The sequence below is a fragment of the Streptomyces sp. ALB3 genome, assembly GCF_044385685.1.
Lineage (GTDB): Bacteria > Actinomycetota > Actinomycetes > Streptomycetales > Streptomycetaceae > Streptomyces.
The window spans coordinates 114369-172039 of the sequence record NZ_JBISCE010000038.1 but is presented as its reverse complement, the minus strand read 5'-3'; the positions used below and the strand labels follow the sequence as shown (position 1 = coordinate 172039).

Below are 57671 nucleotides of genomic sequence, written 5' to 3'. Positions count from 1 at the left end.
GGCGGATGCTCCTGCTCCTGGACAACTGCGAACACGTCGTCGAGGCAGCCGCGGCCCTCGTCGACCACCTGCTGACCCGTTGCCCCGGGCTCACCGTCCTCGCGACCAGCCGGGAGCCCCTCGGCGTACCGGGCGAGTTCGTCCGGCCGGTCGACCCGCTGCCCGACGCGATGGCCCTGCGTCTGCTCGCCGAGCGCGGCGCCGCCGCGCTGGCCGGCTTCCGGGTCGACCCGGACGAGGGGACGGCGACGGCCTGCGCGGAGATCTGCCACCGCCTCGACGGGCTCCCGCTCGCCATCGAACTGGCCGCCGCCCGGCTGCGGATGCTCACCCCCCGCCAGATCGCCGACCGTCTCGACGACCGCTTCCGCCTGCTGACCGGCGGCAGCCGCACCGTGCTGCCGCGCCAGCAGACCCTGCGGGCGGTCGTCGACTGGTCCTGGGACCTCCTGAACGAGGACGAACGCACCACCCTGCGGCGGCTCTCGGTCTTCTCGGGCGGCTGCACACTCGCCGCCGCCGAAGCGGTCTGCGCGCAACGGCCGCAGGACGCCCGCGACGTCGCCGCGGTGCTCGGCTCGCTCGTCGACAAGTCCCTCGTCGTCGCCGCTCCCGCCGCCGACGGGGGGATGCGCTACCGCCTCCTGGAGACCGTCGGCGAGTACGCCGCCGAACGGCTCGACGAGGCGGGGGAGCGGCCCGTCGTCGAACGGCAGCACCTCGTGTTCTACCGGGAACTGGCCCGTACCACCGACCCCGCGCTCCGTGGCGCCGGACAGCTCGCCGCCCTCGAACTGCTCCAGCGGGAGTACGAGAACCTGCGCACCGCCCTGCGGCACGCCGTGGCCGCTCGTGACGAGCAGGAGTCGCTCTGCATCGTGCTCTCGCTCGCCTGGTACTGGCAGATGCGTGATCTGCGCGGCGACGCCCTGCAGTGGGCCGACGCCGTCGCCGCGCTCGGCCCCGACCCGTTCGCCGTGCCCGGTGCCACCGCGCCCTCCCTCACCGAACGCTGCACCGACGCGCCGCCGCCCATGGGTCCCGAACTGCTGCAGGAGGCGCGGCGGCAGGTGGCGCTGATCCGGATGGCGACCACGGACCACGGGATCGGCGTCCGGACCGACGAGGCCGGCATGGAGCGCCTGCGGACCATCGCCTCCACCTACCGCCCCGGCCAGCCGCAGACCTGCCGCAGCCCGGGCGCGCTCTGGTTCTTCGCCGTCGTGCTCACCGGGGACTTCTCCCTCCTGCGCCAGGTGCTGGACGAGACGGTCCGCGCCTCGCGGGACCTCGGGTACGACTGGGAGCTGGCCGGCGCGCTCCAGATGCGCGCCAACGTGCTGGCCAACCGGCCCGACTGGGCCGGCGAGGCCCTCGCGGACGCCGACGAGAGCCTGGAGATCTTCCGCCGCCTGGGTGACGACTGGGGCGCTGCGGAGGCGCTCTCCTCGCGCGGCGAGGCCAGTGAGAGGACGGGTGACCACACCCGGGCGGCCGAGGACTACCAGGCCGCGATCGGCTACGCCGAGAAACTGGGCGCCAGGGCCCAGGTGCTGGTGCTCCGCACCCGGTACGCCTCGGCACTGACCGAGCTCGGCCGCGGCGCGGAGGGCGAGGCGATCCTGCGGAGGGTGCTCACCGAGGGACGGCACGCGGGGCACGAGGCGACGGCTTTCGCCCGGTTCTTCCTGGCCATGTGGCTGGGCATGTCCGGCCGGACCGTCGAGTCCCGCGAGCAGCTCGACCTGCTGCGCGACGACTTCGGGGCAGCGTCCATGGGCGTCTTCGAGGCCTTCGTGCTGGGGGGCACGGCATGGCTGGACAGCCAGGAAGGGCGGTACGCGGACTCCCTGGCCCGGAGCCGTCAGGCGCTGGCGCGGGCCGACGACCGGCTGTCCGAGATGGTGGCGCCGCAGATGCGCGTGATCCACCTGGTCACCGTGGCACGGGCGCTGGCCGGGCTCGGCGGGGAGCGCCGGGCCGCCCTCGCGGCGCGGCTGCTGGCCGCCGGGCAGGCGCTGCTGCCGCACGGGCACGTGCCGACGTCGATGGAGCGGGACAACTACGCCGCTGCCGAGGAGCTGGCCCGCGGGGTGCTCGGGGACGCCGCCTACGAGGCCGCGTACGCCGAGGGCGGCGGCCTCTCCCGGGAGGAGGCCACCGCCCTCGTCGACGCGTACGCGGAGTAGGCGTCAGGACGCCTTGCGGAACTTGGACACCGCGAGCGGGGCCATCACGGCGGTGATGGCCACGGTCCAGCCGAGCGTCACCCAGACCGAGTGGGCGAGCGGGCCGCCCATCATGAGGGCGCGGGCCGCGTCGGCCAGGTTGGACAGCGGGTTGTAGTCGGTGAAGGTCTGGAGCCATCCGGGCATGGTCCGGGTCGGCGCGAAGATGGACGAACCGAACTGGAGCGGCATCAGCACGAGCATCCCCATGCCCTGCACGGCCTGTGCCGTCTTCATGGTCAGTCCGAGCAGGATGAAGATCCACATGATCGCGGCGCCGAACGCGGCCGACAGGACGATCGCCCCGATCAGCCCGAGAACGGACTCCTGGAGCTCCATGCCGAGCGCGAAGCCCATGCCCAGCAGGATCAGCGTTGCCACCATCATCCGGCCGAGCTCGACCACGATCTTCGCGATGAGCACCGAGGAGCGGGCGATCGGCATCGTGCGGAACCGGTCCATGACCCCCTTGCGGAAGTCGTCGTTGACACCGGAGCCGACCGCCATGGCGATGTTCATGCCCATCATCGCCATCAGACCGGGGATCAGGTAGTTGAGGTACTCCTGCCTGCCGCCGCCCATGCTGCCGCCGACCGAGCCGCCGAAGACGTACACGAACAGCAGAGTGAAGATGACCGGCATCAGGAGCGCGTCGAACATCGACTCCGGATCCTTCTTGATCTGGAGCAGGTTGCGCCGCACCAGCGCCCCGATGTGGCGCAGATTGCTCCGCAGCCCGATCCGGCCCTCGTCATGCGGCTTCGTGGCCGGCGCGGACGTGGGCGCGTCCGCGGGGGCGGGCGTCAAAGTCGTCGTGCTCATGCCGCGACCTCCTGGGGAGTCGTGTCGGTGACGGTGGCCTTGTCGCCCGTGATGGCCAGGAACACCTCGTCCAGGCTGGGCAGCGCGGTGGAGACGTGGGCGAGCGAGAAGCCCCGGACACCGAGCAGACCGATGACGGCCGTCAGCTGCTCGTCGCTGAGGATCGGTACGTAGAGCAGACCCTCGTCCGGGACCGCCTGGGCGCCCGCGACGCCGTCGAGACCGGCCTCCCGCAGCGCCTGCGCCATCGCGGCCAGTTCGGCCGGGTCGGAGGGACGGATCTGCAGGGTGCGGCCGCCGACCCTCGCCTTGAGCTCGTCGACGCCGCCGCGCGCGATGATCCTGCCGTGGTCGATGACGGTGAGCTCACTGGCGAGCTGCTCCGCCTCCTCCATGTACTGGGTGGTGAGCAGCACGGTCGCCCCCTCCGCGACCATCCGCTGCACCTCGTCCCAGACCTCGTTGCGGGTACGGGGGTCGAGCCCCGTCGTCGGCTCGTCCAGGTAGAGGACGGCCGGGCTCCCGATCATGGACGCGGCCAGGTCCAGCCGGCGCCGCATACCGCCCGAGTAGTCCATCGCGGCCTTCCTCGCCGCGTCGGTGAGCGAGAAGCGCTCCAGCAGCTCGTCGGCGCGCGACCGGGCCTTCTTGCGGGACAGATCGAGCAGCCGCCCGATCATGTAGAGGTTCTCCCAGCCGGACAGCTTCTCGTCGACCGAGGCGTACTGCCCGGTCAGGCCTATGGTGCGGCGCAGCTGGCGGGGCTGCCGCACCACGTCGTAGCCCGCCACGACCGCGTGTCCGGCGTCGGGCAGGATCAGCGTGGAGAGGCAGCGTACGAGGGTGGTCTTGCCGGCGCCGTTGGGACCCAGCACGCCGAGGACGGTGCCCTCGCGCACGTCGAGGTCCACACCGTCCAGTGCCCTGGTCGCGCCGTAGTGCTTGACCAGCCCCCGTACCTCGACGGCGTTCGCGCCGCTTCTGAGGTTCTTGTTCTGCTTCATGGCGACCATCAGACCAGCCGCCACCGACAAGTCACCGACATGTCGCTGACGGCGGGACGACGACCGGGCGCGGACAGGGACGGGCCGCGGCTCAGGGCGGTGACGGGCGACAGCCCGCCGATGGGGGAAGTCGGCGGGCTGTCGGTGGTGCGGCAGTGGTCAGCAGGGCGTCAGTGGAACGTGTGCTCCGCCGCGGGGAACGTGCCGCCGACGACCTCTTCGGCGTACTCCTTGGCGGCGTCGGCGAGCACCTGACGCATGTTCGCGTACTGCTTCGTGAAGCGCGGCACCTTGCCGCCGGTCAGCCCGACCATGTCGGTGTAGACCAGCACCTGCGCGTCCGTGTCGGGCCCGGCGCCGATGCCGACGGTGGGGATGTGCAGGGAGCGGGTCACCTCGGCCGCCAGTTCGGCCGGCACCAGCTCCAGGACCACGGCGAACGCGCCCGCGTCCTGCACCGCCTTCGCGTCGCGCAGCAGCTGCTGCGCCGCCTCCTCGCCCCGACCCTGGACCCGGTAGCCCATGGCGTTGACGGACTGCGGGGTCAGGCCGATGTGGCCCATGACCGGGATCCCGGCCTCGACCAGGAGCCGGATCTGCTCGTGGGAGCGCTCGCCGCCCTCCAGCTTGACCGCGCCCACACCGGCGTCCTTGATGAGCCGGGTGGCGTTGCGCAGGGCCTGGACCGGGCCCTCCTGGTACGCGCCGAAGGGCAGGTCGGCCACGATGAGGGCGCGCTTGGTGCCCCGGACGACGGCTGCCGAGAGGATGGCCATCTCGTCCATGGTCACGGGCACCGTCGTCTCGTAGCCGAGGTGGCAGTTGCCCATCGAGTCGCCGACCAGCATGACCGGGATGCCGGCCTCGTCGAAGACGGACGCGGTCATCGCGTCGTAGGCGGTGAGCATGGGCCACTTCTCGCCGCGCTCGCTGGCGGCGGCGATGTCGTGGACGGTGATGCGGCGGGTGCTCCGGCCTCCGTACAGGGCCTTGCCGGCACCGGGAGCGGGACCCGCGGGGGGTGTGGCGGACTGGTTCTGCGCAGCCTGAAGCGACATGGCCAACGGCTCCTTCGTCATCTCGAGGCGCCCTGACGGCGTCCCCGGATCCCTTCCATGGTGGCATCCCGCAGGCGTTCCCGGGAAGTGGGCCCACCGCGCCGTCCGAGCCGTCCACCGGCCCGACCCGCCCCGGCGGAGCACCCGCCCACCACGCCGTCCCGTGTCCTGCGCCACCGGCTGGCGCCGCTTTCACCGGAACCGCAGGTCACAGACCTGGAACCGGCGGACGCCCGTGTGTGATCGTTCTGTCACAAGCGCCCCGACCGGGGCCGTGACCGGAACCCGCCACGCCCTGCCGGTCGTCCTGATGGCAGTAGGGCCGTCGTCGACGGCGGGAACGGCGTCACCCATCGCCTAGGGTCGGGAGGCGCGGTGATGTGTACGGCAAGGCAGTGAGGACGAGCGCATGGTGCAGGCGTACAGGGCGGACACCGAGAACGCCGGCGCGGGTCCGCGGCCGGGCTCCCGTTTCGAGGCCCTGCGTCACAGACTGGCCTCCGACCGGGGCATCTGGCGGCGCGGCATCCTGCTGGCGCTCTGCTCGGTCCTCCTGACGGTCGTGATGGTCTTCCACTCCGACATCCCGAACGCCGTCGGCAACCTGGGCAGCCTCATCGAGACGTTCCTGCCCTGGTTCGGCCTCCTCGTGCCGCTGCTGCTGCTCCTCGGTCTGGTCCGGCGCTCCGCGACGGCCCTGATCGCCCTCGTCCTGCCGGTCGCGGTATGGCTCAACCTCTTCGGAGGCCTGCTGTTCGCCGACAAGTCGGGCACCGGCGGCGACTTCACCGTCGCCACCCACAACGTCAACGCGGGCAACCCCGACCCGGCGGGCACCGCCCAGCAGGTCGCGGGCTCCGGCGCGGACGTCGTGGCCCTGCAGGAACTGCCGGGCGGCAAGGTGGCGGCGTACGAGGACGCGCTCGCCGACCGGTACCCGCACCACTCCGTGCAGGGAACCGTCGGCCTGTGGAGCAAGTACCCGGTGACGGACTCCAGCCCCGTCGACATCAAGCTGGGCTGGACCCGGGCGATGCGGGCCACGGTCACCACCCCCGAGGGCCCGGTCAAGGTGTACGTCGCGCACCTGCCCTCCGTACGGGTCAAGCTGAACGCGGGCTTCACCGCCAACCAGCGGGACGACAGCGCGGACGCGCTGGGCGAGGCGATCGCGGGCGAACCGCTGGACCGGGTGGTCCTCCTCGGCGACCTGAACGGCACGATGAACGACCGCTCGCTCAACGCCGTCACCGCCCAGATGCGCTCCACCCAGGGCGCGGCGGGCGACGGTTTCGGCTTCAGCTGGCCGGCGTCCTCCCCGATGGCGCGGATCGACCAGATCATGGTGCGGGGCGTCGAGCCCCTCGCCTCCTGGACCCTCCCCGCGACGGACAGCGACCACCTCCCGGTCGCGGCCCGCGTCCAGCTCTGACGCCCGGTCCGCCGGACCTACCCGGCGGGCGGGACCTCCCCGGCCGGGAAGTGCGGCAGCAGCCAGGCCGCCAGTTCCTCCATCACCTCCGACGCGGGGCGGGTGTTGTGCCGGAGGTTGACCATCAGCTGGTCGACACCGGCGGCCTCGTAGGTCTTGAAGAGGTCCAGCAGGGGCTCACGCCCCATCGCCCAGCCCTGCGGCAGCGGACGCGGTGACGCGTACGGGTCCTCGTCGAGCACCAGGTAGCCCGCCTGCGCGTACGGCTTGTAGCCGGGGGAGCCCGGCTCGCCGGTCAGCCGGCGCCAGCGCGCGGTGTTGGCCCGCTGCCGCTCCGGTTCCAGAGCCGTGTAGAGCCAGCCGTCCGCGTGCCGCGCCGTCCACTCCAGGGGCTGCCCGCCGCGGCCGGTCATCAGCATCGGCAGCCGGCCGCCGGCGGGCAGGGGGAGCAGACCGGATCCGGGCGCCACCGTGCCGAGCGGGGAGAGGAAACCCGACGGTCCCGGCTCGGTGAGGTGGCGTACGTACTCCCACCCGTGCCGCAGCCCGTCCGCAAGGCCGGCCGGATCGAGGCCGAAGGCGGGCACCTCCCCCGGGCGGTCGCCGCGGGCGACGCCGAGGAGCATCCGGCCGCCCGAGAGCACGTCCACGGAGTCCGCGGCCTTCGCCACGTGGACCGGGTGGCGAAGCGGCAGCACGGTGCTCGCCGTACCGAGGGCGATGTGCCGGGTCGCGACCGACAGCGCCCCCAGATAGACCCAGGGGTCGAAGAGCTGGCCGCCGTCCCCCTCACCGGGCACGAGCAGGGGCACGTCGCGCAGCCACAGCGTGGAGAAGCCCAGGTCCTCGGCCGTCCTGGCCAGCCGGAGATGGCCGGCCATGGACGGTACGTCCCCGGTGAACGACTCCAGCGGGGCGATGAGGCCCAGCGTGGCCCGCCCGCCGGGAAAGGCCCGCAGCATCCCGGGGTGCCGAAGCAGCCCGGGATGCTGCGACACCCCGGTGGCGGGTCCGGTGGCGGGCCCCGCCGGAGGGCCGCCGGCGTCCTCGGTGCTCACGCTGTGCCCGGCCCGCCGGTGCGCGTGGCCTCCAGCAGCCGGGCGTTCTCCCGCTCCAGCTCGGCGATCCGCTGCCGGACCGGCTTCAGCGCCTCCTCCAGTTCGGCGGCGGTGTAGCGCGGCTCGATGTGCTGGGGGCAGTTCCAGTCGTAGGCCTCCACCGTGACGAACAGGACCCGCTCGGGCGCGGCCCGGTAGTCGTCGGGGACCAGCGGTCCGGCCGAGGCGGGCCACTCGTCCGGGGTGCCGGTCCGGGCGCGCCCCAGGATCTTGAGCCGCCTGCGCGCGGGATAGTCCATCAGCAGCAGGGAGACCCGGTCGTCGGTGTCCAGGTTCCCCGTGGTGATGTACTGCTTGTTGCCCCGGTAGTCCGCGAAGCCCAGCGTGCGCTCGTCGAGGACCCGCAGGAAACCCGGTGGCCCGCCCCGGTGCTGCACGTAGGGCCAGCCCGAGGAACCGGTGGTCGCCAGGTAGAAGCTGCCGGCCCGCGCGATGAAGCCGGCCTCCGAAGAGGTCAGGCGGTCGGCCTCGGCGGGCCCTTCGGCCATCGCGGCGTAGTTGCGCCGGCTGCCCTGCTCCTCCTGGTGCGCCTGGACCGGCGGTGTGAACAGCAGCTGTGCGTAACGGCTGGTCATCGGCGGCCTACCACCAGTAGGTGGGGTAGCGGGGAGTCCGGCCGCTGCGGCCGGTGAGGATGCCGACGCCGACGATCACCGCGGTGGCCAGGAGCAGCAGGAGCAGGAAGAGCACCGTGGAGGGCTGGGTGACGACCACGATGACGGCGGTCGCCGCCGCCGGGGAGTGGGGCGTCCTCGCCAGGGCCATCGCACCGATCGCCAGACCGCCGGCGACCGCCGAGCACCACACCGAGTCACCGCCGACGGCCAGGCACACGAAGCCGACGACGGCCGAGACCAGCTGACCGCCGATGACGCTGCGGGGCTGTGCCAGGGGGAGGGACGGGGCGGCGAAGACCAGGGCGGCACTCGCGGCGAGCGGCGGGATGAGCACCGTCTGGTCGAGGAGGACGCCGATCGCCACCAGGGCGACGAGGGCCGTCACGCCGCCGAGCGTGGCCACCGAGACGACGGGGAACGCGGGGCGGGCCGGGGCCTTGCTCGTCAGGACGGAGCTGAGTCGGCGCTGCGGGGAGAGCTCGGAGACACGCGTGTCGGACACGGACGTTCCTTCCAGGGGGACGGGATGGGCCGGGATGCGGGTACGGGAATGCGCGCACCCAGGGGTGCGGGAACGGCGAGCACATGAGCTAATGGAAGCATCCTATGCATATCCATTAGCTCATGGCGGCGAAACCGAGACGGCAGGATGGGATACATGAGCGAGCAGACGGACCGGCGGCGCGGCCGGTCACCCATCGACGAACTCCCGCTCACGGGGGAGCCGTTGGCCTTGGACCTGGTCAACACGACCTACATCAGGGGCGGAATGAGAGGGCACCTGGTGGACGCGCTCTCCACCCCCGGGGACCTGCGGGACTGGCTCGTCACGCACCGGGACGCCCTCCCCGCGGAGGCGGTGGCGGGAATCGGGGGGCCGGCCCCGGCGGGCCGGGACCACCTGGAGGTGTTCCTTGAACTGCGCCGGGCGCTGAGGTCCCTGGCATCGGCGCTCACCGCCGGCCGGCCCCCGGACCCGGCGGACCTGGCCGTGCTGAACGGGGCGGCGGGACGGGCCGCGCGGTGGCGTGAGCTGAGGCCCGCCGAGGGGGAGCCGGAGGGCGGAGCCCTGCGGGTGGTGGAGCGGTGCCGGGAGCCCGACCCGTTCCTGGTGGCGCTCGGCGCGACGGCCGGTGCGGCGGTGGAACTCTTCGGGGGTCCGGACGCCGGGAAACTGCGGGCCTGCGAGGCACCGGGATGCATCCTGTACTTCGTCCGGAGCCATGCCCGCCGCGCCTGGTGCACCGTCGGGTGCGGCAACCGCGTACGGGTCTCACGGCACAGCCGCCGCTCCCGTGGGAGCGACGGCTGACCCCTGCCCCGGGCGTCGCGCCGCGGGTCAGTTCAGGATGTTCCGGTACACCTCGTCGGAGAGGTCGTAACCCAGCTCCAGCGCGGCGGAGTTGTCCCACTCGAAGTGCACGCCGAGGTACTTGCGGCTGTCGGCCTTCTCCTGGGCCGCGGCGCTCAGGCTCGGGAACGAGCGGGTGACACCCTTGGCCAGCGGGTCGTCGGTGCCACCGGTGAAGGAGAGCTTGTCCGTGCCGAAGTAGTTGCGCACGATGCCGGCCCACGCGGAGCCCACCCCGGAGTGCCCGGAGACGTAGGTGGGGAAGTTGGGGCTGAAGCTGTTGCCCGCCAGGTCCTGCTCTTCGGGCTGCCAGGACGGGTCGGCGACGATGCCCGGGTTGGGGGCCTCGTTCGCGCGGGTGATGGCGTCGACCGGGCGCCACACGTCCCAGTCGGTGCCGTACTTGGAGTCCCAGATCGCGATCGCGGCGTCGGCGAGGGCGGCCGACGTGAGACCGAAGAGCTTGGCGCTCTCGAAGGAACTGCCGTACGGGCGGTACTTCTTGAAGATCACGGCCGTGTGCTCGAACTGCTGGCCGACAGGCTTGTACGTGCCGTCGATGTCGTTGGCCCAGAAGTGGGCGAGCTCCGTCTGGTCGGCCGTGCGGGCGGTGGAGTTCTTACCGCCGATCCGCTTGATCTCGTTGACCTGGTCGGCGTACTCGGGGCTCTTCAGGAGGGCCTCGGGTGTGGCGAAGCCGCCGATGGGGCCCGGCCGGAACCCGCTGCCCGAGGAGATGGCGAAGGGCTTCACCTTGCCCCAGTTGGGCGCGCCCGCGGGTTTGCCGGGGGCCGGCTGCCAGTGACCGGGGGCGGTGTTCACCACGTAGGGCGTGGTGTCGTCCGAGCCGTCGCCCGTCCGGTGGGCGAGCAGGGCCTTGGCGATCCTGGTCCCGAGGTCACGGCCGAACGCCCGCTGGGACGAGTTGCCGACGTCGGGCAGGGCCAGGGCGGTCTTCAGCCTGGCGTCGAGGTCGGCGGCCGGGTACGCGGGGAAGGCGCCGCGCAGCGCGGTGTACGCGGCGTAGTCGATGGCCGTGTTCAGGGAGCCGTAGGCACCGGCCGCGGACGCGTCCTTCGTGAGGTAGGGCTTGCCGATGGTGCGGATGGAGTTGGCGGAGTCGTAGATCGAGAGGTCCAGGATCGCGGCACCGCGGGTGAGCGGTCCGGGCGTCCCGCCGGTCTTGCGGAACACCTCCAGCAGCACGTTGTTCCAGTACAGGACGTGGTCCTGGGAGCCGCGCGCCGTGGAGGGCACGGAGGTGTCGCCGGCGGGGGGCGTGACTTCGGCCGCCGCGGGAACGGAGGGGGCCAGTGTGGCGACGCCCGCGAGGGACAGGCCGGCCACGGCCACGCGCAGAGTCCTGCCCTTGCGTATGGAGCGGAGCATGAGATGAGATCCCTGTCTGTCGGCGCCCGGTGACTTCCTGACGCGTCGTCACCGCGGCGATGCCTTCTTCGCCGAGAAACGTACGGCGGCTCCGCCCCCCGTCACCGATGGCTCCCCAGATGCCAGCCATCGGCAATCCCGATGCCCCGGGGCTGCCCAGGCCCTTCATGCGGTGTCCATGTCCGCCTAACGGCCCGTTGGTGGTGACACCGTTAGGTGGTCACTCGGCCCGCCGGGCCGTCGGATGGAGCTCCGCGAGGTGGTGCCGGGCGTAGTGCCGGGCGGCTCGCGCCCTGTTGCCGCACCCCGTCGAGCACCACTGCCTGCGGGAGCGTCCGCGGTCGAAGAAGAAGACGCACCCCGGCGCGGTGCACGGCGTCGGCTCCACGCCGGAGGAGCCGGCCAGCAGCTCGATCAGGGCGTGGGCGACCTCCGCCTGGGCCGCGACCACGGGTGTCGCCGTGCACCAGTGCCTCACGGTCGGCCGTTCCCCGGGGGTCCAGTGCAGCATCGGCAGCGAACGGCCCATGGTGGCGGCCCGGTTGACCTGCGCCACGTCCCACGGCTCGGGCTCGCCGCAGCGCATGTAGGAGTCGACCAGACGCCGGCCGGCGTCCCTGAGCAAGGTGAAACCCAGCACGTCGGCCTCGTCCACGGCCGCGAGGGAGCAGTCGTCGATGGGGGTGGTGAACAGGGCCCGACAGGAACGCAGCCACCAGATGAGGTGCTCGGGTGACCGGAAGCCGTCGTGGAGCTCGCCGCGCACCGGGAAGACGGTGTTGAGGAACTCCAGCGGCAACGGCTCGCCGTTCAGCGGCGGGACGTCCCGGGGGGTGGGGAACGGATCGGTCTGAGTCATCTGGGTCCTCGGGCGGGAGGGGAGGCGGCGCTTGTTCGGGGCACACGCTCCATGGCAGGATCGAGCTAACGGCATACACACCTCTGGTCCGTTAGTCTGGCTAGGCTAGCGGAGCAGGGGCCCGTAGGGGCCGGCTCCGTCGAGGAGCGGGGGGTTCCTCGGCTTGGGGGGCGTGCGATGGAGGGTGCCCCACACCGTGCCGGGAGGCGGTTCCCGTAAGACGCCGTTTTTTCTGTGGGGGAGAAAATGACATTGGATCTTGCGCTCTATCAGTTGAGAACTTTCCGCGAAGTCGCCAGGCTGGGCAGCTTCACGAAGGCGGCACGCAGTCTGGGGTATGCACAGTCCAGTGTCACCTCACATATTCGGTCGCTGGAAACGCGTGTGGGTATGCAGTTAGTGCAGAGATTGCCGCACGGCGTCCGGCTGACGCCGTCGGGGGACATCTTCCATGAATACGCGAACCGTATCTTCCATGTGGTCGACGAAATGTCCAACGCCCTGAATCCGTCCGGTGAACTGGAGGGGCGTGCGGCGGTCGGGGCCTCCGCCCTCCTCCTGGAGACCCGGGTCGGGGCCCTGCTGCAGGACTGCCGTTACCGGTACCCCAAGGTGCAGGTGTCACCCCGTCAGCTCGTCATCAGCAACGCCGCCCGGGCCGTCCAGGCCAACGAGGTGGACCTGGCCCTGGTGCACGGCGACTTCGTCGGCGCGGGGGACCTGCCGGCCGGCCTGGTGGTCGAGGAACTGCCGGACCTGGAAGTGGTGCCGGTCGGGTCGCTGGAACTGTCCCGTATCGCGGACCGGGCACGGGCGCTCTCGCAGGTGAAGGTGCTGGCGGTCGACCCCGACTGCTCCTCGCACCAGGTGATGGTGACCGCGCTCCGGGAGGTCTACGGCATCGAACCGCAGGTCATCGAGGCCGGCTCGGTGAGCGGGGCCCGGGAGCTGGCCCGCGTCGGCTACGGCATCGCGATGTTGCCCGCCGAGTCGGTGCGGGCGGAGGGCGAGGGCAGCGGGCTCGCCGTCCTCCCCGGCCTGCCCCGCGTCCGGCTCGGTGTCCGCGCGCTCTGGGCCGGGCGCCACCTCTCGACGGCGGCGGTGACCGCCTTCTGCGACGTGGCCGTCAGGGTCGGCAGGCAGCGGGAGGCACAGCCGGCCTGACCGGTCCGTGGACGGCGAAGGGCGGGTGGGTGAAGAACGGGTGACCGTTCTTCACCCACCCGCCCTTCTGCTTTTCCGGGGCCGGCCGATTCCGGGGGAACAGGCCCATCGAAATATGTGATGCCGCCCATCGCATTCGGTGCGGATCGGATCGGCACACGCCTACATAGCCTTCTCATGGAGATGCAAGTCAAACCTTTGAGAGGTGGGAATGTGTCCGACATCGCCTACATACCGAATGTCTTTCGCAGCGGCTTCGAGCTGGACGACCTGGACTGGGTCACCTGGTCCGAGCCCGGCCGCACAGGCGTCGAGCACCATGTGCTGTGGGCCCCCGACGAGGCGAAGGGGGAGGACTCCGTCGGCCTGCTCCTGCGCTTCCCGCCGGGTGCGCACGGGGACTTCCACGAGCACCTCGGCCACGAGCTGATGCTGGTCCTGGACGGTGTCCTCGACCACAGCGACGGCATCTCGTACGTGAAGGGCGACCTCGTCGTCGAGGGACCGGGCACCGAACACCAGATGTCCAGCCGCACGGGCTGCACCGTACTGGCGATCCGTACCGCGCCCGCGGCCGCGCGCACCCCCCAGAAGCCGCTCCGGCCGGTCGGCGTCACCGCCGCCCCCTGACCGGTGCGGGCGGGGCGGACGCGCGCGTCCCCCCGCCGCACGTCCGCTCCGCCCGCACCACAGCGCACCGCACCACAGCGCACCGCACCACAGCGCACCATGTCGCACCGCACCGCGGGCTCCCGCCCGGCTTCGCCATGTCATCCCGCCGACCCGAAGAGAGCGGTTCCTTGTCCACGTACAGCCTCCAGAACCCGTACGGTCCGACCCCGGCGGAGCCGGTGAACGGGCCGGACGCCGCCACCGAGCGCGGCGGCCGCAGGGTCCTGGTCTCCAGCGTCTCCTCCGACTCGCACACCTGGAACCTCGTCTTCCTCCAGCTCCTCATCGAGGAGATGGGGCACGAGGTCACGAACATCGGCTCCTGCGTACCGGACGAACTCCTCATCGAGGAATGCCGGCGGGTCCGCCCCGACCTCGTCGTCATCAGCAGCGTCAACGGGCACGGGGCCCTGGACGGCGCACGTGCCGTGCGGCGGCTGCGCAGCCACCCCGACCTGCGCGACCTGCGCGTGGTGATCGGCGGGAAACTCGGCGTCCGCGGTTCCGACGCGGAGCCCCTGGGACCCGGGCTCGTCGAAGCCGGATTCGACGCCGTCTTCGAGGACACCTCCTCGGTCACCGAGTTCCGGAGCTACCTCGCCCGGTCCGCACAGCCCCAGCTCACCGCGTCCGGAGTCCGGTGACCATGGCGGAGCACTCCGTACAGCGCCGCCCGGACGCACGGCCGGCCCCGTCGGCGCAGGGACCCTTCGCCGCCGCGGTGGCCGCGGGCGTGCGGGCCGGCGAACTCGTCGTACAGCCCAGGATGGGCTTCGCCGACATCCCCCGGATGAGCGAGGGGCTGCACGCGGTGAAGCGGGCCCGCGCCCGGACGGTGGGCACCCTGACGATCGACAGCTACACCCGGGTCGGCGACAACGAGTCGGCGCGCCGGGCACTCGCCGACGGCACGGACCTCAACGGATATCCGATCGTGGCCCACGGCCCCGGCACGACACGTGAACTGACCGGCCCGTTCACCGACTCCGGGTTCGCGGTCCAGGTGCGCCACGGCTCCGCGGACCCGCACCACATCATCAAGGCCCTGCTGGACGCGGGTCTCGACGCGACGGAGGGCGGGCCGGTCTCCTACTGCCTGCCGTACAGCAGGACACCGCTGGACGACTCCGTCGACGCCTGGGCCCGCAGCTGCGAACTGCTCGCGTCCCGTCCGGGCACCCATCTGGAGAGCTTCGGCGGCTGCATGCTCGGCCAGCTCTGCCCGCCCGGACTGCTCGTCGCGCTCTCCGTCCTGGAAGGCGTCTTCTTCCGGCAGCGCGGGTTGCGCAGCGTGTCGCTGAGCTACGCCCAGCAGACCCACCACGCCCAGGACGTCGAGGCGCTGCTGGCCCTGCGCACCCTGGCGGGCGAGTACCTCGGCGGCATCGACTGGCACGTCGTCCTCTACACCTACATGGGCGTGTTCCCCCGGACCCCGGAAGGCGCGCTGGGACTGCTGCGGGACAGCGCCCGCCTGGCGGTGCTCACCGGGACCGAACGCATGATCGTCAAGACGCCCGCCGAAGCACACCGCATCCCCACCATCCAGGACAACGTGCGGGCCCTCGAGGAAGCCGCCCTGGCCGCCGCCGGCTGCGAGGGTCCCACCGCGTCGGCGGACCAGGAGTTCGGTGTCCTGGCCGAGGCGCGCGCCCTGGTGGAAACCGTCCTGGAGCTGCACCCGGACACCGGGCGGGCCCTGGCCGACGCGTTCCGGCGCGGACTGCTGGACGTGCCGTACTGCCTGCACGCCGACAACGCCAACCGGTCCCGCAGCTACATCGACGCCCGCGGCGCCCTCCAGTGGCACTCCACCGGCGCCATGCCGATCCGCGCGCTCCCCGCGCCCGAACGCGAACGACTGCGGGCCGACGACCTGCTCGGCATGCTCTCGTACACCCAGGAATCCTTCGACCGGGCCGCCCTGGGCGAGCGCCGGTACGCCGTCGGGGGCACCCCGGCGTCCAGCTGACCGCACGTCGCGTATCACTCCTCACCCGTTAGGAAGTAGCTGTGTCCGGATTCCCGTCCGATACGCGCCCCCTCGTCATCGCCGTCATCGGCAGCGGCCCCCGGGGCATCTCCGTGCTGGAACGGCTCGCCGTGCGGACGGCGGCCGAGGCGGAGCAGGCCGGCGGCACGCCGCGGCCCGTCCGCGTCCACCTGATCGACGCCACCGAGATCGGCGCAGGCCGGGTCTGGCGCACCGACCAGGACGACTGGTTCACCATGAACACCGTGGTCAGCCAGGTGACCATGTACTCCGGCGACCCGGACGGCGGCCCCGACCGCCCCGGCGCCGGACCCTCGCTGGGTGAGTGGATAGCCCGGCGGGCCCGGGAGGCGGGCGAGGAACTCCTCGGCCCCGACGACTACGCCCCCCGCGTCCGCTACGGCCAGTACCTCGCCCACGTCCTCGACACCGTCGTGGCCGCGATGCCCGGCCATGTGGACATCCTGCCGCTGACCGGCCGGATCACCTCGGTGCGGCCGGCCGCCGGCGGCGGCTACCGCCTCGGGATCGACGGCCGCCCCGGCCCGCTGGAGGCCGACCGCGTCGTCCTGGCCACGGGCCACCCGGTCAACGCGCCGGGCGCCTTCGAACGCGAGATGCTCGACTTCGCCGCGCGGACCCCCGGCACCCGCTACCTCTGCGGTGACTCCGCGGCGGACATGCCCCTCGGTGAGGACGAGATCCCCGCGGGGAGCGTCGTCGGCGTCAAGGGACTCGGACTCTCCTTCTACGACGTGATGCTCGCCCTGACCGTGGGCCGCGGCGGTGAGTTCCGCACCGGCCCCGACGGTGTGCTCCGCTACCGGCCGAGCGGCCGGGAACCCCGGATCGTCGCCGGCTCACGCAGCGGTCTGCCGATCCCCGCACGCGGACGCAACCAGAAGGAGCCGCACTACAGCCACCGCGCGCTCTTCCTCACCCCCGACGCGCTGGAACGCGCCCGGGAGCGCCGCCGGGCCCTGAACGGCACCGGGCAGCTGGACTTCGAGCAGGACGTGCTCCCGCTGCTCCGTGCGGAGATCGACCACGTCCACCGCACCACGCTGGTGCGGCGGGCCCTGGGGGCCGCCGCGGCCGAGGAGTTCGCCCGGGCGCACGCCGAGGTGCTGCGCGAGGGCGGCGACGGCCACGCCCTGCTGAGGGAGGCCGGACTGGCCGACGCCGAGCCGGTGGACCTGGACGCGCTGGCCCGTCCGTTCGGCCAGGAGGTCTTCGATTCGCCCGAGGACTTCCGCACCCACCTGCTGAAAGTGATGGACGAGGACCTGGCCGCCGCCGAACTCGGCACGCTCGACGGCCCGTTGAAATCGGCACTGGACGTGCTGCGGGACATCCGCAACGTGGTCCGCCAGGCCGTCGACCACGGCGGGCTGCTGCCCGCCTCGCACACCGGGTTCTTCCACGGCCGCTTCCTGCCCGTCAACGCCCTGCTGTCGGCCGGCCCGCCGATGGCACGGGTGGAACAGCTCAGGGCCCTGATCACGCAGGGCGTCGTCGAGGTCGCGGGTCCGGACACCGCCTTCGAGGCGGCACCGGAAGCCGGCGGTTTCCGGGTCGGATCCCCCCGCGTCCACGGCTCCCAGCGAATCGCGCGGACCCTGATCGACGCCCGCATCCCCACCCCGGACCTGCTGCGCGACACCTCACCGCTGACCCGGCAGCTGGTGGACGACGGCATGGTCCGGGCCTATGTGATCGAGGGCCCGGACGGGGACCGCCACGTGACCGGCGGTCTGGACGTCACCGTCAGCCCCTTCCACGTCGTGGACGCCTCCGGCCGGGTCCAGCCCGACCTGTACGCCCTCGGCATCCCGACCGAGCACACCCGCTGGTTCACCCAGGTGGGCAGCAGCCGCCCGGGCGTCGGCACCCTCTTCTACCGGGACGCCGACGCGATCGCGGCGGACGTGCTGCGCCCGGCGGGACCCGTCCGCCTGCCCCGGCAGGCGACCGCCGCCCGCCGCCCGGCGGCCCCCGTCCGCATACCCGTCCGTGAGGGGGAGTCCGCATGAGCCGGGAACGGCACGAGGGGCGGCAGCCCGGGGACCTCGCCGCGCGGGAGTTCCTGCGCGCACGGGACGTCCTGCTGCTCCACCGCACCGACCTGGAGAAGGCGGTGGCCGAGTTCAGCTGGCCCCGGCCGGAGTTCTTCAACTGGGCGCTCGACTACTTCGACGGCGTCTCCACCCGGACGGACCGTCCCGCCCTGCGGATCGTCGGCACCGGCGGACCGGAGACCGACGAACTGTACGGCTACGGCGAACTGTCGCGGCGCTCCGCCCGGCTCGCCAACGCCCTGCGCGCCGCGGGCGTACGCCGGGGCGACGTCCTGCTGCTGATGCTGGGCAACAGGGTGGAGGTGTGGGAGACGATGCTGGCCGCCGTCAAGACCGGTGCCGTCGTCGTCCCCACCTACACGACGGCGACCCCCGCCGAGCTGGCGGACCGCCTCGACCGGGGCGAGGTGCGGTACGTCGTCGCCGAGGCGGCGCTGACGGACCGGTTCGCCGGCCTGCCGGGCGGGTGGACCGGCTTCGCCGTCGGGGGTGAGGCGGAGGGCTGGCGGTCCTACGACGCCCTCCGGCAGGCGCCCGACGTCTTCGAGCCGGACGGCCCCACCCGGGCGGACGACCCGCTGTTCCGGTACTTCACCTCGGGCACCACCTCCAAGCCCAAACTGGTGGAACACACCCACACCAGCTACCCCGTCGGCCATCTGTCGGGGATGTACTGGAACGGGGTCCAGCCGGGCGACGTGCATCTGAACATCTCCGCGCCGGGCTGGGCCAAGCACGCCTGGAGCTCGCTCTTCGTCCCCTGGAACGCCGAGGCGACGGTGCTCGCCCTGGACGCCGCCCGCTCGGGTCCCGCCGCGATCCTCGACGCCCTGCGCACCCGCCAGGTCTCCACCTTCTGCGCCCCGCCGACCGTCTGGCGCGCGCTGGCGGGTCTCGGACTGGGGGAGCGTCCGCCCGCGCTCAGGGAGGCCGTCGCGGCGGGCGAACCGCTGGAGGCGTCCCTGATCGAGCGGGTCGCCCGCGACTGGGGGATCTCCCTGCGCGACGGATACGGGCAGACGGAGACCACCGGGCAGATCGGCAACCCGCCCGGCCGGCCGGCGGCGCCCGGCAGCATGGGCTTCCCGCTGCCCGGGTACACCGTCGTCCTCGTCGACCCCGAGTCCGGCACACCCGTTGCCGACGGGACACCGGGCGAGATCTGCCTGGACCTGTCCACGGCGCCGCTGGGCGTCATGCGGGGGTATGTGGGGAACCCGGGCCGTACGGCCGAGGCACTGGCCGGCGGCTACTACCACACGGGTGACCTGGCCGTACGGAACGCGGACGGCTCCCTGGTCTACCTCTCGCGGGCCGACGACATGTTCAAGTCCTTCGACCACCGCATCTCGCCGCGCGAGCTCGAGGAGGCGCTGCGCCGCCACCCCGCGGTGGCCGACGCGGCCGTCGTCCCGGTGCCCGACCCGGTCGGCCTGTGGGCCCCCAAGGCGTACGTGATCCTGACCCCGGGCAGCCCGGCCTCGGCCGCCACGGCACGTGACCTGCTCGGCCGGGCGTGCGCCGAACTGCCCCCGGAGAAGTGGGTGCGGTCCGTGGAGTTCGTGGCGTCCCTGCCGCGCACGGCGTCCGGAAAGGTGCGCCGGGCCGAGCTCAGGGAGCGTCCGGCGGGGACGGAGTACCCGCTCGACGCCTGAGGACCGCTTCGGACGACCGCGGCGCCGGACTCCCCCCAGTACGCGGGGAGTCCGGCGCCGCGGTGTTCCACCGGGTGGCCTCAGACCGTGCGGTGGCGGGCGTAGTGGCGCTGCGCCTTGGCCCGGTTGCCGCAGCCGGCCATCGAACACCAGCGGCGGGTGCCGTTCTTGGACACGTCGTAGAAGTGCAGGACGCACTCGTCGTTGGCGCAGGGGCGCACCCGGTCGGGCCGGTCGTCCATCAGCCGGAGCCAGCTCTCGGCGGCGTGCCAGGCCGGCAGCCAGGAGGGGGCCTCCACCTCGACCGCCGAGCCGGGCCGGCCGTCCGTGTCCAGGCTCCGCAGGATCCGCCCGTGGGAGAGGACCTCGTTGAGCGCCCCGGCCGCGGCCGGATCGGGCCGCTCGGGCGTGAGGACCAGCGAGTCGAGGGCCCCGCGCACACCGAGCAGGTGGTCGAGGGTGGCGTGGTCGGAGGGCACCCGGGCGGTGCCGAGGTGCTCCCGTACGGCCGGGGCCGACAGCCAGAGCGCCAGCCCGTCCAGGCCGTCCAGCAGGTCGTGGGAGCCCTCGGCGTCGATCCACCGGGTGTTGAGCAGGTCCAGGGCGAGCGGCTCACCGGTCAGCGGCCGCGGGTCGGGTGCGGGGGAGGGCGGCACGGCGAGGTCCTTCCGGCGAGGTGAAAACGGTTTCCCCTCCGATACTAACCAGCCATCTGCCAATGAGCGGTTGACTCTCTCCGACTCTAACCCCTAAAGTCATGTTCAACGGTTACGAGATCAACTCGTGGCTCCGACGAAGGCACAGGTGTTTGACGATGACCAAGGCACAGAACCTCCAGACCGGGCACGTCGGCGTGAACGTCACCGACCTGGACCGTTCTCTCGCCTTCTACCGCGAGGTCTTCGACTTCGAGGTCCTCGCCGAGGGCAAGGAGGGCGACCGCCGCTGGGCGTTCCTCGGCCGCGGCTCCCGGCTCCTGGTCACCCTGTGGCAGCAGAGCACCGGCACCTTCGCGACCGACCGCCCCGGCCTGCACCACCTCTCGTTCCAGGTGGACACCGTCGAGGAGGTCAGGGCCACCGAAGAGGTGCTGCGCGCGCTGGACGCCGACTTCACCTACCAGGGCGTCGTCCCGCACGGCGAGAACGCCACCTCGGGCGGCATCTTCTTCAACGACCCCGACGGCATCCGGCTGGAGATCTACGCGCCGGCCGGCGCCGACCCGGCCGACGCCCCCACCACCGGCGCGCCCACCTGCGGCTTCTTCTAGACCCGGCCGCACCTGCCCCGAAAGGAACGCCGTGGCCACGTATCACAGCGGCGAGAGCGCCGTACAGGAACGAGCCGGTCTGGAACGCCAGGCGGACTTCTCCCTGGGCGGCATCGGCGACACCGTGCCCGACGTGGCGGCGGCGTTCCTCGCCGCGCAGCCCATGCTGGTGGTGGGCGGGACGGACGGAGCCGGCCGGATCTGGGCCACCCAGCTGACCGGGGAACCCGGCTTCCTCCGGGTCCCCGACCCGCGGACCCTCCTCGTGGACGCGCTGCCCGAGCCGGGTGACCCGCTGCACGAGACCCTCACCGGCGCGCACGGGACCGCCGTCCGGATCGGCATGATCGGCATCGAACCCGCCACCCGGCGCAGGATGCGCGTCAACGGACGCGCGGTCCGGACCCCGGACGGCCTGCGGGTGGAGCTGGACCAGGTCGTCGCCAACTGCCCCAAGTACCTGCAGAAGCGCGACCACCGGTTCCTGGGCCCCGGCGAGTCCACCGTCGCGCGCACCGTCACCGGGTCCACCGCGCTCACCGGCGGACAGCAGCGGATGCTGCGCGAGGCCGACACCTTCTTCGTCGCCACGGCCTCCGACCGCGGCGACGCGGACGCCTCCCACCGGGGCGGCAACCCGGGCTTCGTCCAGGTGCTCTCCCCGACCCTGCTGCGCTGGCCCGACTACACGGGCAACGCCATGTTCCTGACCCTGGGCAACCTCCTCCTCAACCCGGCGGCCGGCCTCCTGGTCCCCGGCTGGGACACCGGTACCGCGCTGCACCTCAGCGGCACCGCCCGCACCGTCTGGGACGAGGAGGAGACCCGGGGTGTGCCGGGCGCCCAGCGTCTCGTCGAGTTCTCCGTCGAGGCGGTACGCGAGATCACCGCCGCGTCCGGCCTGCGCTGGTCCGAACCCGCCTACTCCCGCTTCAACCCGGCCGTCGCCTGACCGGCCGGCCAGGCCCCGCCGACCCACCCACCACGATCCCGAGGGAGTTCACGATGCGCGTCGCCGTGGACATGAAACTGTGTGAGAGCCACGGACAGTGCGTCTTCGCGGCGCCCCAGGTCTTCTCGTTCGACGACGAGGAGTACCTCGTGTACGAGCCCGGGCCCGACGACGCCCTGCGCGACCAGGTGGAGAAGGCCGCGGCCGCCTGCCCGGTCCGCGCCATCACCCTGGCACCCGCGTCATGACCGGGGACGTCCGGCGCCACCTGGTGATCGTCGGCGCCTCCCTCGCCGGTCTGCGGGCCGCGGAGACCCTGCGGGCGGAGGGCTTCGAGGGCGAGCTGACCGTCGTGGGCGCCGAGCTCCACGCCCCGTACGACCGGCCGCCGCTGTCCAAGCAGGCCCTGACGGCGCCCGGCGGCCCTCCGGACACGGCACTCCCCGTGCCGGACGGCATCCGGGCACGCTGGCTGCTCGGCCGTCCGGCCGTCGCCCTCGATCCGCGAGCCGCCACGGTGACCCTGGCGGACGGGACCACGCTGGCCTACGACGGACTGCTCGTCGCGACCGGTGCCGCCGCCCGCCGCCTCCCGCCGGACCGGGGCGCGCCGCCCCGGCGGGTGTTCACCCTGCGCGACCGCGACGACGCCCACGCCCTGCGTGCCGAACTCACGCCCGGCAGAAGGCTGCTGGTCGTCGGCGCGGGCTTCCTGGGGAGCGAGGTGGCCGCCGCGGGCCGGGCCCTGGGCCTGGACGTCACCGTCGTCGAGGCGGGCCGGCTGCCCCTGGAGCGCGTGGCGGGCAGGGCGGTCGGCGCGTTCGTCGCGGACCTGCACAGGACGGCGGGCGTCGACCTCCGCGTGGACACCACCGTCGAGACGCTACGGTCCGGCCCCGACGGCGCGCTCACCGGAGCCGTCCTCGGCGACGGCACGACCGTGGCCGCCGACGTGGCGGTCCTGGCCCTGGGAGCCGTCCCGGCCACCCACTGGCTGGCCGGTTCCGGGCTGGACGCCGGGGGAGGCGTGCTCTGCGACCGGTGGCTGCGCGCCCTGGACACCGAAGGCCGGGTCGTACCCGGGGTGTTCGCCGCCGGGGACGCCGCCAGGGTGCCGCAGCCGCTCGCCGACGGACGGCCGCTGGCCCTCGGCCACTGGAACGACGCACTCGACCAGGCGGCCACGGCCGCCCGCACCATGCTCACCCCGCACAGCCCGCACGCCCTCGACGCGGTGCCGTCCTTCTGGTCGGACCTCTACGGAGCCAGGATCCGCTCGGTGGGCCTGCCCGGCGCGGCCGACGAGGCCCGCGTCGTCGAACACGACGCCGCGGCCCGGCGCATGGAGGTCAGTTACCACCGCGGGGGCCGCCTCGTCGGGGCTCTGACCGTGGGGCGCACCGCCCGCCTCGCCGCCTACCGCGAGGAGCTGCACCGGCGGAGCGCCCCCGTACCGGCCGGCTGACACCGGACACGGCCCACCCCACCGGGCGGGCCGTGTCCGTGTGCGGGGTCCCGCCCCCCTCCCCGTCCGTGCGGTGCCGCGGGATCCGCCCCCGCACGGCGCGAGGGGTCCCGCACGCCCTGTGAAGAGGTATGCTCCCGGCCATGCCCACCCCCGAGTCCGACAGACTCAGGCCGCCGGTCCGCCGGCGGCCGATCCGCGACACCCACGACTCCTGACCCGGGCGGCCGGGACGTGAGCAGGCCCTGACCCCTCGTCGGTCACTGCCTCGGTGTCGCCGATCGCGGGCCGCCGCCGGACCCCGCGGAGATGCGGGCCGACGTCCGGGCCCGGCCGGAAGCAGCCGACGGACGTCCGTCGGCACCGGCATTCCGTCGCGTCGCCGTCCCACGCCTCGCCGTGCGACGGGCGCGGCCCGCATCCCCCGCGCGCACCGGTCCTTTCCCGGCGGTTCCGTACAAGGGGTCTGCACCACCATGGTCAAACACACTCGTCTGCCGTTCGCCGTCCATGTGCTCGGGCTGGCGGTCTTCGCCCAGGGCACATCGGAGTTCATGCTCTCCGGCCTGCTCTCGGGCATCGCCGCCGACCTGGACGTCTCACTGTCCGCCGCAGGTCTGCTGACCTCCGCCTTCGCGGTCGGAATGGTGGTCGGCGCCCCGCTGACCGCCCTGGCCGCACGCACCTGGCCCCGGCGCCGGGCCCTGCTGTCCTTCCTCGCGGTCTTCGTCGCCGTCCATGTCATCGGCGCGATGACGACCGATTACGGGGTGCTGCTCGCCACCCGGGCCGTCGGGGCGCTCGCCAACGCCGGGTTCTGGGCGGTGGCGCTGGTCACCGCGCTGTCCATGGCCGCCCCGCACCAGCGGGCGCGGGCCACCGCCGTGGTCGTCGGCGGGGTGACCGTCGCGTGTGTGGTGGGCGTCCCGGCGGGGGCGGCGCTCGGTGGACTGTGGGGCTGGCGCTCGGCGTTCTGGGCGGTCGCGCTCGTCTCCGTACCGGCGGCCGTCGCCTTGCTGGTGGCGGTGCCGGGGGACCGCCCCGGCGACGTGCCGCGAGTGAGCGCGAGGAGCGAACTGCGTACCCTCGGCCGGCCGCGTCTGCTGCTGACGCTGCTGGTGATGGCTCTCACGCAGGGGGCGACCTTCTGTGCGTTCTCCTACCTGGAACCGCTGGTCACCCGGGTCACCGGGTTCGGCGGGGGCTGGGTGCCCGTGGTGCTCGCCCTGTTCGGTGCCGGCTCGTTCGCGGGCGTCACCCTGGCCGGGCGCCTGGCCGATGCCCGCCCGGACGCGGTCATCGGGCTCGGCATGACCGCCCTGGCCCTGGGCTGGGCCGCCCTGGCCCTGACCGCCGCCCACCCGGTCGCGGCGCTCGCGCTCGTCCTGCTCCAGGGGGCGCTGGCCTTCGGTACGGGGACGACGCTGATCACCCGGGTCTTCCACCTCGCCCCGGACGCCCCCACCCTGGCGGGCTCCTTCGCCACGGCCGCCTTCAACGTGGGCGCCGCGGTGGGCCCCTGGCTGGGCGGGGCGGCCCTCGGCGCGGGCCTCGGCTTCCGCGCGCCCGTCTGGACGAGTGCCGTGCTGATGGGTGCGGCACTCGCGGTCGCGGGCGTGCTGTCGGCGTCCTCCGGCGCCGTACGACGGCCCCTCACCGCCCGGAGGCGGCCGGCGCCGGAGCGATGACCGCGCGGACCCGCGCAGTGGGAGCAGGCTCCGGCGCCGGGGTCCGGCCACCGAGTGACGCACACATCACACCGCGCCGCAACGGCATGTTCACGTCCGGGCATAAAACGTCTGAGAGACTTTGTTCCGACGGGATACATAACCCGTCCCGGCAACGAAGCCGACGCTCCCGCACCTACCGCCGCCGTCCGTCCCCCGTGGCACGGACGGCCTCCTGCCCGAAAGGTCCTTCCATGCCCCTGGCCCTGCTCGCCCTCGCTGTGAGCGCCTTCGGCATCGGCACCACCGAGTTCGTGATGATGGGGCTGCTGCCCAACGTCGCGGACGATCTGGGAACGTCCGTACCCACCGCCGGTTACCTCGTGTCGGCGTATGCGATCGGCGTCGTCCTCGGTGCGCCGCTGCTCACCGGCCTCGGATCCAGGATCCCGCGCAAGCGGATGCTCCTGCTGCTGATGGCCCTCTTCACCGTCGGCAACCTCGCTTCCGCCTTCGCCCCCGACTTCGGCTGGCTGCTGGCCGGCCGGTTCCTGGCCGGTCTGCCGCACGGGGCCTTCTTCGGCGTCGGCGCGGTCGTCGCCGCGCGCCTCGTGCCGGACGGCCGCCAGGCCCGTGCCGTCGCCACGATGTTCCTCGGTCTGACCGTCGCCAACATCGTCGGTGTCCCCGCGGCGACCCTGCTGGGCCAGCACCTGGGCTGGCGCGCCACCTTCATGGTGGTCGCGCTGATCGGCTTGGTCGCGATGGCCGCTCTCGCCCGCCTCGTACCGCAGATCCCCGTCCAGGCGCACCAGAACGTACGCCGTGAACTGAGCGCGCTCGGCAACCGCCAGGTGATGCTCGGCCTGCTCACCGCCGTCCTCGGATTCGCGGGTGTCTTCGCCGTCTACTCGTACCTGTCGTCCATGACGACCGAGGCGATGGGCTTCGGCGAGTCCTCGGTGACGCTCGTCCTCGCGCTGTTCGGCATCGGGATGACCCTCGGCGCGCTGGCGGCGGGACCGCTGACCGACCGGGCGCTGCGTCCCACCCTCTACGGCTCGCTGGCGGCGCTGGCCGTCGTCCTCGTCGTCTTCCCCTTCACCGTGCACGTGCAGTGGGCCGCGCTCGTCATGGTGGTGCTGCTCGGCGGCATCGGCTTCATGACGACCACACCGCTGCAGATGCTCGTGATGAACAAGGCGAAGGACGCCCCCACACTCGCGTCCGCCTCCAACCACTCCGCCTTCAACCTCGCCAACGCCGGTGGTGCCTGGCTCGGCGGGGTCGCCATCGCGGCGGGCTGGGGCTGGACGTCCCCCGCCCTGGTCGGCGCGGTGCTGGCCGTCGCCGGACTCGCCGTGGCGGTCACGGCGGGCGTCCTCGACCGGACCCCGGGCACCTCGCGCGTGGTGGCTTCCGGCGCCCGCGCCGAGGCGCGGGAGCACGCGGAGGCCCGTTCCGGGTCCTGAACCCCAGCCCCGCCCGAGCTGGGTTCCGCGGTGCCGGGCGGCCGGGGGCGCGTGTCCCGCGTCTGTGACGGGCCGAGTTCAGCTGGCCCCCTGTGTGCCCGGCCCCACCCATGGAACGAACGGACGTCCGCGCACGCGAGCAGCATGCCCCGCCCGCGCGTACCGGTGCGTCCGGCGCACCGGACGACGCGGCGGAGGCCGACGGCCCGGTCCCGCTCCGTACCTGCCGCCGGCGCGTGGCCGGGCTGCCGGCCACGCTCGCGCTTCCAGGACGGTCCGGGCGCGGGCGGACCCTGCCCCGCCGGCGCGAACCGCGTCAGCCCGACTCGCGCCACCGGTTCGTGATCGGCAGCCTGCGGTCCTTGCCGAAGCCCTTCGGCGAGATCTTCGTGCCCGGCGGGTACTGCCGGCGCTTGAACTCCGCCGCGTCCACCATCCTCAGTGTCCTGGTCACCAGGGCGTCGTCGAACCCGGCTGCCACGATCGCCTCCCGGCCCTGGTCCCGGTCGACGTACAGCTCCAGGATCCGGTCGAGCACGTCGTAGTCCGGGAGGGAGTCCGAGTCCACCTGGCCTGGGCGCAGTTCGGCGCTCGGAGGCTTGGTGAGGGACGCCTCCGGGATCGGCGGTGTCCGGCCGCGCTCCACGGCGGCGCGGTTGCGCCATTTCGCGAGACGGTAGACCGACGTCTTGTACACGTCCTTGATCGGCCCGTAGGCGCCGACGGTGTCCCCGTACAGCGTGGAATAGCCCACCGCGAGCTCCGACTTGTTGCCCGGGGCGAGCACGATCCGGCCCTCCTGGTTGGAGACGGCCATCAGCATCGTGCCGCGCAGCCGCGCCTGGAGGTTCTCCTCGGCCGGCCCGGTGAGCCCCAGCGACCCCATGTACGCGTCGAACATCGGCTCGATCGGCAGGGTCCGGAAGTTCAGGCCCGTGCGCCGTGCCAGCTCGGCCGCGTCGGCCACCGAGTGGTCCGAGGAGTACTTCGACGGCATCGCGATGCCGTACACCTGCCGAGCCCCCAGCGCGTCGCAGGCGATCGCCGCGACGAGTGCCGAGTCGATACCTCCCGAGAGACCCACCAGGGCGCTGCTGAAACCGTTCTTCGCGGCATACGCGCGCAGGCCCACGACCAGTGCCGAGTACAGCTCCTCGTCGTCGTCGAGCCGTTCCGCGTACCCCCCGGTGAGCTCCGGCTCGTAGGCGGGGAGCGGCTCCCCGCTCAGCACCACGTGGTCGACCCGCAGCCCGTCGTCGAGGACCCCGGACGGCGCCTCGGCCGCCGCGGCCGGCAGGTCCAGGTCGAGGATCACGGTGCCCTCGGCGAACTGGGGTGCGCGGGCGATGACTTCGCCGTCCTCGTCGACGACGATCGAGTCCCCGTCGAAGACCAGCTCGTCCTGGCCGCCGATCATCGCGAGGTACGCCGTCGTGCAGCCGGCCTCCTGGGCCCGCTTGCGGACCAGTTCCAGCCTGGTGTCGTCCTTGTCGCGCTCGTACGGCGAGGCGTTGACCGACAGGAGCAGCCCCGCCCCGACGGCCCGCGCGGCCGGGACCCGGCCGCCGTCCTGCCAGAGGTCCTCGCAGATGGCCAGGGCCACGTCGATGCCGTGCACCCGCACGACGGGCATCGAGTCACCCGGCACGAAGTACCTGAACTCGTCGAAGACGCCGTAGTTGGGCAGGTGGTGCTTGGCGAAGTTCAGCGCCACCCGCCCGCCGTGCAGCACCGCGGCGGCGTTGCGCGGCGACCCGGCCGGCTGTCCGTACCGCGTTGCCGCGTGCTCGGACCGGTCGAGGTAGCCGACGACGACCGGCAGTTCACCGAAGCCCTCGTCGGCCAGACGGACGGCGAGCGCGCGCAGCGCCTGCCGCGAGGCCTCGACGAACGACGCCCGCAGAGCAAGGTCCTCGACCGGGTACCCGGTCAGCGCCATCTCGGGGAAGGCCACCAGGTGGGCGCCCTGCTCGGCGGCGTGCCGCGTCCAGTGGACGATCGACTCGGAGTTGCCGGCGAGGTCCCCGACGGTGGTGTCTATCTGATTGAGGGCGAGACGTAGTTGAGGCACGGGCCCAGTCTAATCGTCGGACTGACGCGATGTCCTGGGTTCCCGTCCTGAGGCGGCGGGCTGGCGCGGGGCGGGGCCCTTCCGGTCAGGGCCGATCCCGACCGGACGACGGCCGGTGCCCGTGCGCGGACGAGACGCGGACGGGGCGCGACGTAGGGCTACGGCACCGGGCCGTCCGGCGGGCGTGCGCCGGTGACGGGCGGGCGGCGAGCAGTCAGGAACGGGTGTAGACCTTCTCCGCCCAGCCCGCGACCTGCTCGTCCGAGAGGTGGAGCGCCAGGTCGGCCTCGCTGATCATGCCGACCAGCTTCTTGTCCTCGACCACCGGGAGCCGGCGGATGCGGTGACTCTGCATCTCCTCCAGCACCGCGTCGACGTCGGCCGTCGACTCGATCCAGCGCGGTGTGCCGTCGCAGAGCTCGCCCGCCGTCACCTTCGACGGATCGTGCCCCGACGCCACGCACTCGATCACGATGTCGCGGTCGGTGATGATCCCGACCATCCGGTCCTGCTCGCCGTTGGCGGAGACGGGCAGCGCCCCCACCTCGTGGTCGCGCATCATCTGGGCGGCGCGGTCGAGCGTCTCGTGGGCGGGGATCCAGTGGGCCCCGGTGTGCATGATGTCCTTGGCCGTGGTCATGGGGTTGCCTCCTGCGTGCCGGTGGGCACTGCCGTACGGCCCCGAGTCCTTCCATCGTCCCGGGCCGGGCCGGCGCACGCGAACGCTGTCACCCGTTCGGGCGTACGCCGGCCCGGTGCCGCGCTCAGGGACGGGGCGCCGCGCCCCGTGCCGCGAGCATGTCCGCCATCAGGTCCAGCTCGGACTGCTGGGCCTCGACCATGCCCTGGGCCAGGCGTTTCTCCACGGGTACGGTGCACCGCTCGGCGCAGCCGCGGGCCATCGCGACGCCGCCCTCGTGGTGGTCGGTCATCAGCTGCAGGAAGAGGATCTCGGCCGGCTTGCCCTCGGACCCGTCCAGCCGCTCCAGCTCGGTCCTGGTCGCCATGCCGGGCATCAGGGCCCCGTCGGTGTCCGCGTCCCGCGTGGCCGCCGTGCCGTGCGCGCCGTGGCCGCCGTGCGTACCCGGCGGCATCCAGGCCATCGGGCCCTGGCCCTCGGGCGCCGTCTTCGGCAGCTCCCAGAGGTCCAGCCAGCCGAGCAGCATGCCCCGCTGGCCGGCCTGGGTGTGGGCGATGTCGTACGCGAGGCGCCGTACGTCCTCGTCGCGCGTCCGGTCCCGCACGATGAACGACATCTCCACGGCCTGCTGGTGGTGCACGGCCATGTCCCGCGCGAAGCCCGCGTCCGCCGACCGGGCCGTGGGCGTGAGCGGACCGGCCTGAGCCCCGTCGCCCCGCGCGGACGCGACCGCCGCGGCGCCCGCGAACAGCAGGGCCAGGGCCACGGCCGAGCCCGCCACCCACCGCGTACGCCCGGTCGGACAGGCGCTCACCCGTCGACCCCGCCGGTGCAGGGCGCGCCGGGCTCGGGCGTCTGCGCGCCCTGGACGTACTTGGCGAAGAACCGGGCCACCCTCGGGTCGTCCGCGCCGTCCACGGTGACCTGCTTGCCCCAGGCGCTCAGCATGATGGCCCCGGGCTGCCCCTCGTAGGGGGACATCAGGGAGTACGGGGTGCTCCGGACCCGGGACGCGAGCGCGTCGACATCGGCTCCGGACGCCTTCCCGTCGTACGTCACCCACACCGCGCCGTGCTCCAGGGCGTGGACTGCGTTGACGTCCGGGACGGTCTTCTCGTATACGACGCCGTCGCAGTTCAGCCAGGCCGGAGCGTGGTTCCCCCCGACCGGCGGCCGCATGGGATACGTCACGTCGGTCGTGACGTGGTCGCGGGTCAGCGTCTTCGCGTCCCACGTCTTCTCGTCCGCGATCGGCTCGGCGGCGAGCTTCTTCCTCTCCTGCTCGCTCCGCCCGGTGTCCTGGGCCTGGCTCTTCCCGTTCTGCTCGCCGGCCTCGGACCTCTCCAGGAGCACGTACGAGCCGAAACCGAGCAGGCCTGCGACGACGACGGCACTCAGGCCTATGGCGACGACCCGGTTGCGGCGGTCGCGCGCACGGTCGGCGCCGCGCATCTGCTCCATGCGGGTCCTGCGGTCGAAGCTCATGACGTCGGGTCCTTCTGCCAGGGGTCGGGCGGGACGGGAGCGGAGCGGGCGCAACCCCGGCGCGGAGGCCGTGGCCGGGCGGCTGCGGCCCTTGCACACCATGGCCGCCGATCGTAGTGGGTGGCCGCGTGCTCTCTCTCACACCGTGTGCGTAATCTGGGTGAAATCCCGGGTCGTGATACTGAGGTGTCCCCCTACCCCGGGCGGTGGTGCACGGACCGTCTGAACTGCAAGGATGTGGCTATGGACAAGCAGCAGGAATTCGTCCTCAGGACGCTTGAGGAGCGTGACATCCGCTTCGTACGGCTGTGGTTCACCGATGTTCTCGGTTACCTCAAGTCCGTTGCCGTGGCCCCGGCCGAGCTCGAACAGGCCTTTGACGAGGGCATCGGCTTCGACGGCTCCGCGATCGAGGGCTTCGCCCGTGTATACGAGTCGGACATGATCGCCAAGCCGGATCCCGGCACGTTCCAGATCCTGCCGTGGCGTGCCGAGGCCCCGGGGACGGCGCGGATGTTCTGCGACATCCTCATGCCGGACGGCTCGCCCTCGTTCGCGGACCCGCGCTTTGTCCTCAAGCGCATCCTGGCGAAGACCTCCGACCTCGGGTTCACCTTCTACACCCACCCGGAGATCGAGTTCTTCCTGCTGAAGAACAAGCCGGTCGACGGCAGCCGCCCCACCCCGGCGGACAGCTCCGGCTACTTCGACCACACCCCGCAGAACGTCGGCATGGACTTCCGCCGCCAGGCGATCACCATGCTCGAATCCATGGGCATCTCGGTCGAGTTCAGCCACCACGAGGGTGCCCCCGGCCAGCAGGAGATCGACCTGCGGTACGCGGACGCGCTCTCCACGGCCGACAACATCATGACCTTCCGCCTGGTCATGAAGCAGGTCGCGCTGGAGCAGGGCGTGCAGGCCACCTTCATGCCGAAGCCGTTCTCGGAGTACCCGGGTTCGGGGATGCACACGCACCTCTCCCTCTTCGAGGGCGACCGGAACGCCTTCTACGAGTCGGGCGCCGAGTACCAGCTCTCGAAGGTCGGCCGGTCCTTCATCGCGGGCCTGCTCAAGCACGCCGCGGAGATCTCCGCCGTGACGAACCAGTGGGTCAACTCGTACAAGCGCATCTGGGGCGGTTCCAGCCGCTCCGCAGGGGCCGGCGGTGAGGCCCCCTCGTACATCTGCTGGGGCCACAACAACCGCTCCGCACTGATCCGCGTCCCCATGTACAAGCCCGGCAAGACCGGTTCGGCCCGTGTCGAGGTCCGCTCCATCGACTCCGGCGCCAACCCCTACCTGACGTACGCGGTGCTGCTCGCCGCGGGCCTGAAGGGCATCGAGGAGGGGTACGAGCTCCCGGCCGGCGCCGACGACGACGTCTGGGCCCTGTCCGACTCGGAACGCCGCGCGATGGGCATCGAGCCGCTGCCGCAGAACCTGGGCGAGGCGATCTCGCTGATGGAGAAGAGCGAGCTGGTCGCGGAGACGCTGGGCGAGCACGTCTTCGACTTCTTCCTGCGTAACAAGAAGCAGGAGTGGGAGGAGTACCGCAGCGAGGTCACGGCCTTCGAGCTGAAGAACCTGCTGCCGGTGCTGTAGGCGTCACGTTCGGAGCAGGGCCCGCGGCCACCGGCCGCGGGCCCTCGCCGTCCCCGGACGCGCCGGGGCCGTCGGGCGCGGGCGGTGTGCGGTAGCGGCCCGTCACTCGCCTCCCGCTGTCCGCGCGGCGTCCGTGGCCGGGTCGGGGGCACGCTCCCGCGGCGCGTGGACCTCAGGCGGTGTGGTGTGCCGGGTGCCGATGGCAGGGGAGAGGAAGACCGCCACGGCGACGAACGCGAGGACGAGGATCATGGCGGAGCGCAGGCCGTAGTGGTCGCCCAGGAAGCCGAGGCCGGGGGGCCCGACGAGGAAGGCGATGTAGCCGATCATCGCCACCAGGCTGACGCGCGCCGCCGGATCGGGGCCGGAGTCGCCGGCCGCCGACAGCGCGACCGGGAAGCCGAGTGAGGCCCCCAGGCCCCAGAAGAGCACCGCGGCCCCGGCGAGTACGGCGGAGTCGGCGAAGATGACCAGGGTGAGCCCGAGGGCCGCGGACAGCGCGCTGGCCCGGACGACGGGGGCGCGGCCGAAGCGGTCGATGAAGAAGCCGCCCCCGAAGCGGCCGATCGACATGGCGGCGGCGAAGCCCGCGTAGACGGCCGACCCCAGGGCGGGGTCCACACCGTGGCCGTCGACCATGAGCAGGGGCAGCCAGTCGTTGGCGGCGCCCTCCGCCATGGCCATGGCCAGGATGATGCCGCCGATCAGCAGCAGGCGCCTGTCCCTCCACACCGCCGCCCGGGACGGCGCCGTGCCGCGGTCGTCCGGCCGGGCCCCCTTCGTCCTGCCGACCGAGGCGGGGACGGCGCGGAAGGCGTAGGCGATCAGCCCGGCCGCGATGACGGCCACGGCGGTCAGATGCCACTGAACCGGGAACTCGACGGCGGTGCACAGGATGCCGGCCGCGGCCCCCACGACCGTGCCGAGGCTGAAGAAGCCGTGCAGGGTGGGCAGCACCGTCCGGCCGGCGATCCGCTCGACCTCGGCGCCGTCGATGTTGACCGCGACCTCTCCTCCTCCCATCCCGGCGCCGAAGAGGAAGAGCCCGGCCGTGACGGCGGGAGCCGAGGAGAACAGGGCACCCCAGCCGATGACCGCCATGCTGAGGATGACCAGCGCCGAGCCCACACCCATGACCGGCTTGGTGCCGAACCGTGCCACCAGGGCCCCGGAGCCGAGGATGCCGAGCATGGAGCCGACGGACAAGCCGAACAGGACGATCCCCATCTGGGCCGTCGAAGCGCCGAGCTGGTCCCTGATGTCGGGCGTCCGCGTCACCCACGACGAGATCGCCAGGCCGGGCATGAGGAAGAAGAGGAACAACGCTGTTCGGCGGCGACGGGTGGCCAGGTCCATCAGACACGTCTTTCACGAGAACACGGCGGGGCGGGGGACACGGCAGGGCGGGCGGCGCCCCGGGGCTGGACATGTACGAACGTACACTCCTGCCTCCGGCGCGGGGAAGAGCGTCCGGCCGAGGAGCTGGAGGACGCCGGAGGAGCGGGGGAGCGGAAGGCGTAGCCACGGCCGGCCGGCGCCCGTGCGCGGTCCGGAGCGTGCGAGGGTGCAACCGGGGCAGCCGTATCCGTGACAGGGGGCCCGGCCGTGGCCGGCCCCGCGAGCCACTGCCGAACCGAGGAGGACGGCCCATGACGACGCTGGCCGTGACCGGGCACACCGACCTGACCGAGGAGTCCGTGCCGCTCGTACGGGCCGCGCTGCGCGAGCTGCTGGAGCCCTACAGCGAGGACCTCACCGGAATCTCGTGCGCCGCCGCCGGAGCCGAAGCCCTCTTCGCGGAGGAGGTCTCCGCCATGGGAGGCCGCCTCGTCCTCGTGATCCCGTCCCTGGACTACCGCTCCGCCGTGGTCAGGCCCGAACACGGCCCGGTCTTCGACCACCTCAACGAGACCGCCGTCGAGGTGCGGACCCTGCCGTACGAGAGCGCCGGCCGCGCGGCGTACGAGGCGGCGAACGCCGAGCTGCTGGAGCGAGCGGACCGACTCGTCGCGGTGTGGGACGGCACACGCCCCTCCGGGGCCGGCGGCGGCACGGCCGACCTGGTCGAGGAGGCCCGCCGGGCCGGCGTGCCGGTGGACGTGGTCAGCCCGGACGGTACCGCGCGGCGCGGCTGAGGCACCGTGCGCGAACGGCCGCCGGGACCGCGCACGCGGTGCTTCCCGCCGGGGGAGGGCGGCCTCGCGGCGGGCCGGGGCCGGATCGGTGCCGGCGGCGTCCCGGGCCGTCGTGCGCGTCCGCGGACGGGTCCGGGGCCCGGGGATTCCGGTAGTGTGACGCGTCCCGAGACCGGGACCGACCCAGGAGGTGAGACCCATTACCGCTTCAGCAGGCTGGGCGCTCACCCCTCGCCGTCGTGTGGCCGACCGGGCCTGAGCGATCGCGGAGCGCCCATCGGTCATCCCGAAAGGCTCCGCACCATGCAGCGATCCGCCCCACCGCTCACCTTCTCCACCCTCGTCACCAGACTCCGCGCCGCCGGCTGTGTATTCGCCGAGGACGAGGCGGAACTCCTCCTCGCCGCAGCGGCGGACCCCAACGGGCTCGCCGCCATGGTGGAGCGCCGCGCAGCCGGTCTGCCGCTTGAACACGTGCTCGGCTGGGCCGAGTTCTGCGGACTGCGGATCGCCGTGGACCCCGGGGTCTTCGTGCCCCGGCGGCGTACCGAGTTCCTCGTCCGGCAGGCCGCGGCACTCGCACCCGGCCGGGCGGTCGTGGTCGACCTCTGCTGCGGTACCGGGGCGCTCGGCACGGCACTGGCGTCGTCGCTGTCCGAGGTGGAACTGCACGCCTCCGACGTGGAACCCGCCGCCGTGCGCTGCGCCCGGCGCAACGTCGGCGGACTCGGGACGGTGTACGAGGGCGACCTCTTCGAGCCGCTGCCCCGCTCGCTGCGCGGCCGGGTCGACGTCCTGCTCGCCAACGTGCCGTACGTGCCGACCGAGGACGTCGAGCTGCTGCCCGCCGAGGCGCGCGTCCACGAGCCGCGCGTCGCGCTCGACGGAGGCGGCGACGGGCTCGACGTGCTGCGGCGCGTGGTCGCGGAGGCCGCCGATTGGCTCGCCCCGGGCGGCAGCCTGCTGGTGGAGACGAGCGAGCGGCAGGCCGTGCGCGCCGAGAGGACGGTGGGGGGCGGCGGACTGGCCGCGCGCGTCGTCGTCTCCGAGGAGCTGTACGCCACCGTCGTCATCGGCACGCGGCCACGCTAGGCCCGCCCGGGACAGCGGACCGACGGCGCGCTCACCTGCTCACGTGAAGCGCCAGCGCGTCTGCCCGAACGGGTCGCCCTTGGTGAAGCCGAAGACCGTGCGGGGCGTCACCGCGAAGACCTCCGCACGGCCGCCCGCCCCGTTGGAGAACATCCCGTCCGTGACGCCGAAGTGCCATTCGGCGCCGTACTTGGCCTCCCAGGCCTCGGCCAGGGTGATCAGCCGCTGCTCGTCCGTCACCCGGGCGGCCCGGCCCTCGACCACGACGTCGAACCCCTCGTTCAGCGTGTTGGTGCCGGTGGTCAGGGCGACCTCCGGGTTGCCGGCCAGATTGCGCGCCTTGCGTTCGGAGGGGCCCGTGCAGAAGTGCAGCGCGCCCGCCGACCAGAGGCCGATCAGCGGGGTGACGTGCGGGCGGCCGTCCGGCCGGACCGTGGAGAGCCAGTACAGCTCGGCGCCCTCCAGCAGCGCGACCGCCTCCGCCCAGGGGCGGGCGGTGGCGCCCTCGCCGCTGTAGTGCGGGTCCAGGGCGGTGTCGGGGGCGGGGGTGTCCTTCTCCGGCATCTCGGGCCTCCAATAGCGCTGTGGCGGTGTGCGTGATCTTCACGTCGATCCTGCCTCCGTGGTGTGGACTCCGCCCGCGTCCGGGAATCATCGGCGCGGGGCCGGCCTTTCGCCGGATCAGGCCGCACGAGGGTGCGGGTCCTGCGCGTGCTGCCGCGACGCGGAGCGTCGTCGGGTGACGACAGCGCGTGCCACGGCAGGCGGGCCCGGCCTGATCCGGAGGAAAGGCCTTAGGCTCGGAGGGCGGGCATGTGTGATCGGCGGGCAGGGGACACAGGATGACGACGGTGCCGGGACGCAGGAGCAGTACGTTCACCCGACTGCTGCGGCACGGATTCACCGATCCGTCCGCCGCCGAACGGCTGCTCGATCTGCCCGAGCTCTCCTCCGTACGGGCCGATCCCGTCCTCTTCGAGGCCCTCGGCGCGACCGCCGACCCCGATCTGGCCCTGCACAGCCTCGTGCGGCTCGTCGAGGCCGAGGAAGCCGGGGCACGGCAGATCCTGCTGGACACCCTGGTCACGGCCAAGCCGCTGCGGGACCGGCTCCTGGGGGCCCTCGGCGCGTCCGAGGCCCTGGGGGACCACCTGGCACGGCATCCGCGCGACTGGCAGGCGCTGGTCACCTACGAGGCCACCGACCTGCACCCCGGGATCCCCGAGTTCGAGCAGATGCTCAGCGACGCCGTCGACCCGGACTCGCTGCGCGTCGCCTACCGCAGGTCACTGCTCTCCATCGCGGCCCGCGACGTGTGCGGAACGACGGATGTCGCCCAGGTCGCCGCGGAGCTCGCCGATCTGGCGACGGCCACCCTGCGGGCGGCGCTCGCCATCGCCAGCGCCGCCGCGCCGTCCGACGCCGCGCAGTGCAGGCTCGCCGTGATCGCGATGGGCAAGTGCGGCGGGCACGAGCTGAACTACGTCTCCGACGTCGACGTGATCTTCGTGGCCGAGCCGGTCGACGGCGTGGAGGAGAGCGGGGCCATGCAGGCCGCCACCCGTCTCGCCGCCCACCTGATGCGGATCTGCTCCGACACCACCGTCGAAGGCACCATCTGGCCCGTCGACGCCAACCTCCGCCCCGAGGGCCGCAACGGTCCGCTGGTCCGGACACTGTCCTCCCACCTCGCCTACTACCAGCGCTGGGCCAAGACCTGGGAGTTCCAGGCACTGCTCAAGGCCCGGCCGGTCGCGGGCGACCCCGGGCTCGGGGCGGAGTACGCCGAGGCCGTCTCCCCGATGGTGTGGCAGGCCGCCGACCGGGAGAACTTCGTCGGTGACGTGCAGAAGATGCGCCGCCGCGTCGTCGACAACATCCCCGTCGACCGTGTCGAGCGCGAACTCAAGCTCGGTCCCGGCGGACTCAGGGACGTGGAGTTCGCCGTCCAGTTGCTCCAGCTCGTCCACGGCCGCAGTGACGGCACCCTGCGCTCCGGCTCCACGCTGGAGGCCCTGCGGGCCCTCGCCGACGGCGGTTACGTCGGGCGGACGGACGCCGCGCAGCTGGACGAGGCCTACCGCTTCCTGCGGACCATGGAGCACCGGATCCAGCTCTACCGTCTGCGCCGTACCCATCTGGTGCCCGAGGAGGAGGCCGACCTGCGCAGGCTCGGGCGTTCCCTCGGGCTGCGCACGGACCCCGTCGCCGAGCTCGACCGGGCCTGGCGGAGGCACGCCGCCGTCGTGCGGCGACTGCACGAGAAGCTCTTCTACCGGCCGCTGCTGGACGCGGTCGCCCAGCTCGCGCCCGGCGAGAGCAGGCTCAGCGCGAAGGCGGCCGTCGTCCGGCTGGAGGCCCTCGGCTACGCCGATCCCGCAGCCGCGCTCAGGCACCTGGAAGCCCTGTCGTCGGGGGTCTCCCGCAAGGCGGCCATCCAGCGCACACTGCTGCCGGTGCTGCTCGGCTGGTTCGCGGACTCCGCCGATCCCGACGCCGGCCTGCTGGGCTTCCGGCAGGTGTCCGACGCGCTCGGCAAGACCCCCTGGTACCTGCGGCTCCTGCGCGACGAGGGCGCCGCGGCGGAGAATCTGGCCCGCGTCCTGTCCGCCGGCCGTCTCGCCCCCGACCTGCTGATGCGTGCCCCGGAGGCCGTCGCCATCCTCGGCGACCCCGAAGGGCTCCGGCCGCGCGGCCGGGACCACCTGGAGCAGGAGGTCCTGGCAGCCGTCGGACGTGCCCAGGGGGCGGAGGCGGCCGTCGCGGTGGCGCGCGGGGTACGCCGGAGGGAGCTGTTCCGTACGACCGCGGCCGATCTCATCGGTTCGTACGGCACCGAGGACAACCCTGCCGAGACCGATCCGGGCGCTCTCGCCGACCGGGTCGGCTCCGCGGTCACCGATCTGAACGCCGCCACCCTGTCCGGCGCGCTGCGTGCCGCGGTCCGCGAACGGTGGGGCGACACCCTGCCGACCCGGTTCGCCGTCATCGGTATGGGCCGCTTCGGAGGCCACGAGCTGGGCTACGGCTCCGACGCGGACGTCCTGTTCGTGCACGAGCCCCGGGAAGGGGTCGGTGACGAGGAGGCGGCCAAGGCGGCGAACGCCGTCGTCACGGAGATGCGCAGACTGCTGGAGCTGCCGACGGCCGACCCGCCGCTGCTGATCGACGCGGATCTGCGGCCGGAGGGCAGGACGGGCCCCCTGGTACGCACCCTGAAGTCGTACGAGGCCTACTACCGGCGGTGGTCGCTGGTCTGGGAGAGCCAGGCGCTGCTGCGCGCGGAGCCGATGGCCGGCGACGAGGAGCTGGGCCGCGCCTTCATCGAGCTCGTCGACCCGCTGCGGTACCCGGTGGAAGGGCTGGGCGACGACGCGGTCCGGGAGATCCGTCGGCTCAAGGCGCGGATGGAGTCCGAACGCATGCCGCGCGGGGCCGATCCGACGCTCCACACCAAGCTGGGGCGTGGCGGACTGAGCGACGTCGAGTGGACGGTGCAGCTGATGCAGATGCAGCACGGCTGGGTCGAGCCGGGGCTGCGGACCCCGCGTACGAGGACGGCGCTGGCGGCGGCCTGCGCGGCGGGGCTGATCCCGGCGGAGGAGGCACAGACGCTCGACGAGGCGTGGGTGCTGGCCTCGCGGGTCCGCAACGCGGTCATGCTCGTGCGGGGGCGGCCGGGCGACACGTTCCCCTCGAACCCGCGTGAGCTGACGGCCGTGGGACGGTACCTGGGCTACGAACCGGGACACGTGGGCGACATGCTGGACGACTACCGGCGGATCACCCGGCGGGCCCGGGCGGTGGTGGAGGAGAGGTTCTACGGCGCCGCGGGGTGAGGGGAGCGGGTGCCGCCCCCGGGCGGGGCGGGGCGAGGCGGCCCCGCGGCCGCCCGCCGGCACGGCCAGCCGCCCTCGGCGCCACCGGCACGGCCAGCCGCCCGTCGGCGCCGCCGGCTGACCCCCGCCGGCGCCGTCCCACACCTCAGTCGCCGGAGCGGCCCGGTTTCCCGGGGCCGGCTCCCACCGCCTCGGCGTCCGGGCCGGCCGGAGCCGTCGGCCCCGGCGCGCGGGCGGGCGGGCGCCGCAGGGCGCGCAGGCGGCTCGCGCCGGGCAGCTGCACGCGTTTCGGCAGGCGGTGCGGCATCACTCCGTACCAGGCGCAGGAGACGGCCAGCCCGAAGGCCAGACAGGCCATCCCGCCCACCGCGTCCAGCCAGAAGTGGTTCGCCGTCGCCACGATCACCACCAGTGTGGCCACGGGGTACAGCGCGCCCAGGATCCTTGCCCAGGGCGCGGCGGCCAGGGCGCACACGGTCAGCCCGCACCACAGCGACCAGCCGATGTGCATGGAGGGCATCGCCGCGTACTGGTTCGACATGTGTTTGAGGTCGCCCGACGCCATCGACCCCCACGTCTGGTGCAGCATCACCGTGTCGATGAAGCCGCCGCCGTTCATCAGCCGGGGCGGGGCCAGCGGGAAGACGTAGTAGCCGAGCAGGGCCACCGCCGTCGTGGCGAAGAGGACCAGACGGGTGGCCGCGTAGCGGCCCGGATGGCGGCGGAACAGCCAGACGAGTACGCCGATGGTCACGACGAAATGCAGTGTCGCGTAGTAGTAGTTCATCGACACGATCAGCCATGTCACCGAATTGACGGCCTGGTTGACCGTTTCCTCGAAGGCGAGGCCCAGGGTGTGCTCGAAGGACCAGATCCAGTCGGCGTTCCGCAGGGCCGCCGCCTTCTGCTCGGGCACGGCGTTGCGCACCAGCGAGTAGAGCCAGTAACTGACCGCGATCAGCAGGATCTCGAACCAGAGACGCGGGCGGCGCGGGGAGCGCAGGGAGCGGAGGGAGAGGCTGGTACGCATGCGGGACAGGGTGATCGCTCTCGTAGAACCGGACGCCGTCATTCCGTCCGCGACGGGTGACGGGGTGGCCGCCGTGCGGTCTTCCTGTGTGGTCACGTGCGATTCACCCATAGGCGCAGAGTCTGCCAGATACGTCCCCCTCCGCCCGATGATCCTCCGGTCGGGTTCCGGTCGCACACGCAGCACGTCACCGACGGGAGCGGGGAGCCGAGGAGGGACCCGGGCCCGAGGCGGTTGAACCGCGTACGACCAGCTCCGGCATGAACACGAACTCGCTGTGCGGAGCGGGCGTGCCCCCGATCTCCTCCAGCAGGGTGCGCACGGCCGCCTGGCCCATCGCCGTCACCGGCTGGCGGATCGTGGTCAGCGGCGGATCGGTGAACGCTATGAGGGGCGAGTCGTCGTAGCCGACCACCGAGAGGTCGCGAGGCACCTCCATCGACAGCCGGCGGGCGGCCCGGATCGCTCCGAGCGCCATCATGTCGCTCGCGCACACCACCGCGGTGCACCCGCGGTCCATCAGGGCCGAAGCGGCGGCCTGCCCGCCCTCCAGCGTGTACAGCGAGTGCTGGATCAGCTCCTCCACGTCATCGGCCGTGAGGTCCAGCTGCTCCCGCATCGTGGCGTGGAAGCCCTCGATCTTGCGGAGGACCGGAACGAAGCGCTTGGGGCCGACCGCCAGGCCGATGCGCCGGTGGCCCAGCGCGACCAGGTGCGTCACCGCCAGCCGCATCGCCGCCCGGTCGTCGGGGGAGATGAACGGGGCCTGCACCTTGGGGGAGAATCCGTTGACCAGGACGAACGGAACGCCCTGGGCGCGCAGTTGCTCGTAGCGCTGCATGTCGGCCGAGGTGTCGGCGTGCAGACCGGAGACGAAGATGATGCCCGAGACCCCGCGGTCGACGAGCATCTCGGTGAGCTCGTCCTCGGTGGAACCGCCGGGCGTCTGCGTCGCCAGCACCGGCGTGTAACCCTGCCTGGTGAGCGCCTGGCCGATGACCTGCGCCAGCGCGGGGAAGATCGGGTTCTCCAGCTCGGGCGTGATCAGGCCGACGAGACCGGCGCTGCGCCGGCGCAGCCGGACGGGCCGTTCGTAGCCGAGGACGTCGAGCGCCGCGAGGACGGATTCACGGGTGGCCGCCGCGACACCGGGCTTGCCGTTCAGTACGCGGCTGACCGTCGCTTCGCTGACCCCCGCCTGAGTTGCGATATCGGCAAGCCGTGCGGTCATGGCACTGGACTGTACCGGGCGCGTGTCGGATTGCCCACCATGCGCGGGATCCGGACGGTCCGCCCCTGTGTCCACCGGTCGGCGGCCTTCGCGCGGCAACATCTTGCAAGGCCTTGCGACCGGTGCCCGACCGTGCCGGGCGGACGGTCCTGACGCCCTCGCACCAGTCCTGGCCAGGACCTGGCAGGCCGAAAGGGCTTCCGTCAAGAGGCTTGACGGCAACCTTGCGGACACGCCAATGTAACGATCAGCGGTGCTTGCAGAAATCTTCCGCAAGGTCTTTCGGTCGTCTTTCATCCTTGTTACGTTCACGTCGACCCGGCGCCGCGACGGAGCGGTACGGCAGTTGAAGGAGTTCAGATGCGACGTGGCATAACGGCCACCGCCCTGGTCGCGACCCTGGCGCTCGCGGCGACCGCGTGCGGAAGCGACGACGAGTCCGGTGGCGGCAAGAGCTCGGGCGAGCTCTCCGGCACGGTGACCTGGTGGGACACCTCGAACGTCGGCAGCGAGGACAAGGTCTTCAAGAAGATCGCCGAGGGCTTCGAGAAGAAGCACCCGAAGGTCGACGTCAAGTACGTCAACGTTCCCTTCGGCGAGGCGCAGAACAAGTTCAAGAACGCCGCCCAGGCCGGCTCCGGCGCCCCGGACGTCATCCGCTCCGAGGTCGCCTGGACCCCCGAGTTCGCCGACCTCGGCTACCTCGCCCCGCTGGACGGCACCGCGGCGCTCAAGGACGAGGGCGACTTCCTCAAGCAGGCCGCGGCGTCGACCGAGTACAAGGGCAAGACGTACGCGGTCCCCCAGGTGATCGACTCCATGGGCATCTTCTACAACAAGAAGATGTTCAAGGACGCCGGGGTCGAGCCGCCGGCGAAGATCGCCGACCTCAAGGCCGTCGCGAAGAAGATCAAGGACAAGACCGGCAAGACCGGTCTCTACCTGCGCGGCGACGACTCGTACTACTTCCTCTCCTTCCTCTACGGCGAGGGCGGCGACCTGGTCGACGCCGACGCGAAGGCCGTCACCGTGGACAGCGCCGAGGGCGTCAAGGCCTTCGGTGTCGTGAAGGACCTCGTCGACTCCGGGGCGGCCAAGACCGACGCCACGGACGGCTGGGAGAACATGATGCAGTCGTTCAAGAACGGCGACGTCGCGATGATGATCAACGGCCCCTGGGCCGTGGCCGACACGCTCACCGGCAAGGAGTTCACCGACAAGGCGAACCTGGGCATCTCCACGGTGCCGGCCGGCTCCGCCGCACAGGGCGCCCCGCAGGGCGGCCACAACCTCGGCGTCTACGCGGGCTCCAAGAACCTCGACGCCTCCTACGCGTTCGTGGAGTACATGACCTCGGTCGAGTCCCAGGCGCAGACCGCCGGCGAGCTGAACCTGCTGCCGACCCGCACCTCCGCGTACTCCAAGAAGGAGGCCGCGGACAGCGAGATCGTCCAGTTCTTCAAGCCCGTCGTCGAGACCTCGGTCGAGCGTCCCTGGATCCCGGAGACCGGCAGCCTCTTCGCCCCGCTGAACGTCGAGTACACCAAGGTCCTCACCGGCCAGACCACGCCGGAGAAGGCCGCGAAGGCGACCGGCGACTCCTACCGCAAGCTCCTCAAGGGCTGGAAGTAACTCAGGAAGGCAGGCCGACTGATGGCTGTCCACACCAGCCAGTCGGTGGCGAAGGCCGCGGGCGACGACGTCGCCCGCGGCCGGAGCCGCGGTACTGGTAAATCCGCTCCACCGAGCAAGCTCCGGCGCGCGCTGTCGGTCCACTGGTACGCCTGGACCATGGTCGCCCCGGTCGTGCTCGTGATCGGCGTGATCATCGGCTACCCGCTGGTCCGCGGCATCTGGCTGTCGCTGACCGATGCCAACGAGCGCAACGTCGCCCGGTCCATCGGTGTCAACGAGATGCCCGCCACCTACGAGTTCGTGGGGCTGGACAACTACGCCGACGCCCTGACCGGCAACCAGTTCCTCGGCACGCTGGGCTGGACGCTGGTGTGGACGGTCTCCTGTGTGACCATCACCTTCTGCCTGGGCATGGCCCTCGCCAACATCCTCAACCGCAGGATCGCCGGCCGCTCCGCCTACCGCATGGCGCTGATCCTGCCCTGGGCCATCCCCGGCTTCGTGTCGGTCTTCGCCTGGCGCTTCCTCTACAACGAGAACCACGGCCTGCTGAACAAGATCCTCGGCGGCGGCGGCATCGACGGCATACCGTGGCTGAACGACCCCACCTGGGCGAAGTTCTCCGTCATCGCCGTCAACGTCTGGCTCGGTGTGCCCTTCATGATGGTCGCCCTGCTCGGCGGACTGCAGTCGATCCCCTCGGAGCAGTACGAGGCCGCGGAGATGGACGGTGCCACCGCCTGGCAGCGCTTCCGCCACGTCACGCTCCCCGGACTGCGCCCGGTGTCCACCACGGTGATCCTGCTCTCCACCATCTGGACCTTCAACATGTTCCCGGTGATCTTCCTGCTCACCCGCGGCGGACCCGGCGAGGCCACCCAGATCCTGGTCACCCAGGCGTACAAATTCTCCTTCGAGATCAGCCCGCGCGACTTCGCGCAGTCCTCCACCTGGGGCGTTCTGATCCTCGTACTCCTGATGCTCTTCGCCATGGTGTACCGGCGAGTGCTCCGCACGCAGGGAGACAACTGGTGACCACCGTCACGGCAACCCACGCACGGCACGGCGCCCGCAAGGTCCGCAAGCGCGGCGACCGCTCGCCGGCCGCATCCGTAGCCCTGCACCTCACCCTGATCGTCACGTCGGTGATCGCGGTCTTCCCGGTGCTCTGGGTCCTGCTGACCTCGCTGAAGCCGGCGAGGTTCGCGTCGACCACGGACTTCTTCAAAGAGACGACGTTCGAGAACTACACCAACCTGATCAAGGACACCGAGTTCCTGAGCTGGTTCGGCAACTCCGTGGTCGTCGCGGGACTCTCCACCGTCATCGGTGTCTTCGTCTCCGCCACCACCGGCTACGCCGTCAGCCGCTTCCGCTTCCCCGGCAAGCGCGGACTGATGTGGACCCTGCTGGTCACCCAGATGTTCCCGGTGGCCGTCCTCATCGTGCCGATCTACAACATCATGTCGACGATGGGCCTGCTCAACCAGCCGGCCGGGCTCGTCATCACCTACCTCACCATCTCGGTGCCGTTCTGCGCCTGGATGATGAAGGGCTTCTTCGACACGATCCCGCGTGAGATCGACGAGTCGGGACAGGTCGACGGGCTCACGCCGTTCGGCACGTTCTGGCGGCTCATCCTGCCGCTCGCCAAGCCCGGCCTCGCCGTCACCGCCTTCTACTCCTTCATCACCGCCTGGGGCGAGGTGGCGTACGCCTCCGCCTTCATGGTCGGGGACGAGAACCTCACGCTCGCCGGCGGACTGCAGAAGTTCGTCAACCAGTACGGGGCCCAGTGGGGCCCGATGACCGCGGCCTCCGTGCTCATCGCGATCCCGGCCGCGCTGGTCTTCCTCTTCGCGCAGAAGCACCTGGTCACCGGCATGAGTGCCGGAGCCGTCAAGGGCTGACGCACCCAGTCCCGTACGACCGCACGCACCGTCACGGCGGCGCCGGACCCCCGACCCGGTCCCGGCGCCGCTCCCCACCCAGACACCCCAGGGACGACATGACCCAGCACCTCGCTGCCCCCTCCACCGGCACGTCCGACGACTCCCCGGGCCACCGCACCGGCTGGTGGCAGGACGCGGTGATCTACCAGGTCTACCCACGGAGCTTCGCCGACGGCGACGGCGACGGCATGGGCGACCTCCCGGGCGTCACCGCGCGGCTCCCGTACCTCCGGGACCTCGGTGTCGACGCCGTCTGGCTCAGCCCCTTCTACGCCTCACCGCAGGCCGACGCGGGCTACGACGTCGCCGACTACCGGGCCATCGACCCGATGTTCGGCACACTCCTGGACGCCGACGAACTGATCCGCGAGGCCCACGGCCTGGGTCTGCGCGTCATCGTCGACCTGGTGCCCAACCACTCCTCCGACCAGCACGAGTGGTTCAAGCGGGCCCTCGCCGAAGGTCCCGGCTCCGCCCTGCGTGAGCGCTACCACTTCCGCCCGGGCAAGGGTGTCGACGGCGAACTCCCGCCCAACGACTGGGAGTCCATCTTCGGCGGACCGGCCTGGACCCGGACCACCGAACCCGACGGCACCCCCGGCGAGTGGTACCTGCACCTCTTCGCACCCGAGCAGCCCGACTTCAACTGGGACCACCCGGCCGTCGCCGACGAGTTCAGGTCGATCCTGCGCTTCTGGCTCGACATGGGCGTCGACGGCTTCCGTGTCGACGTCGCCCACGGCCTCGTCAAGGCGGAGGGGCTGCCGGACCTCGGGTCGCACGACCAGCTGAAACTGCTGGGCAACGATGTCATGCCGTTCTTCGACCAGGACGGTGTGCACGAGATCTACCGCAGCTGGCGCACCGTCCTCGACGAGTACCCCGGCGAGCGCATCCTCGTCGCCGAGGCGTGGACGCCCACCGTCGAGCGCACCGCCAACTACGTGCGCCCCGACGAGATGCACCAGGCCTTCAACTTCCAGTACCTGTCGACCGCGTGGGACGCCGCCGAGCTGCGCGCCGTCATCGACTCCTCGCTCGACGCCATGCGTCCGGTCGGCGCACCCACCACCTGGGTGCTCTCCAACCACGACGTGACCCGGCACACCACCCGCTTCGGCAACCCGCCGGGCCTGGGCACCCAGATCCGTACCCCCGGCGACCGCGAACTCGGCCTGCGCAGGGCACGGGCGGCGACCCTGCTGATGCTGGCCCTGCCCGGCTCCGCCTACGTCTACCAGGGCGAGGAACTGGGACTGCCCGACGTCACCGACCTGCCCGACGAGGCCCGCCAGGACCCGTCGTTCTTCCGCGCCGAGGGCCAGGACGGCTTCCGCGACGGATGCCGCGTGCCGATCCCGTGGACCCGCACGGGCAGCTCGTACGGCTTCGGCGGCGGCGGCAGCTGGCTGCCGCAGCCCGACAGCTGGGGCGGGCTGTCCGTCGAGGCGCAGACCGGTACGGAGGGCTCCACGCTGGAGCTGTACCGCGCCGCGATCGCGGCCCGGCGCGAGCACCCGGGCCTCGGCGCCGGCACGGACGTCGAGTGGCTGGACGCCCCCGACGGCGTGCTCGTCCTCGGCCGCCCGGGCTTCGTCTGCACCGTCAACACGACGGGCGCGCCGGTCCGGCTCGCCGCCCCCGGCACCCTGCTGCTCGCCAGCGGCCCGGTGACCGCCGACGGCGCCACGGTCGAGCTGCCCGCGGACACCACGGTGTGGTGGACGGTGTGACCGTCCCCGCTCCGAGGACCGGACCGGCGCTGCGGCTCTCCGACATCGCCGGTCAGGCCGCGGTCAGCGAGGCCACCGTCAGCCGGGTGCTGAACGGGAAGCCGGGCGTCGCGGACACCACGCGTCAGCGGGTGCTCGCGGCGCTCGACATCCTCGGCTACGAACGCCCCGTACGGCTGCGGCAGCGCAGCGCGGGGCTGATCGGGCTCGTGACGCCCGAACTCGTCAACCCGATCTTCCCGGCGTTCGCGCAGTCGGTGGAGCAGGTGCTCGCGGGGCACGGTTACACGCCCGTGCTCTGCACCCAGCTGCCCGGCGGTGCCACCGAGGACGAGCTGGTCGAGCAGCTCGTCGAGCGGGGCGTCGGCGGGATCGTCTTCCTGTCCGGCCTGCACGCCGACACCTCGGCCGACCCGGCGCGCTACGCCGCCCTCAGCGACCGCGGGGTGCCGTTCGTCCTCATCAACGGCTACAACGAGCGCATCAGCGCCCCGTTCGTCTCGCCCGACGACCAGGCCGCCGTACGGATGGCCGTCGGCCATCTCGCCGAGCTCGGACACCGCAGGATCGGCCTGGCGATCGGGCCGCAGCGCTACGTGCCCTCCCGGCGCAAGCGCGACGGCTTTCTCGACGCGGCCGTCGCCGTGCTCGGCATGGAGCGGGAGGAAGCCGAACCGCTCGTCTGCTCCACCCTGTTCGGCGTCGAGGGCGGCCAGGTCGCGGCCGGGGCGCTCCTCGACCAGGGGTGCACCGGCATCGTCTGCGGCAGCGACCTCATGGCGCTCGGCGTCGTCCGGGCGGCCCGGGGGAGGGGGCTGGACGTCCCGCGTGACGTCTCGGTCGTCGGGTTCGACGACTCCCAGCTCATCGCCTTCACCGACCCGCCCCTGACCACGGTGCGCCAGCCCGTCCAGGCGATGGCCTCGGCCGCCGTCGGCGCCCTGCTGGAGGAGATCGGCGGAAGCCCCGTGCAGCGCACCGAGTACGTGTTCCAGCCGGAGCTCGTGGTACGCGGATCCACGGCGGCGGTGCGCAGCGCCTGAGCCGGCGCGTGGAGGACGGGGCCGGGTCCGGAGGGGGGACCCGGCCCCGTCCCGCGTACCGGCCGGAGCGCCCGGCGCCACAGGACCGGGTGAGACTCCCGCAGGTCGTGTGATTCCGTGATGACGTGCGCGACGCCCCGGTGTGTCGGCAGAATGCACAGGTGATCGATGACCTTCCCGGCTGCCTCAGGGCCCGGCATCCCGTCGAAGAGGACCACTCCCGCGTGCTCGCCGTGCTGGACGCGTGGTGGGGCGGCCTGAAGGGTGAGGCGGGATCCGTGGAACGCGCGCTGCTGCTGCCCCGGTTGTACTTCCAGCACTTCACCACCACCAGCTTCGTGGTCGAACGCGACGACGGCGGGATCGCCGCCTTCCTGGTCGGATTCATGTCGCAGGCGGAGCCCGAGGCCGCCTACGTCCACTTCGCCGGCGTCGACCCGGCGCTGCACGGGCAGGGTGTCGGGCGAGCTCTCTACCGGTCCTTCTTCGCACTGGCCCGGTCCCACGGCCGTCGCTCCGTGCACTGCGTCACCAGCCCGGAGAACACGGCGTCGCGGGCCTTCCACACCCGGCTGGGCTTCACGGCCTCACCCGTGATGCGGGACTACGACGGGCCCGGGCTCGACCGGGTGGCGTTCGCCGTCGACCTGGCCGCGGATCCGCGCACCACCGCCCAGGCGGTAGGGCACGGCCACGACTCCTGGGCCCGGCCGGGGTGCTGTCTCGTCCAGCCCGGCGACACGGCCTCGAGCTGAGCCGGTTCCCCCGGGCTCGGCTCGACCTCCGCGGGCCGGGGCCGGCGATCAGACCGGAGGGCGGCGGGCCAGCAGGTGGGCGTCGAGGAAGCCCCGCTCCGAGGCCGGGTCGTGGAGCAGCCGGGCGACCGTGACGAGCCCGGCCCCGGCCAGCAACCCGGCGAACCGGTCCACCGGCCAGCAGTAGGCGGGCGCCACCTTGTGGTCGAAGCGCACCGGCTCCGGTCCCTCGTTCCCGAAGAAGGAGACCAGGAGCACGCCCCCCGGTGCCAGCACGCGCACCTGTTCGTCGAGCAGCGCGGGGAGTTCCCCGGGCGGGGTGTGGATCATCGAGTAGTGGGCCAGTACCCCGCCGAGCGCGCGGTCCCCGACCGGCAGGGCCTCCATCCGCGCCTCGTCGAACCGCAGCGCCGGGTGGGCCCGCCGGGCGTGGTCGACCATGCCCGGGGAGAGGTCGAGCCCGAAGGGCGCCAGCCCCAGGTCGTGCAGCATGGCCGTGAGGTGCCCCGGTCCGCACCCGACATCGGCTGCCCGCAGGTTCCCCGTCCCGCGCACCAGCTCGGCGAAGGTGCCGATCATGGCCCGGGCGAAGGGCTGCTTCTCCAGCCGGTCGGCGAACAGCGACGCGTACAGCTCGACGACCTCGTCGTAGGCCGCCCCGGTCCGGTCCTGGTGTCCTGCCACAGGGAGGAAACTAACACCCGTGCCGGGCCCGGCCGTTACCCGGCGGGTGGGTGGAACCCGCCGGGTGCCGGAGCAGCAGCGCGGCGGCGTGGTCACGCGCCTCGCGCAGCCAGGAGGCGCGGGCGGCGTCGGAGGAGTCGGTGACCGTCCGGAAGACGACCCGGCGTACGTCCGTGACCCCCACGTACGGCAGGACACATGCCGACCAGATCTTCTCCAGCGGATCCCCGAACTCACTCTCCTCGCGGTCGGCGGGAGTGTCCGAGGTGTTGAGGACGAGGGCACGGCCCGCCTTCAGCAGGCCCTGCGGCTCCCCGTCCGAGGCGTCCAGCTTGTAGGCGACACCCGGTACGAGCACCCGCTGCACCCACCCGGTGAGGACCGCCGGCGGCATGCCCCACCAGTTGGGGTGGACGAACACCATGGCGTCGAGGGTGGCCACCTCCGCCCGGTGCGCGGCCAGTCGCGCGTCGTCGGCGGCCGTGGCGGAGCGGACCGTCTCCGTCTCGCCGGCGGTCAGTCCGGGCGCGAACCCCTCCGCGCAGAGGTCGTGCGCGACCACGTCGCTCCCGCGGTCGCGCAGCTCCCGCACCACGGCGTCGAACACCGCGTGGTTGAAGCTGCCGGGCCGTGGGTGTGCGAGATAGACCCCTGTACGCACCATGCCGTTTCCCCCCGAGGACGTAGTACCCAGTCGTCAGCCGTGGGGTCCGGGAACGGCCCCGCACGCGGAGCCCATCATGACCGGTCGGAGGCACCGCGAGAAGCCGGCCGTGGGGCGGCCGGTGGGCGGACGGTCCGTCACGCGCGGGAGAGGCCCCGCAGTCGGCCCGGGATGGGCCGACGGGGAGGTGACTACGGGAGCCTCTCCGTGGCATGACCGGCCCGGTCGGCCGGGCGCGTGGGGCCCGGCGTACCGGCCCCCCGGCCGACCGGGCCGGAGTCGGGATGAACTTAACAGCACCGCAATATCTTGCGTAAGACCTTGCAGGAAGAAATCCCCGAGATTTCCTGGATGTGAGCGGGATGTGTTCGCGTGATGTCCAGGGGGTTGACCAGGGCAGGCCGGGCTCGTACGGTCTGCCGCACACGAGGTTTTGCATCCTTGCTGCAAGAACCTTCATGAGCCTTGAGGGCACGGCGCGTTGCCATGTGAGGCTGCTCCGCCATCCCCGCACTTCCCCCACCGCAGGAGGAAAGTCATGGCACGCAGACCCTTGTCGGGCGCGCTCGCCCTCACCATGGGAGCCGCTGTCCTCGCCGTCCCCACCGGACTCGGCGCCGCCGGAACCGCCCAGGCCGCACCGCCCGGCGGGAAGGACGTCACCGCGGTGATGTTCGAGTGGAAGTTCTCGTCCGTGGCCAAGGCGTGCACGGACAGCCTCGGCCCCGCGGGCTACGGCTTCGTCCAGGTCTCGCCGCCCCAGGAACACATCCAGGGCGGCCAGTGGTGGACCTCCTACCAGCCCGTCAGCTACAGAATCGCCGGCCGGCTCGGCGACCGCGCCGCCTTCGCCGGCATGGTGAGCACCTGCCACGCGGCAGGGGTCAAGGTCATCGCCGACTCCGTGATCAACCACATGTCGGCCGGATCGGGCACCGGCACGGGAGGCTCCTCCTACACCAAGTACGACTACCCGGGCACCTACTCGGTCAGCGACATGAACGACTGCCAGTCGCAGATCAGCAACTACGGGGACCGGGGCAACGTCCAGAACTGCGAACTGGTCGGCCTCGCCGACCTGGACACCGGTGAGGACTACGTGCGCGGCCGGATCGCCGGCTACCTCAACGACCTGCTCTCCCTCGGCGTCGACGGCTTCCGGATAGACGCCGCCAAGCACATGCCGGCCGCCGACCTGGCGAACATCAAGTCCCGGCTCGGCAACACCGGCGTGTACTGGAAGCACGAGGCGATCCACGGCGCCGGCGAGGCCGTCTCACCCTCCGAGTACCTCGGCAGCGGCGACGTGCAGGAGTTCCGCTATGGCCGCAGCCTCAAGCAGGTCTTCAACAACGAGAACCTCGCCGGCCTCAAGAACTTCGGGGAGGGCTGGGGCTTCATGGAGTCCGGGAAGTCCGCCGTCTTCGTCGACAACCACGACACCGAGCGCGGCGGCGACACCCTGAACTACAAGGACGGCTCGAAGTACACCCTGGCCAGTGTCTTCATGCTGGCCTACCCCTACGGATCCCCGGACGTCCACTCCGGCTACGAGTTCAGCAACCACGACGCCGGGCCGCCCGCCGGGGGCCAGGTGAACGCCTGCTACAGCGACGGCTGGAAGTGCCAGCACGCCTGGCGTGAGATCTCCTCCATGGTCGGCTTCCGCAACGCCGCCCGCGGGCAGGGGGTCTCGAACTGGTGGGACAACGGAGGCGACCAGATCGCCTTCGGCCGTGGCTCCAAGGCGTACGTCGCCATCAACCACGAGGGCTCCTCGCTGAGCCGCACGTTCCAGACGTCACTGCCCGCCGGTGACTACTGCGACGTCCAGTCCGGCAGGGGCGTCACGGTCAACGGCTCCGGCCAGTTCACCGCCACGGTCGGTCCCGGTACGGCCCTGGCCCTCCACGTCGCCGCCCGCACCTGCGCCGGCGGCGGAACCACCCCGGACCCGGACCCCGGCAACGGTGAGGCCGGCGCCTCCTTCGGTGTGAACGCCACCACGCAACCCGGGCAGAACATCTACGTCACCGGCAACACGTCCGCGCTCGGCGCCTGGGCACCCGGCAGCGCACTGAAGCTCGACCCGGCGACGTACCCCGTCTGGAAGCTCGACGTCGCCCTGCCCGCAGGCACCACGTTCGAGTACAAGTACCTCCGCAAGGACGCGAGCGGCAACGTCACCTGGGAGAGCGGCGCCAACCGCACCGCCACCGTGCCCTCCTCCGGGAAGGCCACGTTGACCGCCGACGTCTGGCGCGGCTGAACCACACCTCCGCGGGCCGGGGACGCGAGGGTGAGCGTCCCCGGCCCGCACCGCTCCACACCGCCCGATCCCCGAAAGCCGAGGAGTACCCGCCCGTGTCCCGATCCACCCTCCGGCGGGGAGCCGTCGCCGCACTGTGCGCGGCGCTGCTCCCCGTCGTACCGGCGGCCTCCGCGTCCGCCGCGCCCAGACCTCCGTCCCCGCCCTCGGACGCGAAACTCGCGAACGAGCCGGCCAGGCACGACCTGACCCGCGAGCAGTTCTACTTCGTGCTGCCCGACCGGTTCGCGAACGGCGACACCTCCAACGACCGCGGCGGGCTGACCGGCTCACGGCTGGAGACCGGCTACGACCCCACGGACAAGGGCTTCTACCAGGGCGGCGACCTCAAGGGCCTCACCCAGCGGCTCGACTACATCAAGGGGCTCGGCACCACCGCCATCTGGCTCGCCCCGATCTTCAAGAACCGGCCCGTCCAGGGCACCGGCGACAACGCGTCGGCCGGCTACCACGGTTACTGGATAACCGACTTCACCCAGGTCGACCCGCACTTCGGCACCAACGCCGACCTCACGAAGCTGATCGACAAGGCCCACGGCAAGGGCATGAAGGTCTTCTTCGACGTCATCACCAACCACACCGCCGACACCGTCGACTACGCGGAGAAGAAGTACGGCTACAAGCCCAAGGGCGCCTTCCCGTACCTCGACAGGACCGGCCGGCCCTTCGACGACACCCGGGGCGTCGAGGAGGTGGACGCCGGCTCCTTCCCGTACACCCCGCGCAACACGGGGAAGAAGGTCCCGTCCTGGCTCAACGACAGCACGATGTACCACAACAGGGGCGACTCGACCTACGCCGGCGAGTCCACCGAGTACGGCGACTTCTCCGGCCTCGACGACCTGTGGACCGAGCGCCCCGAGGTCGTCTCCGGCATGGAGAAGATCTACGAGAGGTGGGTCCGCGACTTCGACATCGACGGCTTCCGCATCGACACCGTCAAGCACGTCGACCTCGACTTCTGGACCCAGTGGGCGACCGCGCTCGACGAGTACGCGGCGAAGCGGGGCCGCGACGACTTCTTCATGTTCGGCGAGGTCTACTCCGCCGACACCGCGATCACCTCGCCCTACGTGACGCGGGGCAGGCTCGACGCGACGCTCGACTTCCCGTTCCAGGAAGCCGCCCGGCAGTACGCCTCCCAGGGCGCCCCGGCCTCGAAGCTCGCCGCGGTCTACGGTGACGACTACCGCTACACCACCGACAAGGCCAACGCCTACGAGCAGGTGACCTTCCTCGGCAACCACGACATGGGCCGGATCGGCACCTTCCTGAAGCAGGACAACCCGGAGGCCGGCGACGCCGAACTCCTGAAGCGGGCCCGCCTCGCCAACGAACTGATGTTCCTCGGCCGCGGCAACCCGGTGATCTACTACGGCGACGAACAGGGTTACACCGGAGCGGGCGGCGACAAGGACGCCCGTCAGACGCTGTTCGCCTCGAAGACCGCCGACTACCTCGACGACGACCAGCTCGGTACCGACCGTACGCACGCCTCCGACGCGTACGACACGGAGCACCCGCTCTACCGGTCCGTCTCGGCCCTGTCGAAGCTCACCCGGGAACACCCGGCCCTGCGCGACGGCGTGCAGACCGAGCGCTACGCCGAGGACTCCGTCCACGCCTTCTCGCGTACGGACACCAAGCGCCCGTACGAGTACGTCGTCGCCGCCAACAACGCCACCGAGGCGAGGACCGTCGAGATCGCCACCGAGTCGGCGGGGATGAACTTCCGTACGCTCTACGGAGGATCCGGGTCGGTGCGCAGTGCCGCGGACAAGACCGTCGAGGTCACCGTGCCCGCGCTGTCCAGCGTCGTGCTCCGCGCCGACAAGCCGCTCGGCGCCCCCGCCACGAAGCCGTCGGTCACCCTGAAGGCCCCGGCCGCCGGAGCGACCGGCACCGTCGAGCTCACCGCCGACGTCGACGGGGGAGACCTGAACCGCGTCGTCTTCGCCGCGCAGACCGGCAACGGCAGGTGGACCACCCTCGGCTCCGCCGACCACGCCCCGTACAAGGTCACCCAGCACCTGGACGACTCGGTGAAGGCCGGGACCCCGCTGCGCTACAAGGCCGTGGTGATCGACCGCGCCGGACGTACCGCGAGCGCCCTCGCCTCCACGACCGCCGGCCAGGCCCCGCCCGCCCCGAAGCCCGTCGCCGTCGAGCGTGACCACGCCGTCGTCCACTACAAGCGCGCGGACGGCGACTACGAGGGCTGGCAGCTGAAGTCCGGGGACAAGAAGGCCGACTTCATCGGCCGGGACGCCTACGGCGCCTTCGCCTGGATCGACCTGGAGGAGGGCGCCTCCGCCGTCCCGTACACGGTCGAGAAGAACGGGACCGCCGACGGCCCCGAGCGCACCGTCGACCTCGCCAGGACCGGCCAGGTCTGGATCGAGCAGGGCAAGGACGAGCAGGCCACCGAGGCGCCCGAGGCCCCGGCGCAGGACACCTCCAAGGCCGTCCTGCACTACCACCGCGCCGACGGCGACTACGACGGCTGGGGCCTGCACACCTGGACCGGTGCCGCCGCCCCCACGGACTGGGCCAAGCCCCTGCGGCCCGTGAAGACCGACGCCTACGGGGTGACCTTCGAGGTCCCGCTCACCGACGGCGCCACCTCGCTCAGCTACATCCTCCACAAGGGCGACGAGAAGGACCTCCCCAGCGACCAGTCCCTGGACATCGCGTCGCACGGGCACGAGGTCTGGATGCTCGGCGGGAAGCCCGGCTACCTGCTGCCGCAGGCCGGAGGCGTGCCGACGCCCGACCTCACCAAGGCCGAGGCCCAGTGGATCGACGCGAACACCGTCGTCTGGAAGGTGAAGGCCACCGACGCCACCAGCCAGCAGCTCGTGTACGCGAAGAACGGCGGCATCTCCGTCGTCGACGGGGCGCTCTCCGACGAGGGGCAGTGGCTGCGGCTCGGTGCCACGGAACTGACCGACGCGCAGAAGGCGAAGTACCCGCACCTGAAGGACTATCCGGCCTTCACCGTCGACACCCGTGACCGGGACAGGGTCCGTGAGTCACTGCGCGGCCAGCTGATCGCCACCCAGCGCGCCGCCAACGGCGCCCTGCTCGCCGCGACCGGCGTCCAGACCGCGGGCGTCCTGGACGAGCTGTACGGGAAGGCCGCGAGCGGCGCCGCCCTCGGCCCCGTCTTCCGCAAGGGAAGCCCGGTGCTCTCCGTCTGGGCGCCCACCGCCCGGACCGTCTCCCTCGAACTCGACGGGAAGACCCTCCCGATGCGGCGCGACGACCGCACCGGCGTCTGGTCGGCCACCGGGAAGAAGAGCTGGAACGGCAAGCCCTACCGCTACGCCGTCCAGGTCTGGGCGCCCAGCGTCCAGAAGCTGGTCACCAACAAGGTGACCGACCCCTACTCCACCGCCCTGACCACCGACTCCGCACGCAGCCTCGTCGTCGACCTCGACGACCCGAAGCTGGCCCCGCGCGGCTGGGCCGGCCTGAAGAAGCCCGCCGCGGCCCCGCTGCGGGACGCCCAGATCCAGGAACTGCACGTCCGCGACTTCTCGGTCACGGACACCACGTCGAAGCACCCGGGCCAGTACCTCGCCTTCACCGACACCCGCTCCGACGGGATGAAGCACCTCAAGGAGCTGGCGGACGCCGGCACCGGCTACGTGCACCTGCTGCCCGCCTTCGACATCGGGACCATCCCCGAGAAGGAGTCCGACCGGCAGCGGCCGGCCTGCGACCTGTCCGTCCACGCCCCCGACTCCGAGGAACAGCAGGCCTGCGTCGCGAAGGCCGCCGCGAAGGACGCCTTCAACTGGGGCTACGACCCGCTGCACTACACGGTCCCCGAGGGCAGTTACGCCTCCGACCCCGACGGCACGAAGCGCACCGTCGAGTTCCGGCAGATGGTCCAGGGCCTCAACGGCGCCGGACTGCGGACCGTCATGGACGTCGTCTACAACCACACCGTCGCCTCCGGCCAGGACGACAAGTCGGTCCTCGACAAGATCGTGCCCGGCTACTACCAGCGGCTCCTGGAGGACGGCACCGTCGCCACCTCGACCTGCTGCGCCAACACCGCGCCCGAGAACACCATGATGGGCAAGCTCGTCGTGGACTCGGTCGTCACCTGGGCGAAGGAGTACAAGGTCGACGGCTTCCGCTTCGACCTGATGGGACACCACCCCAAGGCCAACATCCTCGCGGTCCGCAAGGCACTCGACGAGCTGACCGTCGCCGAGGACGGCGTCGACGGGAAGAACGTCATCCTGTACGGCGAGGGCTGGAACTTCGGTGAGATCGCCGACGACGCCCGCTTCGTCCAGGCCACCCAGAAGAACATGGCCGGTACCGGCATCGCCACCTTCTCCGACCGGGCACGCGACGCCGTGCGCGGCGGAGGCCCCTTCGACGAGGACCCCGGCGTCCAGGGCTTCGCCTCCGGCCTCTACACCGACCCCAACACCTCCTCCGCCAACGGCACCGAGGCCGAACAGAAGGCGCGGCTGCTCCACTACCAGGACCTGATCAAGGTCGGCCTCACCGGCAACCTCGCCGACTACACCTTCACCGACACCCGGGGCCGCACGGTCAAGGGCTCGGCCGTCGACTACAACGGGGCCCCCGCCGGATACGCGGAAGCGCCCGGTGACGCCCTCGCCTACGCCGACGCCCACGACAACGAGACCCTCTACGACGCCCTCGCCTTCAAGCTCCCGGCGGACACCACGGCAGCCGACCGGGCCCGCATGCAGGTCCTGGCGATGGCGACCGCCGTGCTCTCGCAGGGACCGGCGCTCTCCCAGGCGGGCACCGACCTGCTGCGTTCGAAGTCGCTGGACCGCAACTCCTACGACAGCGGCGACTGGTTCAACGCACTGCACTGGGACTGCCGCAAGGGCAACGGCTTCGGCCGGGGCCTGCCGCCCGCCGCCGACAACAAGGACAAGTGGTCCTACGGCAAGCCGCTGCTGGCCTCCGCCGCGCTGAACCCCGGCTGCGCGCAGATCACGGGTGCCTCCGCCGCCTACCAGGACCTGCTCACGATCCGCGCCACCGAGAAGGACTTCGGCCTGGAGACCGCCGAGCAGGTCCAGGACACCCTGTCCTTCCCGCTCTCCGGCACGCAGGAGACCCCCGGCGTCATCACGATGCGCCTCGGCGGGCTCGTCGTCGTCATGAACGCCACGCCGGGCACCCGCAGCCAGGACGTGCCCGGGCTGGCCGGGAAGTCCTACGCCCTGCACCCCGTCCAGGCGGGTGGCGCGGACGCCACGGTCAAGAAGTCCGCCTACGAGAGGGGACCGGGCCGCTTCACCGTGCCGGGACGCACGGTCGCCGTGTTCTCCCAGCGCTGACGCCCACAGCCTGACGTACGGGCCGGGCCCCCGCGGTGGTCCGTACGGAGCAGGCCCCGCACCACCGGCCGGTCCCCGGCTCCAGGCGTTCACCGCCCCGGAGCCGGAGGCCGGCCGGTCCGTGTCGTGGACCTCCCTTG

General features: G+C 72.1%; 46 protein-coding genes (1 of these 46 only partly in view). 27 read left to right on the top strand and 19 right to left on the bottom strand.

Annotated elements, in window-relative coordinates; translation table 11 throughout:
• Window positions 1–2189: the 3' portion of a BTAD domain-containing putative transcriptional regulator gene (locus ACHFIV_RS24530; protein ID WP_398972922.1), read on the top strand. The gene continues 1117 nt to the left of window position 1, outside the view; the window shows 2189 of its 3306 coding nt (coding positions 1118–3306); its start codon lies off the left edge, out of view; it ends in the stop codon at window positions 2187–2189.
• Window positions 2190–2192: 3 nt separating this feature from the next.
• Here ACHFIV_RS24530 and ACHFIV_RS24525 read toward each other — a convergent pair whose 3' ends face one another.
• From ACHFIV_RS24525 to panB, 3 genes are all read right to left on the bottom strand, one after another.
• On the bottom strand, window positions 2193–3050 hold the full coding sequence (locus ACHFIV_RS24525) for an ABC transporter permease (RefSeq protein WP_398972919.1): 858 nt from the start codon (window positions 3048–3050) through the stop codon (window positions 2193–2195).
• Window positions 3047–4063 (bottom strand): ATP-binding cassette domain-containing protein, encoded by a 1017-nt coding sequence (locus ACHFIV_RS24520; protein WP_398973024.1) that lies wholly within the window; start codon window positions 4061–4063, stop codon window positions 3047–3049. Before ACHFIV_RS24520 ends, ACHFIV_RS24525 begins: the two co-directional genes overlap by 4 nt.
• Window positions 4064–4224: 161 nt before the next feature.
• Window positions 4225–5112: a 3-methyl-2-oxobutanoate hydroxymethyltransferase gene (gene panB, locus ACHFIV_RS24515; protein WP_398972917.1), complete on the bottom strand. Its 888-nt coding sequence runs from the start codon at window positions 5110–5112 to the stop codon at window positions 4225–4227.
• Window positions 5113–5521: 409 nt separating this feature from the next.
• On the opposite strand from panB, the gene ACHFIV_RS24510 reads away from it, so the two are divergent.
• Window positions 5522–6544 carry an endonuclease/exonuclease/phosphatase family protein gene (locus tag ACHFIV_RS24510; RefSeq protein WP_398972914.1) on the top strand — a complete coding sequence of 341 codons (1023 nt, stop codon included), beginning with the start codon at window positions 5522–5524 and terminating at the stop codon, window positions 6542–6544.
• Window positions 6545–6561: 17 nt separating this feature from the next.
• On the opposite strand, the gene ACHFIV_RS24505 is transcribed toward ACHFIV_RS24510, so the two are convergent.
• Genes ACHFIV_RS24505 through ACHFIV_RS24495 form a run of 3 tightly spaced genes read right to left on the bottom strand, consistent with a single transcriptional unit; the run spans window position 6562 to window position 8781 of the window.
• Entirely contained in the window at window positions 6562–7602 is a 1041-nt protein-coding gene (locus tag ACHFIV_RS24505; RefSeq protein WP_398972911.1) for a TIGR03571 family LLM class oxidoreductase, read from the bottom strand.
• Window positions 7599–8237, bottom strand: a complete 639-nt coding sequence (locus tag ACHFIV_RS24500) for a pyridoxamine 5'-phosphate oxidase family protein (RefSeq protein WP_398972909.1) — start codon at window positions 8235–8237, stop codon at window positions 7599–7601. Before ACHFIV_RS24500 ends, ACHFIV_RS24505 begins: the two co-directional genes overlap by 4 nt.
• 7 nt (window positions 8238–8244) lie before the next feature.
• Window positions 8245–8781 carry an HPP family protein gene (locus ACHFIV_RS24495; RefSeq protein WP_398972908.1) on the bottom strand — a complete coding sequence of 179 codons (537 nt, stop codon included), beginning with the start codon at window positions 8779–8781 and terminating at the stop codon, window positions 8245–8247.
• 156 nt (window positions 8782–8937) lie between these two features.
• On the opposite strand from ACHFIV_RS24495, the gene ACHFIV_RS24490 reads away from it, so the two are divergent.
• Window positions 8938–9591 (top strand): CGNR zinc finger domain-containing protein, encoded by a 654-nt coding sequence (locus tag ACHFIV_RS24490; protein ID WP_398972905.1) that lies wholly within the window; start codon window positions 8938–8940, stop codon window positions 9589–9591.
• A 27-nt stretch (window positions 9592–9618) separates the two neighbouring features.
• Here the strand turns inward: ACHFIV_RS24490 and ACHFIV_RS24485 are convergent, their stop codons facing one another.
• Window positions 9619–11019, bottom strand: a complete 1401-nt coding sequence (locus ACHFIV_RS24485) for a vanadium-dependent haloperoxidase (protein WP_398972903.1) — start codon at window positions 11017–11019, stop codon at window positions 9619–9621.
• A gap of 220 nt (window positions 11020–11239) precedes the next feature.
• On the bottom strand, window positions 11240–11878 hold the full coding sequence (locus ACHFIV_RS24480) for a CGNR zinc finger domain-containing protein (protein ID WP_398972900.1): 639 nt from the start codon (window positions 11876–11878) through the stop codon (window positions 11240–11242).
• Between the two features lie 246 nt (window positions 11879–12124).
• On the opposite strand from ACHFIV_RS24480, the gene ACHFIV_RS24475 reads away from it, so the two are divergent.
• The 6 genes from ACHFIV_RS24475 to ACHFIV_RS24450 all read left to right on the top strand — a co-directional run bounded on the left by ACHFIV_RS24475 (window position 12125) and on the right by ACHFIV_RS24450 (window position 19440).
• Window positions 12125–13042 (top strand): LysR family transcriptional regulator, encoded by a 918-nt coding sequence (locus ACHFIV_RS24475; RefSeq protein ID WP_398972897.1) that lies wholly within the window; start codon window positions 12125–12127, stop codon window positions 13040–13042.
• Between the two features lie 213 nt (window positions 13043–13255).
• Window positions 13256–13672: a cupin domain-containing protein gene (locus ACHFIV_RS24470; protein ID WP_398972893.1), complete on the top strand. Its 417-nt coding sequence runs from the start codon at window positions 13256–13258 to the stop codon at window positions 13670–13672.
• Between the two features lie 170 nt (window positions 13673–13842).
• Entirely contained in the window at window positions 13843–14358 is a 516-nt protein-coding gene (locus tag ACHFIV_RS24465) for a cobalamin B12-binding domain-containing protein (RefSeq protein WP_398972890.1), read from the top strand.
• Between the two features lie 2 nt (window positions 14359–14360).
• A complete protein-coding gene (locus ACHFIV_RS24460) occupies window positions 14361–15686 on the top strand; it encodes a methylaspartate mutase (protein WP_398972888.1) in 1326 nt (441 codons plus the stop codon).
• A gap of 41 nt (window positions 15687–15727) precedes the next feature.
• Complete coding sequence (locus tag ACHFIV_RS24455) at window positions 15728–17740, top strand: FAD/NAD(P)-binding protein (RefSeq protein ID WP_398972885.1); 2013 nt, start codon at window positions 15728–15730, stop codon at window positions 17738–17740.
• Window positions 17737–19440, top strand: coding sequence for an AMP-binding protein (locus ACHFIV_RS24450; protein ID WP_398972882.1), 1704 nt, complete (start codon window positions 17737–17739; stop codon window positions 19438–19440). The genes ACHFIV_RS24455 and ACHFIV_RS24450 overlap by 4 nt, the downstream gene beginning before the upstream one ends.
• A gap of 80 nt (window positions 19441–19520) precedes the next feature.
• On the opposite strand, the gene ACHFIV_RS24445 is transcribed toward ACHFIV_RS24450, so the two are convergent.
• On the bottom strand, window positions 19521–20096 hold the full coding sequence (locus ACHFIV_RS24445; protein ID WP_398972880.1) for a CGNR zinc finger domain-containing protein: 576 nt from the start codon (window positions 20094–20096) through the stop codon (window positions 19521–19523).
• 158 nt (window positions 20097–20254) lie between these two features.
• Here ACHFIV_RS24445 and ACHFIV_RS24440 point away from each other — a divergent pair, with 158 nt between their 5' ends.
• The 6 genes from ACHFIV_RS24440 (at window position 20255) to ACHFIV_RS24415 (ending at window position 26266) form a co-directional block, all read left to right on the top strand.
• The gene (locus ACHFIV_RS24440) at window positions 20255–20710 is read left to right on the top strand and encodes a VOC family protein (RefSeq protein ID WP_398972877.1); all 456 of its coding nucleotides are present in this window, start codon (window positions 20255–20257) and stop codon (window positions 20708–20710) included.
• Window positions 20711–20741: 31 nt separating this feature from the next.
• On the top strand, window positions 20742–21662 hold the full coding sequence (locus tag ACHFIV_RS24435; RefSeq protein ID WP_398972874.1) for a pyridoxamine 5'-phosphate oxidase family protein: 921 nt from the start codon (window positions 20742–20744) through the stop codon (window positions 21660–21662).
• Window positions 21663–21715: 53 nt separating this feature from the next.
• Window positions 21716–21910: a ferredoxin gene (locus ACHFIV_RS24430; RefSeq protein ID WP_398972872.1), complete on the top strand. Its 195-nt coding sequence runs from the start codon at window positions 21716–21718 to the stop codon at window positions 21908–21910.
• Window positions 21907–23127 carry an NAD(P)/FAD-dependent oxidoreductase gene (locus ACHFIV_RS24425; protein ID WP_398972869.1) on the top strand — a complete coding sequence of 407 codons (1221 nt, stop codon included), beginning with the start codon at window positions 21907–21909 and terminating at the stop codon, window positions 23125–23127. Before ACHFIV_RS24430 ends, ACHFIV_RS24425 begins: the two co-directional genes overlap by 4 nt.
• 494 nt (window positions 23128–23621) lie before the next feature.
• Window positions 23622–24815: a Cmx/CmrA family chloramphenicol efflux MFS transporter gene (locus tag ACHFIV_RS24420; protein WP_398973021.1), complete on the top strand. Its 1194-nt coding sequence runs from the start codon at window positions 23622–23624 to the stop codon at window positions 24813–24815.
• A 233-nt stretch (window positions 24816–25048) separates the two neighbouring features.
• The gene (locus ACHFIV_RS24415) at window positions 25049–26266 is read left to right on the top strand and encodes an MFS transporter (RefSeq protein ID WP_398972866.1); all 1218 of its coding nucleotides are present in this window, start codon (window positions 25049–25051) and stop codon (window positions 26264–26266) included.
• A 316-nt stretch (window positions 26267–26582) separates the two neighbouring features.
• On the opposite strand, the gene ACHFIV_RS24410 is transcribed toward ACHFIV_RS24415, so the two are convergent.
• From ACHFIV_RS24410 to ACHFIV_RS24395, 4 genes are all read right to left on the bottom strand, one after another.
• A complete protein-coding gene (locus tag ACHFIV_RS24410; protein ID WP_398972863.1) occupies window positions 26583–28337 on the bottom strand; it encodes an NAD+ synthase in 1755 nt (584 codons plus the stop codon).
• Window positions 28338–28551: 214 nt separating this feature from the next.
• Complete coding sequence (locus ACHFIV_RS24405; RefSeq protein ID WP_398972860.1) at window positions 28552–28977, bottom strand: CBS domain-containing protein; 426 nt, start codon at window positions 28975–28977, stop codon at window positions 28552–28554.
• Between the two features lie 124 nt (window positions 28978–29101).
• A complete protein-coding gene (locus ACHFIV_RS24400) occupies window positions 29102–29791 on the bottom strand; it encodes a DUF305 domain-containing protein (protein WP_398972858.1) in 690 nt (229 codons plus the stop codon).
• Window positions 29788–30462 (bottom strand): DUF3105 domain-containing protein, encoded by a 675-nt coding sequence (locus tag ACHFIV_RS24395; RefSeq protein WP_398972856.1) that lies wholly within the window; start codon window positions 30460–30462, stop codon window positions 29788–29790. Before ACHFIV_RS24395 ends, ACHFIV_RS24400 begins: the two co-directional genes overlap by 4 nt.
• A gap of 243 nt (window positions 30463–30705) precedes the next feature.
• Here ACHFIV_RS24395 and glnA point away from each other — a divergent pair, with 243 nt between their 5' ends.
• On the top strand, window positions 30706–32067 hold the full coding sequence (glnA, locus tag ACHFIV_RS24390; RefSeq protein WP_014156604.1) for a type I glutamate--ammonia ligase: 1362 nt from the start codon (window positions 30706–30708) through the stop codon (window positions 32065–32067).
• 102 nt (window positions 32068–32169) lie between these two features.
• On the opposite strand, the gene ACHFIV_RS24385 is transcribed toward glnA, so the two are convergent.
• Window positions 32170–33423: an MFS transporter gene (locus tag ACHFIV_RS24385; protein ID WP_398972852.1), complete on the bottom strand. Its 1254-nt coding sequence runs from the start codon at window positions 33421–33423 to the stop codon at window positions 32170–32172.
• Window positions 33424–33716: 293 nt separating this feature from the next.
• On the opposite strand from ACHFIV_RS24385, the gene ACHFIV_RS24380 reads away from it, so the two are divergent.
• Both ACHFIV_RS24380 and ACHFIV_RS24375 read left to right on the top strand, forming a co-directional pair.
• Window positions 33717–34202, top strand: coding sequence for a hypothetical protein (locus ACHFIV_RS24380; RefSeq protein ID WP_398972849.1), 486 nt, complete (start codon window positions 33717–33719; stop codon window positions 34200–34202).
• Between the two features lie 303 nt (window positions 34203–34505).
• Window positions 34506–35294 (top strand): putative protein N(5)-glutamine methyltransferase, encoded by a 789-nt coding sequence (locus tag ACHFIV_RS24375; RefSeq protein WP_398972848.1) that lies wholly within the window; start codon window positions 34506–34508, stop codon window positions 35292–35294.
• Window positions 35295–35333: 39 nt separating this feature from the next.
• On the opposite strand, the gene ACHFIV_RS24370 is transcribed toward ACHFIV_RS24375, so the two are convergent.
• On the bottom strand, window positions 35334–35858 hold the full coding sequence (locus tag ACHFIV_RS24370) for a pyridoxamine 5'-phosphate oxidase family protein (protein ID WP_398972845.1): 525 nt from the start codon (window positions 35856–35858) through the stop codon (window positions 35334–35336).
• A gap of 278 nt (window positions 35859–36136) precedes the next feature.
• Between ACHFIV_RS24370 and ACHFIV_RS24365 the strand changes: the two genes are divergently transcribed.
• Window positions 36137–39133, top strand: a complete 2997-nt coding sequence (locus ACHFIV_RS24365) for a bifunctional [glutamine synthetase] adenylyltransferase/[glutamine synthetase]-adenylyl-L-tyrosine phosphorylase (RefSeq protein ID WP_398972842.1) — start codon at window positions 36137–36139, stop codon at window positions 39131–39133.
• A 145-nt stretch (window positions 39134–39278) separates the two neighbouring features.
• On the opposite strand, the gene ACHFIV_RS24360 is transcribed toward ACHFIV_RS24365, so the two are convergent.
• A complete protein-coding gene (locus ACHFIV_RS24360) occupies window positions 39279–40163 on the bottom strand; it encodes a phosphatase PAP2 family protein (RefSeq protein WP_398972840.1) in 885 nt (294 codons plus the stop codon).
• Window positions 40164–40350: 187 nt separating this feature from the next.
• Entirely contained in the window at window positions 40351–41394 is a 1044-nt protein-coding gene (locus tag ACHFIV_RS24355) for a LacI family DNA-binding transcriptional regulator (protein ID WP_398972837.1), read from the bottom strand.
• A gap of 360 nt (window positions 41395–41754) precedes the next feature.
• On the opposite strand from ACHFIV_RS24355, the gene ACHFIV_RS24350 reads away from it, so the two are divergent.
• From ACHFIV_RS24350 to ACHFIV_RS24325, 6 genes are all read left to right on the top strand, one after another.
• Window positions 41755–43026, top strand: a complete 1272-nt coding sequence (locus ACHFIV_RS24350; protein WP_398972834.1) for an extracellular solute-binding protein — start codon at window positions 41755–41757, stop codon at window positions 43024–43026.
• Between the two features lie 21 nt (window positions 43027–43047).
• On the top strand, window positions 43048–44064 hold the full coding sequence (locus ACHFIV_RS24345) for a carbohydrate ABC transporter permease (protein WP_398972832.1): 1017 nt from the start codon (window positions 43048–43050) through the stop codon (window positions 44062–44064).
• Window positions 44061–44939: a sugar ABC transporter permease gene (locus ACHFIV_RS24340; protein WP_398972829.1), complete on the top strand. Its 879-nt coding sequence runs from the start codon at window positions 44061–44063 to the stop codon at window positions 44937–44939. Before ACHFIV_RS24345 ends, ACHFIV_RS24340 begins: the two co-directional genes overlap by 4 nt.
• Before the next feature lie 98 nt (window positions 44940–45037).
• On the top strand, window positions 45038–46714 hold the full coding sequence (locus tag ACHFIV_RS24335) for a glycoside hydrolase family 13 protein (protein ID WP_398972826.1): 1677 nt from the start codon (window positions 45038–45040) through the stop codon (window positions 46712–46714).
• Window positions 46699–47757, top strand: a complete 1059-nt coding sequence (locus ACHFIV_RS24330) for a LacI family DNA-binding transcriptional regulator (protein WP_398972823.1) — start codon at window positions 46699–46701, stop codon at window positions 47755–47757. The genes ACHFIV_RS24335 and ACHFIV_RS24330 overlap by 16 nt, the downstream gene beginning before the upstream one ends.
• Before the next feature lie 161 nt (window positions 47758–47918).
• A complete protein-coding gene (locus ACHFIV_RS24325; protein WP_398972820.1) occupies window positions 47919–48512 on the top strand; it encodes a GNAT family N-acetyltransferase in 594 nt (197 codons plus the stop codon).
• A gap of 48 nt (window positions 48513–48560) precedes the next feature.
• Here the strand turns inward: ACHFIV_RS24325 and ACHFIV_RS24320 are convergent, their stop codons facing one another.
• Window positions 48561–49196 carry a class I SAM-dependent methyltransferase gene (locus ACHFIV_RS24320; RefSeq protein WP_398972817.1) on the bottom strand — a complete coding sequence of 212 codons (636 nt, stop codon included), beginning with the start codon at window positions 49194–49196 and terminating at the stop codon, window positions 48561–48563.
• A gap of 10 nt (window positions 49197–49206) precedes the next feature.
• Entirely contained in the window at window positions 49207–49860 is a 654-nt protein-coding gene (locus tag ACHFIV_RS24315) for an NAD(P)H-dependent oxidoreductase (protein ID WP_398972814.1), read from the bottom strand.
• Window positions 49861–50398: 538 nt separating this feature from the next.
• Between ACHFIV_RS24315 and ACHFIV_RS24310 the strand changes: the two genes are divergently transcribed.
• Window positions 50399–52129 (top strand): carbohydrate-binding module family 20 domain-containing protein, encoded by a 1731-nt coding sequence (locus tag ACHFIV_RS24310; RefSeq protein WP_398972811.1) that lies wholly within the window; start codon window positions 50399–50401, stop codon window positions 52127–52129.
• Between the two features lie 95 nt (window positions 52130–52224).
• Window positions 52225–57531, top strand: a complete 5307-nt coding sequence (pulA, locus tag ACHFIV_RS24305; protein WP_398972808.1) for a pullulanase-type alpha-1,6-glucosidase — start codon at window positions 52225–52227, stop codon at window positions 57529–57531.
• Window positions 57532–57671 lie beyond the last annotated feature (140 nt).

What these genes read in the sequence shown, in the direction of transcription:
- ACHFIV_RS24525 (WP_398972919.1), bottom strand. Translation starts at nt 3,050, where the DNA reads ATGAGCACGACGACTTTGACGCCCGCCCCCGCGGACGCGCCCACGTCC.
- ACHFIV_RS24520 (WP_398973024.1), bottom strand. Translation starts at nt 4,063, where the DNA reads ATGGTCGCCATGAAGCAGAACAAGAACCTCAGAAGCGGCGCGAACGCC.
- panB (WP_398972917.1), bottom strand. Translation starts at nt 5,112, where the DNA reads ATGTCGCTTCAGGCTGCGCAGAACCAGTCCGCCACACCCCCCGCGGGT.
- ACHFIV_RS24510 (WP_398972914.1), top strand. Translation starts at nt 5,522, where the DNA reads ATGGTGCAGGCGTACAGGGCGGACACCGAGAACGCCGGCGCGGGTCCG.
- ACHFIV_RS24500 (WP_398972909.1), bottom strand. Translation starts at nt 8,237, where the DNA reads ATGACCAGCCGTTACGCACAGCTGCTGTTCACACCGCCGGTCCAGGCG.
- ACHFIV_RS24490 (WP_398972905.1), top strand. Translation starts at nt 8,938, where the DNA reads ATGAGCGAGCAGACGGACCGGCGGCGCGGCCGGTCACCCATCGACGAA.
- ACHFIV_RS24485 (WP_398972903.1), bottom strand. Translation starts at nt 11,019, where the DNA reads ATGCTCCGCTCCATACGCAAGGGCAGGACTCTGCGCGTGGCCGTGGCC.
- ACHFIV_RS24480 (WP_398972900.1), bottom strand. Translation starts at nt 11,878, where the DNA reads ATGACTCAGACCGATCCGTTCCCCACCCCCCGGGACGTCCCGCCGCTG.
- ACHFIV_RS24475 (WP_398972897.1), top strand. Translation starts at nt 12,125, where the DNA reads ATGACATTGGATCTTGCGCTCTATCAGTTGAGAACTTTCCGCGAAGTC.
- ACHFIV_RS24460 (WP_398972888.1), top strand. Translation starts at nt 14,361, where the DNA reads ATGGCGGAGCACTCCGTACAGCGCCGCCCGGACGCACGGCCGGCCCCG.
- ACHFIV_RS24450 (WP_398972882.1), top strand. Translation starts at nt 17,737, where the DNA reads ATGAGCCGGGAACGGCACGAGGGGCGGCAGCCCGGGGACCTCGCCGCG.
- ACHFIV_RS24440 (WP_398972877.1), top strand. Translation starts at nt 20,255, where the DNA reads ATGACCAAGGCACAGAACCTCCAGACCGGGCACGTCGGCGTGAACGTC.
- ACHFIV_RS24430 (WP_398972872.1), top strand. Translation starts at nt 21,716, where the DNA reads ATGCGCGTCGCCGTGGACATGAAACTGTGTGAGAGCCACGGACAGTGC.
- ACHFIV_RS24425 (WP_398972869.1), top strand. Translation starts at nt 21,907, where the DNA reads ATGACCGGGGACGTCCGGCGCCACCTGGTGATCGTCGGCGCCTCCCTC.
- ACHFIV_RS24415 (WP_398972866.1), top strand. Translation starts at nt 25,049, where the DNA reads ATGCCCCTGGCCCTGCTCGCCCTCGCTGTGAGCGCCTTCGGCATCGGC.
- ACHFIV_RS24405 (WP_398972860.1), bottom strand. Translation starts at nt 28,977, where the DNA reads ATGACCACGGCCAAGGACATCATGCACACCGGGGCCCACTGGATCCCC.
- ACHFIV_RS24395 (WP_398972856.1), bottom strand. Translation starts at nt 30,462, where the DNA reads ATGAGCTTCGACCGCAGGACCCGCATGGAGCAGATGCGCGGCGCCGAC.
- glnA (WP_014156604.1), top strand. Translation starts at nt 30,706, where the DNA reads ATGGACAAGCAGCAGGAATTCGTCCTCAGGACGCTTGAGGAGCGTGAC.
- ACHFIV_RS24385 (WP_398972852.1), bottom strand. Translation starts at nt 33,423, where the DNA reads ATGGACCTGGCCACCCGTCGCCGCCGAACAGCGTTGTTCCTCTTCTTC.
- ACHFIV_RS24380 (WP_398972849.1), top strand. Translation starts at nt 33,717, where the DNA reads ATGACGACGCTGGCCGTGACCGGGCACACCGACCTGACCGAGGAGTCC.
- ACHFIV_RS24375 (WP_398972848.1), top strand. Translation starts at nt 34,506, where the DNA reads ATGCAGCGATCCGCCCCACCGCTCACCTTCTCCACCCTCGTCACCAGA.
- ACHFIV_RS24370 (WP_398972845.1), bottom strand. Translation starts at nt 35,858, where the DNA reads ATGCCGGAGAAGGACACCCCCGCCCCCGACACCGCCCTGGACCCGCAC.
- ACHFIV_RS24365 (WP_398972842.1), top strand. Translation starts at nt 36,137, where the DNA reads ATGACGACGGTGCCGGGACGCAGGAGCAGTACGTTCACCCGACTGCTG.
- ACHFIV_RS24360 (WP_398972840.1), bottom strand. Translation starts at nt 40,163, where the DNA reads ATGCGTACCAGCCTCTCCCTCCGCTCCCTGCGCTCCCCGCGCCGCCCG.
- ACHFIV_RS24355 (WP_398972837.1), bottom strand. Translation starts at nt 41,394, where the DNA reads ATGACCGCACGGCTTGCCGATATCGCAACTCAGGCGGGGGTCAGCGAA.
- ACHFIV_RS24350 (WP_398972834.1), top strand. Translation starts at nt 41,755, where the DNA reads ATGCGACGTGGCATAACGGCCACCGCCCTGGTCGCGACCCTGGCGCTC.
- ACHFIV_RS24345 (WP_398972832.1), top strand. Translation starts at nt 43,048, where the DNA reads ATGGCTGTCCACACCAGCCAGTCGGTGGCGAAGGCCGCGGGCGACGAC.
- ACHFIV_RS24335 (WP_398972826.1), top strand. Translation starts at nt 45,038, where the DNA reads ATGACCCAGCACCTCGCTGCCCCCTCCACCGGCACGTCCGACGACTCC.
- ACHFIV_RS24315 (WP_398972814.1), bottom strand. Translation starts at nt 49,860, where the DNA reads ATGGTGCGTACAGGGGTCTATCTCGCACACCCACGGCCCGGCAGCTTC.
- ACHFIV_RS24310 (WP_398972811.1), top strand. Translation starts at nt 50,399, where the DNA reads ATGGCACGCAGACCCTTGTCGGGCGCGCTCGCCCTCACCATGGGAGCC.